This is a genomic window from Micromonospora echinofusca, assembly GCF_900091445.1.
GTDB classification, from domain to species: Bacteria; Actinomycetota; Actinomycetes; order Mycobacteriales; family Micromonosporaceae; genus Micromonospora; species Micromonospora echinofusca.
Genome location: NZ_LT607733.1, coordinates 5,362,700 through 5,420,370 on the forward strand (window position 1 = coordinate 5,362,700; position 57,671 = coordinate 5,420,370).

Consider the following 57,671-nt stretch of genomic DNA (forward strand, 5'->3'; position numbering starts at 1 on the left):
GCGACGATGGAACCGACAGACGTTAGAGTCCCTCCGGTGCCCGCCCAGGCGCCGCAGCAGAACGCGACGCGACACGCGACGCCAGCGCGAGCGGAGAAGACAGGCGTGACGATCCCGTACCCCAACACCCAGCCGATGCCCGCCATCGCCGCGGTGACGCCCCCCTCCGGTGCGCAGCGACCGCGGGTGACCTTCCTGGGCACCGGCTACCTCGGTGCGACCTACGCCATCTGCTACGCCGAGCTCGGCTACGAGGTGCTCGGCTTCGACGTCGACGCCGACAAGATCGCCATGCTGAACGCCGGCGAGGTGCCGATCCACGAGCCCGGCCTCGACGAGCTGCTCAAGCGCAACCTGGGCGCCGGGCGGCTGCGGTTCAGCACGGACATCGCCGAGGTCGCCGAGTTCGGTGACGTGCACTTCATCTGCGTCGGCACGCCGCAGCGCGCCGACGGGATGGGCGCCGACCTGTCGTACGTCGAGGCGTCGGTCACCAGCCTGGCCCAGCACCTGACCCGCAAGGCGCTCATCGTCGGCAAGTCGACCGTGCCGGTCGGCACCGCCGAGTGGGTGGAGCAGCTGGTCAGCAAGCACACCCCCACCGATCTGGGGGTCGAGGTGGCGTGGAGCCCGGAGTTCCTCCAGGAGGGCTTCGCCGTCGACGACGTGCTGCGGCCCAACCGGATCGTCGTCGGCGTCAAGAGCGAGTGGGCCAACGGCATGCTCTACGCCGCCCACAAGGGCGTCTTCGACCTGGCCGCCACCGAGGACCGCGAGGTGCCCCTCGTGGTCACCGACTTCGCCACCGCCGAGCTGGTCAAGGTCGCCGCGAACGCCTTCCTCGCCACCAAGATCTCCTTCATCAACGCGATGGCCGAGGTCTGCGAGGCCTCCGGCGGCGACGTCACCCACCTCGCCCGGGCCATCGGCTTCGACCCGCGCATCGGCAACCGGTTCCTCCAGGCCGGGCTCGGCTTCGGGGGCGCCTGCCTACCCAAGGACATCCGGGCGTTCCAGGCCCGCGCCCAGGAGCTGGGCGCCGGGGAGGCGCTGCGCTTCCTGCACGAGGTCGACCTGATCAACCTGCGCCGCCGGACCCGGGTGGTCCAGCTCGCCGCCGAGCTGCTCGGCCGCCGCTCCGGGCCCGCCGGGCCCGACCTCTCCGGCATGCGCGTGGCCGTGCTCGGCGCGACCTTCAAGCCCAACACCGACGACGTACGCGACGCGCCGGCGCTCTCCGTCGCCTCGCTGCTGCGCAAGGCCGGCGCCGACGTGCACGTCTACGACCCGCAGGGCATGGAACGGGCGCGCGCCGTGGCGCCCGAACTGGTCTACGAGCCCGGCATCAACGAGGCCGTGACCGGCGCGGACCTGGTCTGCGTACTCACCGAGTGGGCCGACTTCCGCAACGCCGACCCGGTGGCCCTCGGCGAGCTGGTCGCCGGCCGCAAGGTGGTCGACGGCCGCAACTGCCTGGACTCGGCACTGTGGACGCAGGCCGGCTGGGAGTACCGCGGCATGGGCCGCCCCTGACGATCGACGACCGACGGCCGGTCACGGAGCACGCTCCGCGACCGGCCGTTTGCCGTCCGCATGGACGATCTTTGTCCTGGACCCGCCGACAATTGTCGAAATCCGCGCCCACATTGGGCATGCTGCGAGGGTGGGAGTCCACAGTGCGGGTGGAGGGGTGTCGTGGCGACCTTTCAGTGCTCCTCGTGCGGCCGGGAGATCAAGCCGGCCGTCAGCTGCCCGCACTGCGGTGCGCACCAGCCACAGTGGGTCGAGCACCTGGCACAGATCGAGCGGTCCATCGCGGAGATGAAGGCCCGCGAGGCCGCCATCGCCAGCGAGCAGCGGCAGATCGCCGCCAAGATGCAGGCCGCGCTCTTCCAGCGGGACATCCTCGCCCACGCCGGTGAGGAACGCCTCAAGCAGGCCACCCGCCCCCGCCGGGTGCTGCGCAAGAGGCCGGGCCGCCGGCCACCCACGGCCGCCACCGGCGCCCCGCCCCGGGTCCCCCGGCAGGGCACCCCGGCCGGTCCGGAGGACCCGCCCCCGCCCCCGCCGTCGGCCGCCACCTGGCTCGACGCCGACGACCCGGAGCACCCGCCGGAGGCGTCCTCCCGCGAGGTGCAGAACATCCCCCTCGGGCTCGGCGCGCTGCTGCTCGGCGTCGCCGCCGTGGTCTTCGCCGCGGTGGCCACCAGCTCCATGGACGCGCTGGCCCGGCTGGGCGTCCTGCTGCTCGCGACCGTGCTCATGCTGCTCGCCCCGCCGGTGCTGGCCCGGCGCGGGCTCACCTCGACCGCCGAGACCATCTCCGCCGTCGGCCTGCTCCTGGTGCCGCTCGCCGGCTACGCGCTGTGGGCGGTCGACCGGATCGGCAACGGCGGCGCCTCGGGCGCGATCTTCGGCGCCATCGTCTTCGCCGTCACCGCCGGCGTCTCGTTCGGCTACGCGGGTTGGACGGGGCTGCGCGCGCCCCGCTTCGCCACCGTACTGGCCGCCCAGCCGGTGCTGCCGCTGCTGGCGTACGACCGGATCACCGGCCCGGGCGGCTGGGCGCTGGTGCTGACGGCGGTGGCCCTGCTCGACCTGTGGCTGGCGCGTTCCCCCGTCACGGTGGAACGGCCGGTCCGCCAGGACCTGCCCGAGCCCCCGGCCGCGCCCGCGAGCGCACCCCGGCAGCGCCGCGCCGACGGCCGGCCCGAGGGGGCGCCCGAGGAGGCCGGCGAGGTGCTCGACGGCGGGCTGCCGGCGCAGGACCGGGCCCCGGCCGGCCGTCCGGTGCCGTGGCTGCGGGAGCTGACCTGGGTGCTGCACGGGGTGGCGGTCGCCCTCGCCCTCGCGTACGCCGTCTCCGCCCTGCTGCGCGCGGGCACCGTGCCGGGCGCGACCGGGGCCGGGCTGGTGCTGCTGCTGGCGGCCGCCGTGGGGCTGGCCGGCACGCTGGTGCTGCGCCGGCCGCCGCTGCCCGACCTCGGTGCCGGGATCTTCACCCTCGCCGTGATCGGCGCGCTGAGCCGGATCGCCTCGGTGGCCTTCCCCGGGCGGGCGCTGCTGCTGATCGCCGCCGTCATCACGCTCACCGGGCTGGCCGTGCGGGCGGTACCGGAGGCGGCCCGACGCGGGCCGCAGCTCGCCTCGGCGGTCGCGCTCACCGTCAGCGGGGTGGTGGTCGCCGGTGGCGCCCTCCGCGCCGGGGTCGCCCCCGTCCGGGCCGCGCTGCCCGCCTGGGCGGCCGACCTGGACCGCTACCCGGCCGAGCTGGCGGCGGCCGTGGGCCCGGCCGCCTGGCAGCTCGCCGCGAGCGCCTTCCTGCTGACCGTCGCGGCGGTGCTGGCCCTGCCGTCCGAGATCCGCCGGGAGTTCGCCGTGGTCGGTGCGGCGCTGACCGCGCTCGCCGTACCCGCGTCGTTCGGCCTCGGGTGGGCGGTCGCGCCCTGGCCGATGGTGCTGACAGCGGTCGGCATCGGGGTGGTCGGGCTCTCCGCCCGCACGGAACGCGCGGCGCTGGCGCACGCGGCCACCGCCGCCGGCGTCGGCCTGTTCGGCGCGGGCGCCGGACTGGCCCGGCCGGCGCTGACCACGGCGGTCCTGCTCACCCTGTTCGCCGCCGGGGTCCTCGTCGCCGTGGCGCCCCGGATGCGGCTCGCCCCGGCGGCGGCCGACACCGTCTCGGCCTGGGCCGCCGGGGGCGCGGCGTTCGCGCTGCCGGGCGCGGTGGCCGCCTTCGTCGCCGCGACCGTACCGGTCGACCCGACGCCCACCCCGGCGAGCCTGCGCGAGGTCACCGTCCCGGTGCTCGCGGCCAGCTTCCTGGCGGTCTGCGTCACCCTCGGCCACGCCGCCGTCGTGCAGGTCTCCCAGCGACGCATCCCGACGCCGCTAGCCGTCGGCACCGCCCTCGGCGCGGTCACGGTCACCGCCGCCGCGTTCGGCGCCCCGGGCGCCACCGCCGCCGACGCCTGGGTGGGTGGCCTGCTGCTCGTCGCCGGCGCCATGGTGGTGTTCGCCGGCCCCATCGACGCCGGCCGACGCTCCGACCTCACCCTGGACGGCTCCGACCTGGCCGCCGCGGCGGTCACCGCCGCCCTGATCGCCACCCTGGCCCGGATCGCGGCCGTCCTCGCTCCCGGCGGGCAGCTCGCCGTCGCCGCCGGGCTGGTGCTGGTGGTGGCCGTGGCCGCCCGGGCCATGCCGGAGGAGTGGCGACGCGGGCCGATCGTCGGCCTCGCCGTCGGCGGCGTGCTGATCGGGCTGCTGGCCGGCTGGAGCGCGCTGCGGGGCGGGCTGGGCGTGCTCGCCACCCCCGGCCCGATCTGGAACGGGGACCTGACCGGCTGGCCGGCCGGGCCGACCGGCGGGTCGACGTGGCAGGCCCCCGTGGCCCTGGCGCTGCTCGGCGTCGCCGCCGCGGTCCTGCTGCCACCACCCTGGAAGTACGACGTCTCGGGCGTGGCGGCCGCACTCGCCACGATCGGCGCGCCGGCCGCGTTCGACCTGCCGTGGTGGTCGCCCGTCCTGGTCGGCGGCATGGTCGCCACCGTCTTCGGAGCGGCCGCCGTGGCCGCCGTCGATCCCCGGGCGGGCCTGTCCCGGGCCGTCGTGGCCGGCGTCGTCGCCCTGCACGCCGCCGGAGCGGGTCTGGTCCGGCCGTGGACCACCGCGCTGGCGCTGGGCAGCATCGCGCTGATCGGCCTCGTGGTGGCCGCGCTGGCCCGGTCGCTGGCCGTGCCGCTGGTGGAGGACATCGAGAACGAGGGGATGCCCCCGCACCTCGCCCAGATCGGAGGCGCCGCGGCCGGGGCCGCCCTGCTCGCGTTCCCGGGTGCCGTCGCGGCGCTGGCCGCCGAGTTCGGACGCGCGCCGGAGGTGGTGCTCACCGCCGCGTTGGCCGCGTCGAGCCTGGGCCTGGCGGCGGTGGCCGCCGTCCGGCGGCGGGTCCCGCAGTACCTGCCCTGGGCGAGCGCGGCGGTGGCCGGCGGCGCCACGGTGAGCGCCCTGGCCGCCGTCCCCGCCAACCAGCCCGTCGGTGTGTACGCCGCCGCCGCGGCCCTGCTCGGGGTGCTCGCCGAGCTGGTCCGGGGCGCGACCGAACCGCCGGTCGGCGCGGCCCAGCCCGTACGACGCTGGTCGGTGCTGCTCGACGGCGCATTGCGGCGGCTGCCCGACGACGGGACGCAGCGCCGCTGGCGGGTCAGCCCCGCCGCCGGTGCGCTCGCCGCCGGTGCGCTGCCCACCGTCCTGGCGCTGGTGTCGATCGCCCCGGCCCTGGTCGTCGCACTGGTCGATCCGCACCGCAGCCTCGGCCGGGTCTGGCAGGGACCACCCCCGGAGCTGCTCACCCCGCCCCCTGAGGCGATCGACCCGACCCACGTGCTGACCGCGCTGCTGCTCACCGCGACCGCCGCGCTGGCCGCCACCGGTTTCAGCGGCGGGCGGCGCTCCCGGGCGGTACCGGTCGTGCTGCCCGGCGCCGCCGTGACCCTGCTGATCACCCCGGCGTCGCTCGGCAACGGCTGGCCGGCGAGCACCCTGGCGGCGCTGTCCGTGTTCACCATCGCGATGCTGGGGCTGGCGCTCACCCCGCCCCCACCGCTGGTCGAGCGGGCCCGCTCGCTGCGCCTGACCCGGGTGCTCGTCTTCGCCATCGGGCTCGCCGCCGGGAGCGCGGGCCTGGTCGGTGGCCTGGCGACGCGGGAGCTGACCCTGTTCACCCTCGGTGGCGCGGTCGGCGTCGGCACGGTGGCCGCGCTCTTCGGCACCACCCAGCGGGCGCGCATCCTCGGCTGGCTGTTCGCCTCGCTGATGGCACAGCTCTTCGTGCTCACCGCCGGCCTGGTGGCCGGGCTCGCGGCCGTCTGGTCCGCGTTCGGCGTACTGGCGGTGGGGGCGGCCCTCCAGGTGTTCGCCGCGACCCTGCCCAGGCTGCGTCGCCCCGAGGCGCAGCGGGAGGCGGCCACCGTCGAGTGGAGCGGGCACGCTGCCGCCCTGATCGCCCTGGCGCTGGCCTTCGACTCGCCCCGGCACATCGCGGCCCTGCTGGCCGGCTGGGGCGCGGTCCTCGGCGTGGCGGCCACCCGACCCGGCCGCCGGCCGGTGGAGCGGCGCATCCTGTTCTGGGCGGTCGTGGTCTGCGAGATCGCCGCCTGGTGGATCCTGATGCGGGTCGCCGACGTGGCGCTGCCGGAGGCCTACACGCTGCCCTTCGCGGCGCTCGCCCTGCTCGTCGGCGTGCTGGAGCTGCGGCACCGGCCCGACCTGAGCAGTTGGGTCGCGTACGGGCCCGCGCTGGTCGCCGCGTTCGTGCCCACCCTGGCGATCGTGCTGGCCACCGACTCCAGCACGCTGCGCCAGGTGCTGCTGCTGCTCGGTGCGGTGGCCGTCCTCGTCTTCGGATCGATGAGCCAGCAGCAGGCACCGGTTATCGTCGGCGCGGCCGTGACCGCGATCGCGGCGGTGCACGCGCTGTTCAGCCTGGGGCCGTGGCTGGCCCTGATCCCCGTCGGCATCCTGCTGCTGGCACTCGGCGCCAGCAACGAGCGCCGGCGCCGCGCCCAGGAACGCCTCCAGACAGCCCTGCGCGGCATGCGCTGACACCGGGCCCACCCGCGGGGACGGGCGCCGCTCCCGCACGCCGGCATGCCGCACAACCCGTTCCCCGTAACGGCATCGACCACCGGACCACGAAGTGCCGACCACGCGTCTGCCGACCACGCGAACACATAGCGTAAGGAACAAGGAGCAACGGCAACCTGCCCTCCGCGCCCTTTGCTCTGCAGCCACCGACGCACCGCTCACGATGCGTTACGAAGCCTGGCCACCTCGTTCCGGCAGCCGGAAGAGAAGTGCCAGCTCGGGGGCTGGTGCGTCGATGGGTGCAGAGCAAAGGGCCCGAAGGGATAAGACCTCTCCGGGTCGAGACGGCAACGCTGGGTGACGGGCCATTCAGTTACTTCAAGTGGCGGCCCCCGTGGCCTGCCGGCCTCCCGGTGGCCGGTCCGGGCTCGCGGGCAGCGGCTCGGAGCGCTGGCGAGGTGGAGCAACAACGGCATCGGCCGAGCCGCCGGCCCCGTAGCCCGGCCTCTGGCGCCGCGAGAGACAGATCCGAGGCGAAGAAGCCGCGACAAGCCCGGGCAGGGGCGCGGGCGGCAGGACCGACCGCGGCCCGGGCAGGGGCGAGGACCGACCGCCGCACGGGAGGCGAGGCGCGGAGCAAGGGCAAGAACGACGCGGAGAGCCGGGCGAGGCGCGAAGCGGCGTGGGAGGCAGAGGTCAGGCGAGGGAGGCGCGCAGGGCGGCGTCCTTTTCGGCGACCAACTGCTCCAGGTCGGCCTGGTAGGCCGACATGCGGTCGAGCAGGGTGCGGTCGGCGGCGGCCAGGATGCGGACGGCGAGCAGCCCGGCGTTGCGGGCGTTACCGATCGACACGGTGGCCACCGGCACGCCGGCCGGCATCTGCACGATGGAGAGCAGCGAGTCCATCCCGTCGAGATGCTTCAACGGCACCGGGACGCCGATCACCGGCAGCGGGGTGACCGAGGCGACCATGCCGGGCAGCGCCGCCGCGCCACCCGCCCCGGCAATGATGACCTTCAGGCCCCGGTCGGCCGCGGCGCGTCCGTAGTCGATCATCTTGATCGGCGTACGGTGTGCCGAGACGACCTCGACCTCGTAGGGCACCTCGAACTCGTCCAGCGCCTCGGCGGCGGCCCTCATCGTCGGCCAGTCCGAGTCGCTGCCCATGATCAGCCCAACGACGCTCACCGCGCTCTGCCTCTCGTTCGGGCCCTCGGGGCCGGCAAGCTCACCTGTCACGATCACTCGTGCCCCTCACGCAGCCAGCGGGCGGCCCGCGCGGCCCGCGCCCGTACGTCGTCCAGGTCGTCGCCGAGCACCGTGACGTGCCCGATCTTGCGGCCGGGACGCACCTGCTTGCCGTAGAGGTGCACCTTGGCGCCCGGCTCGGCCGCGAAGAGGTGGTGCAGCCGCTCGTCGATCGACATCCCGCCCGGATCGCCGCCGAGCACGTTCGCCATCACCGCCACGGAAGCGGTCAGCGAGGTGTCGCCCATCGGGTAGTCGAGCACCGCCCGCAGGTGCTGCTCGAACTGCGACGTGCGCGCGCCCTCGATGGTCCAGTGCCCCGAGTTGTGCGGCCGCATCGCCAGCTCGTTCACCACGATCCGGCTGCCCCCGGGTGCGGCCCGGTCGGCGACCTCGAACAGCTCCACGGCGAGCAGGCCGACCACGCCGAGCGCGGTCGCCAGGTCGATGGCGAGCTGCTGGGCGGCTACCGCCAGCTCCTCCGGCAGGCCCGGCGCGGGGGCGAGCACCTCGACGCAGATGCCGTCGCGCTGCACCGTCTCGACCACCGGGTACGCGGCGACCTGCCCGAACGGCGAGCGCGCCACCTGCACGGCCAACTCCCGGCGCAGCGGCACCCGCTCCTCGACGATCAGCCGGGTGCCGCCGGCCAGCAGGGTCTTCGCCAGCTCGTCGGCCTGCGCCGCGTCGTCGACCAGCCAGACGCCCCGGCCGTCGTACCCGCCACGGGCCGCCTTCAGCACCACCGGCCAGCCGACCTCGTCGCCGAACGCCACCAGGTCGGCGGGCTCCGCCACGGGTCGCCACGCCGGGTTCGGCGCGCCCAGCTCGCCGAGCCGCTCCCGCATGGCCCGCTTGTCCTGGGCGTGCAGCAGCGCGTCGGCCGGCGGGAAGAGCTTCACGCCCTCGGCCGCCAGCGTCCGGATGTGCTCGGTGGGGACGTGCTCGTGGTCGAAGGTGACCACGTCGCAGGCCTTGGCGAAGGTACGCAGCGCGGCGAGGTCGGTGTGGTCGCCGTACTGGACGTCGGCGGCGACCAGCGCGGCGCCGTCGTCGGGGGCCAGCGCGAGCACGCGCAGCGACTGGCCGAGGGCGATCGCGGACTGGTGGGTCATCCGGGCCAGCTGGCCACCGCCCACCATGCCGACAACGGGCAGACCGGTACGGGAATCCATAGCGGCGCCAGCCTATCGGCACGCCCCGCGACCTGTGCCGCCGGCTGCCGCATCGCCGGCCTCCGGACCGGCCGCCCCGGCCGTGCGACTCAGCGCCGGCCGAGCTGGCCGACCAGGTCGTCCACCGCCGTCACGGGACGCTCGCAGACGAAACCCCGGCAGACGTACGCGGTGGGCCGCCCGTCGACCATCGGCCGGTCGGCGAGCAGGGGCACGCCGGGCTGACCGGGGCGGCCCGCCACGACCACCGCACCGGGTGGGGCGTGCCGGTGCGCTGCCGCGACCAGCGGGTCCCCGGCCGGGTCGTCCGTGACCACCGCGATCTCGTACGGCCCGGAGAGCAGCGCCTCCCCGACGGTGGCCGCGTAGCCGGTGAAGCGGGCGTGCCGGCCGACGATGGGCGCCACGGTCGACAGGGCCGCCTCGGCGGCCTCCCGGTAGCGGGTCTCCCCGGTCAGCGCCGCGTACGCGACCAGCGCCGCGACGATCGCGGAGCGCCCGGACGGGGTGGCGTTGTCGGTGGGGTCGGCGGGGCGGCTGACCAGCCGTTCGGCGTCGTCGGCGGTGTCGTAGAAGGCGCCGCCCGGCGCGGCGAAGCGCGCCAGCGCGGTGTCGAGCAGCTGACCCGCCAGCTCCAGCCAGCGCCCCTCGCCGGTGATCTGGTGCATGGCGCAGAACGCCTCGGCGACGCAGCCGTAGTCCTCCAGCACCCCGGCGGGATCGCCGACCGTCCCGTCGCGGGACACGCGCCGCAGCCGGCCGTCGACGATGTGCACCCTCGCCAGGTGGTCGGCGGCGTCGCGCATCGCGCCGTAGGTGCCCTCGGCCACGCCCTCCAACGTCTGCGAGGCGTCGTCCGGGCCGGCCGGGCCGAACGTGTCGGCCACCCGGTTGAACTCGGCGATCGCGGTGATCGCCAGCCCGTTCCAGGCGGCCACCACCTTGTCGTCCCGGGCCGGCTGCGGCCGTTCCCGGCGGGCCGCGAGCAGCCGGTCGACGACGTCCTGCCAGCGCCGCGTCACCGCCGGGTCCGCGTCGTCCACGTCCCGGGCGAGCCGCAGCACGCTGGTGCCGTGCTCGAAGCTGCCGGCCTCGGTGACGGCGAACAGGTCGGCGGCCCAGCGGCCGTCCTCCTCCCCCAGCACCTCGATGAGCTGGGTCGGCGTCCAGACGTAGGTCGATCCTTCGACGCCCTCGGTGTCGGCGTCCAGCGCCGAGGCGAACCCGCCGGACGGGGTACTCATCTCGTCGGCGAGGAACCAGGCGGTGTCCTGTGCGACCCGGCGGGCCAGCGGGTCGCCGGTCAGGCGCCAGAGCTGGGTGTACGCCCGCAGCAGCAGCGCGTTGTCGTAGAGCATCTTCTCGAAGTGCGGCACGGTCCAGTGCCCGTCGACGGAGTATCGGGCGAAGCCGCCGGCGAGCTGGTCGTAGATGCCGCCCCGGGCCATCGCCTCGCAGGTGTGCCGGGCGATCTCCAGGCTGCGCGGGGAGCCGGTGCGCTGGTGGTGCCGCAACAGGAAGAGCAGGTTCATGTGCGGCGGGAACTTCGGCGCCCCGCCGAACCCGCCGTTCGTGGCGTCGTACTCCTTGGCGAGCTGCTCGGCCGCGGCGTCGAGCAGCGCGGCGTCCAGCGGCGCGGTGGGCCCGCCCACGGCCTGGGCGCCGCCGATCGCCTCGACCACGGCGGCGCCCTGCTGGATCACGGCGTCGCGCTGGTCCCGCCAGGCGGCGGCGACCGACTGGAGCAGCCGGACGAAGTTCGCCCGGGGGAAGTAGGTGCCGCAGAAGAAGGGCGTGCCGTCCGGGGTGGCGAAGACGGTCATCGGCCAGCCGCCCTGCCCGGTCATCGCCTGGGTGGCGGTCATGTAGACGGCGTCGACGTCGGGACGCTCCTCGCGATCCACCTTGACGGCGACGAAGTCGTCGTTGATTAGGGCCCCGACCTGCTCGTTCTCGAACGACTCGTGGGCCATCACGTGGCACCAGTGGCAGGCGGCGTAGCCGACCGAGATGAGCACCGGGACGTCCCGGCGCTTCGCCTCGGCGAACGCCTCGTCGCACCAGGGCCACCAGTCGACCGGGTTGTCGGCGTGCTGGAGCAGGTACGGGCTCGTGGCGTCAGCGAGTCGGTTCACCCGACGACCATAACCATCCCGTGGCGCGCCCGCCCGCGCTCCGGCACCCGACGGCACCGCCTCCCCGCAGGCGGCCCGGCGGGGTCAGGAGGCGCCGTCGGCGCGCAGCGGCAGGACGTTGGGTCGGGCCTCGTCGAGGAGGGTGCCCAGGACCGCGCCGATCTTGTCGGCCGGCATGGGCTTGAAGAAGTGGTAGCCCTGGGCGGCCGTGCAGCCCAGCTCGGCCAGCGCCAGGCGCTGCTCGGCGGTCTCCACGCCCTCGGCGACCACCCGGAGCCCCAGCTCGTGGGCGAGACCGACGGTGGTACGCACGATCGCCGCCGCCTCCGGGGAGTCGGCCATCCGGATCACGAAGGAACGGTCCACCTTCAGCTCGTCGACCGCGATCCGGGTGAGGAACGTCAGCGAGGAGAAGCCCGTGCCGAAGTCGTCGACGGCGAGCTGCACGCCCATCGACCGCAGGGTGGCGAGCACCTCGTCGATGACCTCCAGCTCGCTCATCACCACCGTCTCGGTGATCTCCAGGACCAGCCGGTCCGGCGGCACCTGGTGCCGGCGCAGGGCATCGGCGATGTCGGCGGGCAGGCGGGGGTCGAGCAGGCTGCGCGCCGACAGGTTGACCGAGATCGGCACGTCGAGCCCGTCGCCGGCCCAGCCGGCGGCCACGGCGAGCGCCTTGTCCAGCACGTAGCGGGTGAAGGTGCCGAGCTGTTCGCTGTTCTCCACGGGGCGGATGAAGTCGTGCGGCCCGAGCCAGCCCCGGCGCGGGTGCCGCCAGCGGATCAGCGCCTCCACCCCGGTCGGCGCCCCGGTGGTCAGGTCGACCGCCGGCTGCAACGCCAGCACGAGCTGGTCGTCGGTCTTCAGCGCCTCGCGCAGCTCGGCCAGCAGGGCGAGCTGGTCGGTGCTCGCGGCGTCCCGGGCGGAGTCGTACGCGGCGACGCTGCCGCCGCCCTCCTTGGCCTGGTACATGGCGATGTCGGCCCGGCGCAGCAGCTCGGTCAGGTCGGCGGTGCCGGCGTCGGCGACCACCACCCCGACGGAGACCTCGACGGACATCCGTACCCCGGCCACCTCGGTCGGCGCGGCGAGCCGCTCGGCGATCTCGCGGGCCTGCCGCAGCGCGTACGTCATCGGGGCAGCCCTGTCGCCGATCACCGGGACCGACGTCAGCAGCAGCGCGAACTCGTCGCCGCCGAGGCGGGCGAGCAGGTCCCCGGGGCGGGCGAGGGTGCCCAGCCGGTTGGCGGTCAGCCGCAGCAGCTGGTCGCCGGCGGCGTGCCCGAGGGTGTCGTTGACCTCCTTGAACTGGTCGATGTCGAGCAGCAGCAGCGCGACCGGGTGGTCGTGGGCGAGCTGGCGCAGCGCCTGGTCGCCCTTGCTGAGCAGGGCCGACCGGTTCGCCAGCCCGGTGAGCTGGTCGTGCACCGCCTCGTACGACGAGCGGGCCGTGACCAGCCGCAGCTCCCGGTGGGTCGCGGCGTCGTGCAGCGCGGCGGCGAGAGCGTCGCCGAACGCGGCGAGGGCGTCGTGTTCGCGGGCGTTCGGGGGCGCGGAGCGCGGGAACCGGATGCGCAGCTCGCCCACCCGGGCCGCACCCACGGTGAGGGTACGCACCAGCTCGTGGCCCTCGGGCTCGTTCCGGCCCGGCGGGGCTACCTCGCGGTCGACCAGTTGGCCGCCCGGATCACCCCGGTAGCGCCGCCACCGTCCGTCGCCGCGAGCCACGTCGACGTCGACGAGTTCGGCGTTGAAGACGGCCAGCGCGCCGGTCACTGCGGCCGTGGCGACGCCCCGCTCGTCGAGCTGGTTGAGCGCGGCGGTGGCCTCGGCGAAGACCCGCCAGGTGCGGCGTTCCTGGTCGGCGCGCAGCCGGTGCCGGTAGGTCTGCTGGAGCAGCCAGAGCGGCGGCGGGAGCAACAGCAGCCAGCGCGCGTCGAGCTCCAGCAGCGCCACCACGACCAGGCCGACGGCCACGTTCCCGACGAACATCAGCAGCTTGCCCCGCAGCGCGGCGAGCAGCGGCGGCCCGACGGGGATGCCGTGGCGCAGCGCCAGGGTGGCGCCGCCGAGCCAGGCGGTGGCGAGGAGGTAGGTGACCGACCCCGCGAGCACGGCCAGGGCGAGCGCCGGGGTGGGCGTCGCCAGCAGCGGCTCGCCGAGCCAGGTGGTGACCGAGACGGCCAGGGCGGTGGCGGCGGTCAGGGAGGCGGTGATCCGGACGACCTCCAGCACCGGCCGCCGGTCGCCGAGCAGCGACATGGCCGACCAGGCGAGGGCGGCCCCGAGGAGCGCGGCGGAGGGGAGCCAGCCGGTGGGCGTCAGGTAGAGGCAGATGATCAGCGCCGCCTCGCCCCAGGTGATGCTCACCATCCCGGCGGAGGTGCGGAACCGCAGCCGGGCCAGCTGGGCGACGGCGAACACGGCGACGGCGAGGCCGAACCGGGCCGGCCCGCCGAGCGGGTCGTCGGTGGGCAGGCGGATCGGCGCGGTCCACCCGAGGCCGGCGGCGACCAGTGCGGTCAGCGCGACGGCGACCGTGAGCAGGAGCAGCCGCGCGGGGGTGCCGCGGGTTTCGAGCCGGTCGGTCGACTCGCCGGCCCTGCCGGAGGTCACCGAGCCGCTCCGCCCGCGGGCCGCTCGCCGTCACGACGGGCGGCCGCTGCTGTGGTGGTCATCGGCGCCCCCTCCCGCGCACGGCTCGGGAACTCTTGGTCCCCCCGGCGAGAGGCTAAGGCAAACCCGGTGGCCGCAACAGGGGGCGACGACCGGGTTCGGCGTGAATCATGCGTGGACTAGCCGTTTCGGCCCTGCTGACGCCCGGTGGGAGCGGGGGTGGATGAATCCTGCGCCTGCGTGCCCTCTGTCGGATCGACGACTTCCGCGTCCGCCCGGTCGAGCGTGGCCGGCGGGCCCTGCTGGGGGAACCGGTCGGGCAGGCGACGCAGCCGGGAGTTCATGTTGCGGATCAACAGGACGGTGGCGGTCGCCAGAACGAGGATGAGGAAGAGGCCCATCGGGCCGGCCAGCCCACCCGTGCGGGTGTCCCCGAAGTTGTTCTGGGCGAGCACCTGTGCGGCGGTCAGCATGGCGTTCCTCCGGATTGCGGTTGGTGACCAGGGTAGCCCGGCCCCGGATCAGCAGGCACGGGCCGTCTCGCGCACCCCGGCGAAGAGGTCCGACTCGGGTAGTGGGCTGTCGACCAGCGAGCGCACCAGCTCGAAGTCCTCCGTCGGCCACGCCCGCCGCTGCAGCTCCATCGGCACCTGGAACCAGAAGCCGTCGGGGTCGATCTGGGTGGCGTGGGCGCGCAGCGCGTCGTCGCGGACGGGGAAGTAGTCGGCGCACTCGACCCGGGTCGTGATCCGGGGCCCCTTGTCGGGGCGGTCCTCCCAGCGCTTGATCCACTCCTCGTAGGGCGAGTTGAGGCCGGCGGCGAGCAGTTCCTCGTGCAGCGCCATGATCTTGCCCTTGGAGAAGCCGATGTCGTAGTAGAGCTTGAGCGGCTGCCACGGCTCGCCCAGCTCCGGGTAGCGCTCCGGATCGCCGGCGGCCTCGAACGCGGCCACGCTGACCTTGTGGGTCATGATGTGGTCGGGGTGCGGGTAGCCGCCCTCCTCGTCGTACGTCGTGACGACGTGCGGACGGAACTGGCGGATCAGCCGCACCAGCGGGCCGGCCGCCACCTCGACGTCCTGGAGGGCGAAGCAGCCCTCGGGCAGCGGCGGGAGCGGGTCGCCCTCGGGCAGGCCGGAGTCGACGAAACCGAGCCACGCCTGCTCGACGCCGAGGATCGCCCGTGCGGCGTCCATCTCGGCCCGGCGGACGTCGGCGATGTTGGCCCAGACGTCCGGTCGGTCCATCTTCGGGTTGAGCACGCTGCCGCGCTCGCCGCCGGTGCACGTGACCACCAGGACGTCCACGCCCTCGGCGACGTACTTCGCCATGGTCGCGGCACCCTTGCTCGACTCGTCGTCGGGGTGCGCGTGGACGGCCATCAGTCGCAGTTGCTCTGCCAACGTCGGCGCTCCTCGTCTCTGCCCGCCGGCGGACCCCCCGCAGGACCGCCCGGCTGACCTGCCGGAATCCTCCCCCGCGCCGGGACCTGCCGGTGCCGACCTGTCATATTTGACGACGGGACGGGCTGGGAGGATGGAACCCTGCCATTCTTGCCGATGCCTCCGACAACGACGCCAGGAGATACCCAGCGGTGACCGAGACGCACGCCACACTTGAGCCGGGCGCGCCCGCCTTCCCGCCGGGCCGGTACGGCCGCCGCCGGGAGCCGGGGCGCCGTCGGCCGCTGCTGGCGGTGCTGCTGGCGGTCGCCATGGTGGCCGTCATGACCCTGGTCGCGGTGCGGCTCTACCGGCAGTACGGCGACCCGAACTACGACGCCGAGGTGATCACCTACACCGGGATCACCGACAGCCAGGTGCTGGTCGACTTCCGGGTCACCGTGCCGGAGGGCGGCTCGGCGGTGTGCCTGGTGCGCGCCCGCGACCGCGACGGCGCCGAGGTGGGTCGGGAAGAGGTGACGGTGACCGCCCGGCCCGGCCAGCGGCACGTGAGCACCCAGCACCGGCTGACCACCACCGCCCGGCCCTTCATCGGCGAGGTGATGCGCTGCCGGCCCCCGGGCTGAGCAGCCACGACGCGCCCCGGACGCACCGGCACGGATGCCCGGGGCGGCCCCGGTGCCGGCGGCACCGGCGGTGCTCGAGCGCATCCTGTGTCGTACCGCACTGGTAGCTTGGAAGTTCACCTGTCAGCCAGCACGCACGAACGAGGAGACCGCCTGTGTCCACTGGCAACGAGGCGCCCGCCACCTGGCTGTCCCAGGACGCATTCGACCGGCTCCAGGCCGAGCTCGACGAGTTGATCGCCAACCGGCCGGTCATCGCCGCCGAGATCAACGCCCGGCGCGAGGAGGGCGACCTGCGGGAGAACGGTGGCTACCACGCCGCCCGCGAGGAGCAGGGCAAGGCCGAGGGCCGCATCCTCTACCTGAAGGAGCTGCTCCGCACCGCCAAGGTGGGCGGGGCACCGACCGCCGACGTGGTGTCGCCCGGCATGGTCGTGACGATCTACTTCGACGACGACAAGGACGACACCGAGACGTTCCTGCTCGGCTCCCGGGAGATCGCGTCGACCACCGAGCTGACGGTCTACAGCCCCGAGTCGGCGCTGGGCCAGGCGATCCTGGGCGGTCGGGCCGGCCAGACCTGCACCTACACCGCCCCCAGCGGGGCCGACATCAAGGTGACCGTGGTCAGCTTCGAGCCGTTCTCCGGCTGAGCCCCCGCCGCCCGCCCGGGTTGAACCGGGCGGGCGGGACAGCCGCCCGCCTCGGGGTTGACCGGGCGGCACGGCCGCCGGGGCACCGACCCCGGCCAGGCGCCGACGAGCAACCCGGGCAGGTGGCGACGACGAACGACGCGGCGTGACACCGGCCCCGGTGTCACGCCTCGCCGGCGAAGACCACCTGGTAGCCGCTGGCCCGCAACGCGCTGATCAACGTGTCGGAGTGCTCGACCCCCCGGGTCTCCACCGACAGGGCCACCTCCACCTCGCCGAGGCGCAGGTGCGGATTGGCCCGCTGGTGCTCCACGTCCACCACGTTCGCCCGGTGTTCGGCGATCTCGCCGAGCAGCGACGCGAGCTGGCCCGGCCGGTCGGAGCAGCGCACGGTGACCCGCAGGTAGCGCCCGGCGGCGGCGAGACCGTGCTCGATCACCCGCAGCATCAGCAGCGGATCGATGTTGCCGCCCGAGAGCACCGCCACCACCGGCGCCTGCACCTCGACGACGCCCGCCAGCAGCGCGGCCACGCCCACCGCGCCGGCCGGCTCGACCACCTGCTTGCCCCGCTCCAGCAGCATCAGCAGCGCACGGGAGATGTCCTCCTCGGATACGGTGACGATCTCGTCCACCAGCTTGCGGACGTGGGTGAAGGTGAGCTCCCCCGGCCGGCCGACCGCGATGCCGTCCGCGATGGTGCCGAACGCCGGGAGGCGTACGGGCTCGCCGGCCACCAGGGAGGGCGGGAAGGCGGCTGCGCCGGCCGCCTGCACCCCGATGATCCGCACGTCGGGCCGTAGCGCCTTGGCCGCCACCGCCATGCCGGAGACCAGCCCGCCGCCGCCCACCCCCGTGATGATCGTCCTGACCTCGGGGCACTGTTCGAGGATCTCCAGGGCCACCGTGCCCTGGCCGGCGATCACGTCCCGGTGGTCGAACGGGTGGATCAGCGTCGCCCCGGTCCGCTCGGCGTAGGTCTGCGCCGCGACCAGGGACTCGTCGACGGTGTTGCCGACCAGCTCGACCTGGGCGCCGTACCCCTTCGTGGCGGCCACCTTCGGCAGCGGCGCGTTCACCGGCATGAAGACGGTGGCGTGCGTACCGACGAGGCCGGCGGCGAGCGCCACCCCCTGGGCGTGGTTACCGGCGCTCGCCGCCACCACCCCGTCGGCCCGCTCCGCCTCCGACAGCCGCGAGATCCGCACGTACGCGCCACGCACCTTGTACGAGCCGGCGCGTTGCAGGTTCTCGCACTTGAGCCACGTCGGCCCGCCCAGCGCCGCGCTGAGCGGCCGGGAGGGCTCCAGCGGGGTGGTGCGGACGACGCCGGCGAGCAGTTCCCGCGCGGCCCGTACGTCGGCGAGACCGACCAGTTCCGTCATGCCCCTGATCGTGCCACCCTGCACCGGCGCCGACGCGCGCACGCCACCTCTCAGACGGCGGCGGGGACGCGGGGGTAGCCGGGCGCGTGCCGGGGCCAGGGAGCCTGCATCTCGAACTGGCCGGCGACGCCGAGCAGCAGCAGCTCGCTGCCGGGCGGGCCGATCAGCTGCACGGCGACCGGCAGGCCGTCCGGGCGGCGGCCCACCGGCACCACCAGCGCGGGCAGGCCGGCGATGTTCCACGGCGCGGCGAACGGGGCGTACCTGATGCTGGCCAGCATGTTGGCCCGCCAGGACCGGCCGGACCAGCCCGTGGCCTCCGGCGGCACGGTCGCCAGGGCCGGGGTGAGCAGCAGGTCCACCGAGTGGTCGGCGAAGAAGCCGATCGAGCGATCGCGCCAGGCGGCCCGGTCGGCCTCCCGGACGTACCCGCGCCGCTGCGCCCACTCGCCGAGGGCGACGTGGCGGCGGCTGCGCCGCTGGAGGCCGCGCCGGTCCAGCCCGGCGGCCCGCACGTCGGCGGCCGCCGCGGCGAACCAGGTGGCGATGCCCTGCAGGCCCAGCGCCGTCGGGTAGACCGGATCGGCCGGCACGGTGTCGTGGCCCGCGCCCGCGAGCAGCCGGCCGGCGGCGGCGACCGCGTCCCGGTTGGGCGCGTCCGCGTGCACCCCCCGCACCGGCGAGCGCAGCGAGACGCCCACCCGCAGCCGCTGCGGCGGCACCAGCTTGTCCGGGCGACGGCCGGCCAGCACCGAGAAGCCGACGGCCGCGTCGGCGACCGTGCTGGTGAGCATGCCGTGCTCGGTGAGGCCGAACCAGTCGTCCGCGCCGAGCTGACACGGGACCACGCCCCGGCCCGGCTTGAGCCCGACCAGGCCGCAGCAGGCCGCCGGGATGCGGATCGACCCGAGGCCGTCGTTGCCGTGGGCGATCGGCACCAGCCCGGCGGCGACGGCGGCGGCCGCCCCACCGGACGAGCCGCCGGGGGTACGCCCGGTGTCCCAGGGGTTGCGGGTGACGGCGGTCTCGTCGTCGGTGATGCCCCAGAGGCCGAGTTCCGGCATCCGGGTCACCCCGAGGATCACCGCGCCGGCGCCGCGCAGCCGGCGGACCACCTCGTGGTCGGCCTCCGCCACCGGCGTACGCACGGCCGCCGACCCGTTCCAGGTGGGCAGCCCGGCGACGGCGGTGTTCTCCTTGACCGCCACCGGCACCCCGGCCAGCGGGAGGTTGGCCAGGTCCTCCTGCTCGTCGACCTTCTCCGCCTCGGTGATCGCCTCCCCGCCGCGTACCGTGCGGAACGCGGCGAGGTCGGCGTCGACCCGGGCGATGTGGTCCAGGTGGTCGGCGACGACCTGGGTGGCCGTGACGTCGCCCCGGCGTACGCCCCGGGCGATCTGCTTGGCGGTCGCCCCCACCCAGGTCGGCATGATGTCCTGCACGGCCACCCTCCCAGCCAGCGGTCAGCCCAGCGCCTGCTCCAGATCGGCGAGCAGGTCGTCGACCGTCTCGATGCCGACAGACAGTCGCACGAGATCGCCGGGAACTTCAAGCGGCGAGCCGGCAGCACTTGCGTGTGTCATCCGGCCCGGGTGCTCGATCAGGGATTCCACGCCGCCGAGCGACTCGGCGAGGATGAACAACTTCGTCCGGTTGCAGATCTCGACGGCGTGTTCCTCGCCACCGGCCGCCCGGAACGAGATCATCCCGCCGAAGCGGCGCATCTGCTTCGCGGCCACCTCGTGGCCCGGGTGCGCGGGCAGCCCGGGGTAGATGACCTGGCCGACCTTGGCGTGCCCGTCCAGGTAGGCCGCGATCCGCTCGGCGTTGTCGCAGTGCCGGTCCATGCGTACGCCCAGGGTCTTGATGCCGCGCAGGGTGAGCCACGCGTCGAAGGGGCCGTTGATCGCGCCCATCGCGTTCTGGTGGTAGCGCAGTTCCTCGCCGAGCCCGGCGTCGGCGGCCACCAGCGCGCCACCGACCACGTCGGAGTGGCCGCCGATGTACTTGGTGGTGGAGTGCACGACCACGTCGGCGCCGTGCGCGATCGGCTGCTGGAGGTACGGCGAGGCGAACGTGTTGTCGACGACCAGCAGGGCTCCCGCGTCGTGCGCGACGCCGGCCAGCGCGGCGATGTCGGCGATGCCGAGCAGCGGGTTGGTGGGCGTCTCCACCCAGACGATGCGGGTCCGGCCCGGCTCGACGGCGGCCCGGATCGCGTCGGGGTCGGAGACCTTCGCCGGGGTGTAGTCCAGCCCCCAGCGCTCGGCCACCCGCGCGAAGAGCCGGTACGTGCCGCCGTACGCGTCGTCGGGGATCACCACGTGGTCGCCCGGCTTGCAGACGGTACGCAGCAGGGTGTCCTCGGCGGCCAGGCCGCTGGCGAAGGCGAGCCCGACCGGACCGCCCTCCAGCGCGGCGAGGCACTCCTGGAGGGCGTCGCGGGTCGGGTTGCCGGAGCGGCTGTACTCGTAGCCCAGCCGGGGCGCGCCGACGGCGTCCTGGGCGTAGGTGCTGGTCTGGTAGATCGGTGGGATCACCGCGCCGGTGCGGGCCTCGGGGTCCTGGCCGGCGTGGATGGCGAGCGTGTCGAAGCCGTGACTCATCCCGTGAGGCTAATGCCCCGTCCCGAGGGCTGGAACGGAACGGTCCTGTCGGGTCCACGCCCGCCGGGCCGGCGGGGACGTCTCTCGGCGGGGCGGCCGGCATAGCCTGGACCGATGAGCGGGTGTGTGTTCTGCGGGATCGTGGCGGGCGGGGTTCCCGCCTTCCGGGTGGCCGACGAGCCCGACGGGGTGGCGTTCCTGGACACCCGGCCGGTCTTCAAGGGGCACGTGCTGGTGGTGCCGCGCACGCATCTGGTCGCCCTGGCCGACCTTCCCGCCGAAGCGCTGGCCGGCTACTTCGGCCTGGTACGCCGACTCGCGGTCGCCGTGGAGACCGGCTCGGAGGCCGGTGGGACGTTCGTGGCGATGAACAACAAGGTGTCCCAGTCCGTCCCGCACCTGCACACCCACGTGGTGCCGCGCACCAAGGGCGACGGCCTGCGGGGCTTCTTCTGGCCGCGCACCCGCTACGCCGACGACGCCGAGGCCGAGACGTACGCCGCCCGCATCACCGCGGCGGCGCCTCGTGCCGGTTTCGGCGGCGGCCCGCCTGAGTGTGGGCGGAGCGGGTAAGGAAGGCGGATCCGGCGGTGTTGCACGCTGGGAGAGGTACGAGAGGAGTCCCACCGTGTTCCTGCGCCGTGTCAAGGCCGAGCTTCCCACCCCCGACCAGGCCCTGCCGGGTCGCCTGATCGCGATGCCGATCGCGGATCGGCACGAGGTGCTGGGCACCCCGCTCAAGGGGCCCTTCCCGGAGGGCTCGCAGGTGGCCGTGTTCGGCATGGGCTGCTTCTGGGGCGCCGAGCGGCTGTTCTGGACCCTGCCGGGCGTGATCACCACGTCCGCCGGCTACGCGGGCGGCATCACGCCGAACCCGACGTACGAGGAGGTGTGCTCGGGCATGACGGGGCACGCCGAGGTGGTCCAGGTGGTCTACGACCCCACCAGGATCAGCTACGAGGACCTGCTGAAGGTCTTCTGGGAGAACCACGACCCGACCCAGGGCATGCGCCAGGGCAACGACGTGGGCACCCAGTACCGGTCGACGATCTACGTGACCACGGACGAGCAGCTCGCCACCGCCCAGGCGTCCCGGGAGGCGTTCGCGCCGATCGTGGCGCGGGCCGGCAAGGGCGAGATCACCACCGAGATCGAGCGACTGGGTGAGTACTACTTCGCCGAGGACCACCACCAGCAGTATCTGGCACCCACGAAGAACCCGAACGGGTACTGCAACCACGGCCCGAACGGGCTGAGCTGCCCGGTGGGCGTCGCCCGCACGTCGGGCTGAGGGCCAGCCACCGGCACAGCGGCCGGACGCACCCAGGCGGGCCGGCGCGGCGTCAGCCGTGCCGGCCGCCTGCCACCGGAACTGAGCGGTCGATCACATCCGCCCCGGACGGCGAAACGCCCCGGCCGCCACTCTTGACGCGCTCTGCCACCATGGTCGACACGGGGCGCGACGAAATCGCGCAGTGTAGCAAATCTTCAAGAAACCGTTATCATCCCAACGGGCATTCCTCGCTGCCCTCTGGCAGCATTGCCTGGCATGTGCGGACTTGCGGGAGAGTTCCGCCGTGACGGTTCACGCGCCGACGTGTCGGCGGTGGAACGCATGGCGGCCACGATGAGCGACCGGGGGCCCGACGACAGCGGCGTCTGGGCCCAGGGCCCGACCGCCCTCGGGCACCGACGTCTGAAGATCATCGACCTCTCCGCAGCGAGCGGGCAACCGCTGGTCGACCCCGGGGCGGGACTGACGGGCGTCTTCAACGGCTGCATCTACAACTACCGCGAGCTGCGCGAGGAACTCCAGGCCAAGGGCCACCGGTTCTTCTCCTCGGGCGACAGCGAGGTCGTGCTCAAGGCGTACGCCGAGTGGGGGCTCGACTTCGTCGACCACCTGGTCGGCATGTTCGCCGTGGCGATCAGCGAGCGGGACACGGGCCGGTTGGTGCTGGCCCGCGACCGGCTCGGCATCAAGCCGCTCTACGTGGCCGAGACGCCGGGTGTGGTGCGCTTCGCCAGCACCCTGCCCGCGCTGCTGGCCGGGGGCGGCGTCGACACGGGCATCGACCCCGTCGCGCTCGCGCACTACCTGAGCTTCCACAGCATCGTGCCGCCGCCGCGCACCATCCTGCGCGGCGTCGCCAAGCTGCCCCCGGCGACCGTGCGCGTCTACGAGGCGGACGGCCGCACCTCGGAGCGCGTCTACTGGGACCCGGCCTTCACCCGCTCCGCCGAGCGGGCCGGCTGGTCCGAGAAGGACTGGCAGGACGCCCTGCTGGAGTCGCTGACCACCGCCGTACGCCGGCGGATGGTGGCCGACGTGCCGGTGGGCGTGCTGCTCTCCGGCGGCCTGGACTCCAGCCTGGTGGTCGCCCTGCTCGCCGGCGAGGGCCAGCGCGGGCTCTCCACCTTCTCCATCGGCTTCGACGCGGTCGGCGGCCGGGAGGGCGACGAGTTCCGCTACTCCGACCTCGTGGCGAAGACGTTCGACACCGACCACCACCAGATCCGGGTGGCCGCCGCCGACCTGGTGCCGCCGCTGGAGGCGGCCGTCGCCGCGATGTCCGAGCCGATGGTGAGTCACGACTGCGTGGCGTTCTACCTGCTCAGCGAGGTGGTCTCGCAGCACGTCAAGGTCGTGCAGTCCGGCCAGGGCGCGGACGAGATCCTCGGCGGCTACCACTGGTACCCGCCGCTGGCGAAGGTCGGCCGGGACGAGGCGCTCGACACGTACGCCCGGGCGTTCTTCGACCAGGACGCGGCCGGGCTGGCCCGGGTACTGAACCCGGCCTGGCTGACCGACGGCGACCCGGCGCGGGAGTTCGTGGCCGCCCACCTGGGGCGGGCCGGCGCGCAGACCGCGGTCGACGCCGGCCTGCGGATCGACACCCAGGTCATGCTGACCGACGACCCGGTCAAGCGGGTGGACAACATGACGATGGCGCACGGGCTGGAGGCCCGGGTGCCGTTCCTCGACCACGAGTTCGTCGAGCTGGCCGCGAGCTGCCCGCCGGAGCTCAAGCTGGCGCAGGGCGGCAAGGGGGTGCTCAAGGAGATCGGCCGCCGTGTGCTGCCGCACGAGGTCATCGACCGGCCGAAGGGCTACTTCCCCGTGCCCGGCCTCACCCACCTGGAGGGCAAGCTCCTCGACCGGGTACGCGACGCGCTCTCCGCGCCCGAGGCCCGCCGCCGCGACCTGTTCCGCGCCGACTACGTCGACGCCCTGCTCGCCGACCCGAATGCCGAACTGACCCCGTTGAACGGAAACAAGCTGTGGCAACTCGGACTCCTGGAAATGTGGCTCCAGAGCCACGGAATCGACTGACCGTGACGGACACCCTGGCGACCGGCACCGCCCGGCCCGACCGGTCGCGCAACGGCCGGCGACGGGAGCGGGTGGGTCCCGGCGGCGACCCGATGGCGCCGGAGCCGGCGGAGCCGCCGACCCGGGAGGGCGACACCGACGTGGTGCTGGACTGCGGCTGGGGGCGGCTCGTCTTCGGGCAGACCTTCGCCGACCAGGCCGCCGTCGCCGCCGTACTGCGTTCGGAGGCCGCCGGCTCCCGGGACATCTGCATCTACCTGCGCGACCCGCACGTGCTGGTGTCGCGGCTGCCCGACGAGCTGTTCATCGATCCGTCGCTGACCTACCGACTGCCGCTCGGCGGCGACCGGCCGACCGGCGACGGCGAGGTGCCGGGGCTGTCCATCCGCCCGCTGGCCGACGCCGCCGACGCGGACGCGGTGAACCGGATCTACGCCCGCAACGGCATGGTGACCGCCCCGGTGGACGTGCTCGTCGCCAACGCGCGCACCGACCGGTTCCTGCACCTGGTCGCCGAGGACGCCACCGGCGAGGTCGTCGGCACCATCACCGGCGTCGACCACGTCGCGGTCTTCGACGACCCGGAGAACGGCGCCAGCCTGTGGTGCCTCACCGTCGACTTCAACACCGCGCCACCGGGCACCGGCCAGGCGCTGATCACCGCGCTGGCCGCCCGGCTGGTCGAGCGGGGCCGGGCGTACGTGGACCTGTCCGTGCTCGCCGAGAACGCCGGGGCGATCCGGCTCTACGAGCGGCTCGGCTTCTACCGCACGTCGACGCTCTGCGTGAAGCGGAAGAACCCGATCAACGAGCGACTCTTCCTGCCCGCCATGCCCCAGGGGTACGACCAGCTCAACCCGTACGCGAAGATTGTCGCCGACGAGGCGATGCGGCGCGGCATCCGGGTGGAGGTCACCGACCCGGCCTGGGGTGAGCTGCGCCTGAGCAGCGGCGGGCGGACCGTGCTGACCCGCGAGTCGCTGTCGGAGCTGACCTCGGCGGTGGCGATGAGCCGCTGCGACGACAAGCGGGTGACCCGCCGCATCCTCGCCGAGGTGGGGCTGTCCGTGCCGCGCGGCCGGACCGCCACCGGCGACGACGGCGACGCCGCCTTCCTCGCCGAGGTCGGCCGGGCGGTGGTCAAGCCGGCGCGGGGCGAGCAGGGCAACGGCATCACGGTGGGCGTACGCACCCCCGAGGCGCTGACGGCCGCCGTCGAGCTGGCCGCCCGCTTCTGCCCGGACGTGCTGATCGAGGAGATGCGCGCCGGCGAGGACCTGCGCGTCGTCGTCATCGACCACGAGGTGGTGGCCGCCGCGGTCCGGCGCCCCGCCTCGATCACCGGCGACGGGGTGCACGACATCGCCGAGCTGATCGAGCGGCAGAGCCGGCGGCGGGCCGCCGCCACCGGTGGCGAGTCCCGGATCCCGCTCGACGACATGACCCGCGACGTGCTGGCCGAGGCCGGCCACGAGCTGCACGACGTGCTGCCCGAGGGGCAGGTGCTGGCCGTACGCCGGACCGCGAACCTGCACACCGGCGGCACCATCCACGACGTCACCGCCCAGCTGCACCCGTCGATCGCCGAGGCGTGCGTGGCGGCCAGCCGGGCCCTGGACATCCCGGTCACCGGGCTGGACCTGCTGGTCGGCGCCCCGGACCGCCCGGAGCACGTCTTCATCGAGGCCAACGAGCGGCCCGGCCTGGCCAACCACGAGCCGCAGCCGACCGCCGAGCGCTTCGTGGACCTGCTCTTCCCGGGCACCCGCGCGCCGCAGCGGCTCTGGACCCCGGCCGGCCCGGGAGGTGCGGCGTGAGTCCGAGGCCCCTGGAGATCGACCTGGACTACCTGCGCCAGGTGCTGGTGGAGCTGCTGGAGATCCCGAGCCCGTCGGGGCGTACGGACCACGTGCAGCAGTACGTCGGCGAGCGGCTCTCCGCGCTCGGCATCCCCTCCACGCTGACCCGGCGCGGCGCGCTGAGCGCCTGCCTGCCCGGCCCGCGGTCCACCGGCGCGGACCGGGCGATCGTGGTGCACACCGACACCATCGGTGGCATGGTGAAACGGCTGAAGGAGAACGGCCGGCTGGAGCTGAAGACGATCGGTACGCACAGCGCCCGGTTCGCCGAGGGCGCGCACGTGCGGATCTTCACCGACGACCTGGAGCGGGTGATCACCGGCCAGGTGCTGCCGCTGAAGGCCAGCGGCCACCGCTACAACGACGACGTGGACCTTCAGGGGGTCGGCTGGCAGCACGTCGAGGTGCGGGTCGACGAGCCGGTCGAGGACGTCGCCGGGCTGCGTGCCCTCGGCATCGACGCGGGCGACTTCGTGGCGTTCCTGCCGAACCCGACGATCACCCCCAGCGGGTACGTCAAGTCCCGGCACCTGGACGACAAGGCCGGCGTGGCCGCCGTCCTCACCGCCCTCAAGGCGATGGTCGACGCCGGCGTACGCCCGGCGGTCACCGCGCACCTGCTGGTCACCGTGACCGAGGAGATCGGGCACGGGGCGTCGCACGGGCTCGACCCGGACGTGGCGGAGATCGTGTCGGTGGACGCGGCGGTGGTGGCGCCCGGCCAGCAGTCCCGCGAGGACGCGGCCACCCTGGCGATGGGCGACGGGGTCGGGCCGTTCGACTACCACCTGACCCGCAACCTGGCCTCGATCGCCGCCGAGCACGGGGTGGACCTGGTCCGCGACGTCTTCGAGTACTACCGCTCGGACGTGGCGGCGGCCGTGGAGGCCGGCGCGCACGCCCGGGTGGCGCTGCTCGGCTTCGGCGTGGACGCCACCCACGGGCACGAGCGCACCCACCTGGAGGGCCTGCGCCAGCTCACCCAGCTGCTCTGCCTCTATCTCCAGAGCGACCTGGTCTTCCCCGAGTGGGACGCCGAGCCGGAGGGCGACCTGGCCGACTTCCCGTCGCTGGCCGTGCAGCCGGCCAGCGAGGAGGGCCCGCGCGAGGGGCCGATCGGCATCGCCGAGAACGCCTGAGCGCCGGCCCGCCATTCCCCGACCTCGTGTGATCGAAATCCGTTGCCCGGGCCGCGGAGGGTGGATAGCGTGGCGGTACACGGGAAAGGAGGTGGTCCAGACTTGTATAGCAATCGGACTCGTGAGGTGGCTGTCCGCTAGCCGCTGTCCTCGACAGTAAACTCGTCCGCCGCGAGGCGGGCACAGCACCATCGTCGAGACCGTGTGGCAGCGGTGCGGCGAAACCACGACAGCCACCCGACCCCCGGGGTGCCGGCCCAGTCCAGCCGGCCCGCGCGCGAGCGCGGAAGCCCCGGGGGTCGACCCTTCTCCGCGGCCGGGTGGCCGACGCAGCCGGAGGTCACCGTGTCGATGCGCGAGCTGGTGGTGCTCGGGACGGCCAGTCAGGCCCCCACCCGGCAGCGCAACCACAACGGGTACGTGCTGCGCTGGGACGACGAGGTGATCCTCTTCGACCCGGGCGAGGGCAGCCAGCGGCAACTCCTGCACACCACGGTCACCGCCACGGACCTGACCCGGATCTGCGTCACCCACTTCCACGGCGACCACTGCCTCGGCCTGCCCGGCACCATCCAGCGGCTCTCCCTGGACCGGGTGCCGCACCCGGTGGCGGTGCACTTCCCGGCCGGCGGCGCGGAATACTTCGCGCGCCTGCGGCACGCCTCCAGCTTCCACGAGACCGCCGAGCTGCGCGTCGAGCCGATCGAGACCGACGGGCAGCGCATCGCGCTGGGCGTCGGCACGCTGGAGGCCCGCCGGCTGCGGCACCCGATCGAGACGTACGGCTACCGGCTCGTCGAGCCCGACGGCTGCCGGATGCTGCCGGAGCGGCTGGCCGCGTACGGCATCGCCGGGCCGGCGGTCGGGGAGCTGATCCGCGTCGGCCACCTCGACCTCGACGGGCGTCGCGTCACCCGCGAGGAGGTGAGCGTGCCCCGGCCCGGGCAGCGCTTCGCCTTCGTCATGGACACCGGCCTCTGCGACGGGGTGTACGCCCTCGCCGAGCACGCCGACCTGCTGGTCATCGAGTCGACGTTCCTCGACTCGGAGGCCGCGCTCGCCGCCGAGGTCGGTCACCTCACGGCGGGCCAGGCCGCGCGGGTGGCGGCCGAGTCGGGCGTACGCCGGCTCGTGCTGACCCACTTCTCCCAGCGGTACGCCGACCCGGCCCGCTTCGCCGACGAGGCCCGCGCACACTTCGACGGCGACCTGGTGATCGCCGAGGACCTGACGACCGTGCAGGTCCCGCCCCGGCGGGTAGCCTCGGCCGGGTGACGGTCACCCTGCGCCCCGCCACCGTCGACGACCTGCTGACGGTGGGCGCGCTGCACCAGCGTTCCCGGGTCGCCGCCTACTCGGCCTTCCTCCCGGCGCGGGCGCTGGCCGAGCCGACGCCCGAGGCGATGGGCGCCTACTGGACCGAGCGCTGGACGTGGGAGCGCGACGAGCACCGGATGACCGTGGCCGAGCGCGACTGCCGACTGGTCGGGTTCAGCTACCTCGGCCCGGATGACGAGGGCGACCCGGCGACCGGCCTGCTCAACGCCATCCACCTCGAACCCGCCGAGCGCGGGCGGGGCACCGGCCGCGCCCTGATGGTCGACGCGCTGGACGCCATGCGCGTACGCGGCTGGTCCCGCGCGGTGCTCTGGGTGCTGCGGGACAACGCGCACGCCCGGGCCTTCTACGAGCGCGGCGGTTGGACCCTCACCGGCACCGAACGCGACGAACACATCGGCCCGGCGGTCGTGCCCCAGCTCCGGTACGCCCGCCGGCTCTGACCGCCGGCGACTCTGCGGGGCCGGCGGCCGTCACTGCCCGTCGCGGTCCGCGTGCCCCCGCTGTGAACCGGCGGGCCTCCGAGCGCACGACGAGGGCCCTCTCCCGGCCGGGAGAGGGCCCTCGTGCGGACGTCCGTCCGGGTCAGCGGGCGCCGAGGTGGGCCAGCAGGTCCTGGCGGGTGAGCACACCCTTGGGCTTGCCGTCGACCAGCACCAGGGCGGCGTCGGCTTTCTCCAGCAGGCCGACCGCCTCGCTCACCGGCTGCCCGCCACCGATCATCGGCAGCGGCTCGGCCATGTGCCGCTCGATGGTGTCGTGCAGGTGCGCCTGGCCGGTGAAGAGCGCGTCGAGCAGGTCCTTCTCGGCGATCGAGCCGGCCACCTCGCCGGTGACCACCGGGGGCTCGGCCTTGAGCACCGGAAGCTGCGAGACGCCGTACTCGCGCATGTAGTCGATCGCGTCCCGGACCGTCTCGGTCGGGTGCACGTGCACCAGCTCGGGCAGGCCGCCCGGCTTGCCGGCGAGCGCGTCGGCGACCGTCGGCTCCGTGCCGGCGTTGTCCAGGAAGCCGTAGCGGGCCATCCAGCCGTCGTTGAAGATCTTGGACAGGTAGCCCTTGCCGCTGTCCGGCAGCAGCACCACGACCACGTCGTCCGGGCCCGCCTTGCGGGCCACCTCGAGGGCGGCCACCACGGCCATCCCGCAGGAGCCGCCGACCAGCAGCCCCTCCTCGCGCGCCAGCCGACGGGTCATCTCGAAGGACGCCTTGTCGGAGACCTCGATGATCTCGTCGGCGACCCCCCGGTCGTACGTCTCCGGCCAGAAGTCCTCGCCGACGCCCTCGACCAGGTAGGGCCGGCCGGTGCCGCCGGAGTAGACGGAGCCCTCCGGGTCGGCGCCGACGACCTGCACCCGGCCCTCCGAGGCCTCCTTCAGGTAGCGCCCGATGCCGGAGATGGTGCCGCCGGTGCCGACGCCCGCCACGAAGTGGGTGATCTCGCCCCCGGTCTGCTCCCACAGCTCGGGCCCCGTGGTCTCGTAGTGCGAGCGCGGGTTGGCCGGGTTGCTGTACTGGTTGGGCTTCCAGGCGCCGGGGATCTCCCGGGCCAGACGGTCCGAGACGTTGTAGTAGGAGCGCGGGTCCTCCGGGGCCACGGCGGTCGGGCAGACCACCACCTCGGCGCCGTACGCCCGCAGCACGTCCTGCTTGTCCTGGCTGACCTTGTCGGGGCAGACGAAGACGCACTTGTAGCCCCGCAGCTGTGCCACCAGCGCCAGGCCGACGCCGGTGTTGCCGCTGGTCGGCTCGACGATCGTGCCCCCCGGCTGGAGGAGGCCCGCCTTCTCCGCGTCCTCCACCATCCGCAGGGCGATCCGGTCCTTCACCGAGCCGCCCGGGTTGAGGTACTCCACCTTCGCCAGGACGGTGGCCTGGATCCCGGCCGTGACGTTGCGCAGCCGTACCAGCGGGGTGTTGCCGATCAGCTCGACGACGTTGTCGTAGTACCGCACCTCGTTGTGCCCTTCTCCTCCGGCGCCGCCGGCGGCGGCCGGGCAGACGTCTTCTCGACGCCCCAGGGTACGTGGGTTCAGGACGCCACGTGTCCGGGGATCACCGAGCTGCGCCGGGCCTCCCACTCCAGGAACCGCTCGGTCTCGGCCAGCACGCTGCCGGCCAGCCACGTCACCATGACCGCGTCGTCAGCCAGTCCGAAGATCGCCAGCGGGATCTCCGGAAGCAGGTCCACCGGCGAGACGATGTACGCCGTCGCCGCGGTCATGAGGGCCAGCCGCAGGCCGCCGTCGTACTCCCCCCGGGTGGTCGCCCGGATCATCCGGGGCAGCGCGCCCAGCCGCGCCCCGAGCGACGGCCCGCCCCGCGCCCCGGCCGCCAGGGCCCGGGCCAGCGCGCTGAACGCCGCGGTGCGCTTCAATGTCTTCCCCATGTTCGGCCCCTCTCCACGTGCCAGGATGACGCGTCGGCGCAACCGCCCTCCGGTCACCCGTACAGATACCCAGGACCGTCGACTTCCAGGCACCCGCGAGCCGGCACGACGACAGCGGCGTGTCGTGCCGGCGCGATAATGTCGCTGTATGGGGGTCGCTGGTTCCGTCGTCCCGGTTGGTTCGCGCTGGCAGCGCGCCCGGCAGGTCGCCCGCCTCGCGGCGATCGGCACGGGTGCCACCGCGGCGGCCGCGGTCGCGACCGGCGGTGTGCTCCTCGGGCAGGCCCGGCAGGCCCGCCGCACGATCCCGATGGCGGAGGCACCGCCGCCGCGCTGCGACGGCGTCTACGGCGCGAAGCTGCCCGGCCCGCCGGTCACGGTCGTCGTGCTGGGCGACTCGTCGGCCGCCGGCTACGGCGTGCACCGCCGCCGGGAGACGCCCGGCGCCCTGCTCGCCACCGGCCTGTCCCGCCGCCTGCAACGCCCCGTCCGGCTGCACCGCTTCGCCGTGGTCGGCGCCATCTCGGCCGTGCTGCGCCACCAGGTGGAGGCGGCCCTGGAGTGCCGGCCCGACGTCGCGGTGATCCTGATCGGCGGCAACGACGTGACCAACCGCACCCCGTTCGCCCTGGCGGTGCGCTATTTGGTCGAGGCGGTCCGCACGCTGCGCGCCGCCGGCTGCGAGGTGGTCGTCGGCACCTGCCCCGACCTGGGCACGATCCAGCCGATCCGGCCGCCGCTGCGCTGGCTGGCCCGCCGCTGGGGCCGGCAGCTCGCCGCCGCGCAGACGGTCGCCGTGGTCGAGGCCGGCGGCTGGACGGTCTCCCTCGGCGACCTGCTTGGGCCCCGATTCGCGGCCGAGCCGACCCGGATGTTTGCCTGGGACCGGTTCCACCCCTCGGCGGAGGGCTACGCCGTGGCCGCCGCCGCGCTGCTGCCGACCGTGCTCTCCGCGCTCGGCGCGGGGCAGGAACGGCGTCCGACCCTCCTGCGGGGCGAGGGCGTACGGTCGCTGCCGCAGGCCGCGCAGGAGGCGGCCCGCCACGCGGGCACCGAGGTGAGCGGCACCCGGGTCCAGGGGCGCGAGCGCGGCCCCGCCGGCCGGTGGGCGCAACTGCGCCGACGGGCCTTCTTCGGTGTCGGCGCGGTGCCGCAGCCCGGCCCAGCCGCCGACTCACCCACACTGGAGGGACTGGCATGAGCGAGCGCTTCATCCCCTCGGGGCTCGCCAACCGACTGGGCCGGGCGGCGACGCTCAGCCTCATCGCCGGCACGGTCGGCGGCGCCGCCGTCCTGGCCGGGCAGGCCTTCGCCGCCCGGCACCGCCGGTACGCCCAGCCGGAGCTGGCGCTCGCCCTGCGCGCCACGGTCGGGCGCGCCGACGCGCCGCCGCTGCGGCTGGTGCTGCTCGGCGACTCGTCCGCCCTCGGCGTCGGGGTCGGCCGCCTCGACGAGACCATCGGCGGGCAGCTGGCCAACCTGCTCGCCGAGGGCCCGAACGGCCGCCGGGTGCACCTGTCCAGCGTCGGCGTCTCCGGCTCCCGCTCGACGGACCTGGCCACCCAGGTGGCCCGGGCGCTGCTCGGTGAGCGTCCCGACGTGGCGGTGATCCTGATCGGGGCCAACGACGCCACCACCCTGCGTCGCCCGGTGGAGGCCGCCGCCTACCTCGGGGCGGCCGTGCACCGGCTGCGCGAGGCCCGGGTCGAGGTCGTCGTCGGCACGTGCCCCGACCTGGGCGCCGTACGCGCGATCGCCCCGCCGCTGCGCAACGTGGTCGGCTGGTCGGGGCGGCGGGTGGCCCGCGCCCAGACGGCGGCGGTGCTCGACGCCGGCGGCACCGTCGTCGACCTGGCCACCGAGACCGGGGCGGTGTTCCGGGCCGACGCCGGCACGCTGTGCCACGACGGCTACCACCCCTCCGCCGACGGCTACCGGGTCTGGGCGCACGCCCTGCTCCCGGCCGTCGCCGCCGCCGCGGCGGTCGCCTCCCGGCACTGACCAGTCGTCGCGGGCGTGACATCTCCCGGCCGGCGGGCCAGCCGCTGCCGGCGTGACATTTCCCGGCCGGCGGGCAGCTTCCACCCGAAGTTACCGACGGGTTAACGTTGGTTCATGCCGACTGAGTCGTCCCGCGACGCCGTCATCGTCGCCACCGCCCGCTCCCCCATCGGCCGGGCGCACAAGGGATCCCTGCGCGACGTCCGCCCGGACGACCTCGCCGCGACCATCGTGCGGGCCGCCCTGGACAAGGTTCCCCAGCTCGACCCGACCGAGATCGACGACCTCTACCTGGGGTGCGGTCTGCCCGGCGGCGAGCAGGGCTTCAACATGGCCCGGGTGGTCGCCACCCTGATGGGCCTGGACACGCTGCCCGGCGCGACGCTCACCCGCTACTGCGCGTCCTCGTTGCAGACGACCCGGATGGCGATGCACGCGATCCGGGCCGGCGAGGGCGACGTGTTCATCTCCGCCGGCGTCGAGACCGTCTCCCGGTACGCCCGCGGCAGCTCCGACGGGCTGCCGAAGGAGGCGCAGGCGCTGGTGGGCGGCGGTTGGGAGAACCCGCGCTTCGCCGCCGCCACCGAGCGTTCCCAGGCCCGCGCCCAGGGTGGGGCCCCCGTCTGGACCGACCCGCGCGAGGCCGGCGAGCTGCCGGACATCTACCTGACCATGGGTCAGACCGCCGAGAACCTGGCCCAGGTGTACGACGTGAGCCGCGCCGACATGGACGAGTTCGGCGTACGCAGCCAGAACCTCGCCGAGAAGGCGATCGCCGACGGCTTCTGGGCCCGGGAGATCACCCCGGTCACCACGCCGGACGGCACGGTGGTCGACACCGACGACGGCCCGCGCGCCGGGGTCACCCTGGAGGCGGTGTCCGGGCTGAAGCCGGTGTTCCGCCCCGACGGCCGCGTCACCGCCGGCAACTGCTGCCCGCTCAACGACGGCGCCGCCGCCGTGGTGATCATGAGCGCCCAGCGGGCCCGGGACCTCGGGATCACGCCGCTGGCCCGGATCGTCTCCACCGGCGTGACCGCCCTCTCGCCGGAGATCATGGGCCTCGGCCCGGTCGAGGCCACCCGGCAGGCGCTCAAGCGGGCCGGCATGACCATCGACGACGTCGACCTGGTGGAGATCAACGAGGCGTTCGCGGCGCAGGTGATCCCCTCCTACCGCCAGCTCGACATCCCGCTGGAGAAGCTGAACGTCATGGGCGGCGCGATCGCCGTCGGCCACCCGTTCGGCATGACCGGCGCCCGCATCACCGGCACTCTGCTCAACGCCCTGGACTGGCACGACAAGACGATCGGCCTGGAGACCATGTGCGTCGGCGGCGGCCAGGGCATGGCCATGGTCGTCGAGCGCCTGAGCTGAACGTACGCGCGAGCACGGGCTTCCCTGGCGAGCGCAACCTGGCGCATGCTCCACGCGGCGGGCTGCGACGCGGCGCAGGGCTGGTCTGGGCGGTGAGACCGTTCCGAGCGGACCTCGCCGCCCGGCCGTAGCCCCGACGTCCCGCGCGGGTCGCGCCCGAGGTCCTGCGGGCCGCCGTCCCCCTAGAGAGGGTCGCGGGTCGCCGTCACCTCGGCGGCGGCCCGCGCCAGCATCTCGGGCGGCGGCGCGGCGGCGACCAGGTCGGCGGCCACCACCCGGAGCTGGTCGGGCAACGCCAGGTCGTTGTCGAGCCGGGGCACCGCCCGCCGGGGCCCGCCCTCCGCGTCGGCGGCCAGGTTCGCGATCTCCTGCACCAGCCGGTGCACGAGATCGGCGCGGGACACGTTGCCACCGGCGGCCACCGCCGCCCAGCGGGGCTGCTGCCAGTGCCCGACCTGACGCACCAACAGCTCCACCGCCCGCTCCAGCTCCCCACCGCCCACGCCACGAGTCTAAGGTGGGTGGGTGGGACGCGACGGCGCCCGCCCTCGCGGGTGCGGGGGCGGGCGCCGTCGGACGGGCGGGCGAGGGTCAGTCGTCGCCCTGGAAGTAGCTCAGCAGGCGCAGGATCTCGATGTAGAGCCAGACCAGGCTGACCAGGATGCCGAAGGCGGCGACCCAGGAGTAGCGCTGGGGCAGCCCCATCCGGACGCCGTCCTCGACCTCCTTGAAGCTGAGCACGAAGCTCAGCGCGGCGACGACGATGCAGACCAGGCTGAAGCCGATCGCCAGCGGGCTGCCGTCGCGCAGCCCGGTGTTGACGCCGAAGAGCGCGAACACGAGGTTGATCAGCATGACGGCGAAGAGACCCGCCATCACGGCGATCATGCCCTTGACGAACTTCGGGGTCGCCCGGATGACCTTCGCCTTGTAGAGGATGGCCATCACGAAGAAGACACCGAACGTGGCGGTCACCGCCTGGACCACGATGCCGTCGTAGAGCGACTCGAAGAACTTGCTGACCATGCCGACGAAGACGCCCTCGACGACGGCGTACGCGACGACCAGCGCCGGGTTCGCCATCCGGGAGAACGAGATGACCAGACCCAGGACCAGGCCGACCACCGCCGCGCCGATCCAGGCCGCGCCGAGCAGGGCGTCCGGCACCAGCACCCACGCGGCCGCGGCGGAGATGCCGAGGATGCCCAGGAGCGTGACGGTCTTGACCACCACGTCGTCGATCGACATGGTGTTGACGGTCGGCGGGGCCGCCGGGTAGCCGGCCTCCGTCGGGTACTGCTGTGGATAGCCGGGCTGTCCGTACGGCCCGGTCGGGGCGTACCCGGCGGAGCGCTCCCGCTCGGCCGCCTGGCCGAGCCGGGCGAGCACCGGGTTCGAAGTCTTCACTGTCAGGCCTCCCTCAGGGGGTCGTTGCACGTGAACGTGCACCCACAAGAGTAAACGCCCAGGGCAGTCCCGTGGAGATCGCCAAGCTGAGCGGAAGCTGAGAGTGGGCGTGCCCGGGGCGGGGGTCGAACCCGCACGCCTTGCGGCAGCCGCTTTTAAGGCGGCCGTGTCTGCCGTTCCACCACCCGGGCGGGTGACACCACGCGGGTCGACACGCGTGGTGCAGTGTCACGTTAGCGGGTCGGCGGCGGCCCGGCGTACCCCGGCGTCCGGGTCGCACTAGGGTCGAGACCGTGAGCAGCACAGCCCCCACGGCCCCCGACGCCGTCCCTGACCAGGCTGTCGTCGCCACCGACCGCCCCGCCCGCCGGCTCCGGCCGGCGCGACTGCTGGCCGCCGTCCACCGCCGCCGGACGGACGTCACCGTCGCACTGACCTTCGTGGCGCTGGCCGGGTGGCTCACCCACGGGCTCTGGCCCGACCCGGCGGCCCGGGTCCTCGCGCTCAACCCGGAGGACCAGGCCCTCTACGAGTGGTTCCTCGCCGTCGACTCGCGGGCGCTGCTCGGCGACTTCGACCTGCTCACCGGGCGGCTCAACGCGCCCGACGGGGTCAACCTGATGACCAACACCACGGTCATCGCGCTCGGCGTGCTCTTCGCCCCGGTGACCCTGCTGCTGGGCGCGCCGGTCAGCTTCGCCCTGCTGGCCCTGGCGAACCTGGCCGGCACCGCGATCGCCTGGTACCTGCTCTTCACCCGGGTCCTGCGCGCCCGCCGGCTCGCCGCCGCGCTCGGGGCGGCGCTGTGCGGCTTCGGCCCGGGGATGGTCTCGCAGACCAACAGCCACCTGCACATGACGGCGCAGTGGCTGGTTCCGGTGATCGTCTGGCTCGTGGTCCGCCTGCTGCGCGCCGCCGACCCGGCGCGCGGCGACGACGGGCCGGACCGCCGGCGGATGGTCAGCTCGGCCGTCGGCCTGGCTGCGGCGGTCACCGCGCAGGTCTTCGTCGGCGAGGAGGTGCTCTTCCTCTGCGCGGTCACGCTGCTGGTGATGGCGGTCACCTACACGGTGGCGGACCGGAACCTGGCCCGACGCGCCCTACCCGGCTTCGCCGGCGGGATGGCGCTCGCCACCGGGCTCGCCCTGCTCGTACTGGCCTGGCCGCTCTGGTTCCAGTTCGCCGGCCCGCAGGGCGTCGCGGACGGCATGTTCAGCCCGCACTACTTCTCCGCGGATCTGCGCAGCTGGTGGACGATCTCGCCGCTGTCCGTCGCGGGTGACGACGACGCCGCCCGGCTGACCACGGGGCCGGCCGAGTACAACACGTTCCTCGGGCTGCCCCTGCTGGTGGTCGCCGCCGCCTGCGCGCTCTGGCTGGGCCGTCGCCCCCTGGTCGTCGCGTGCGTGGCCGGCACGCTGGTGACGGGGGCGCTGTCGCTCGGCCCCCGGGTGGTCGTCGACAGCGAACGCACCGCCGTGCCGGGCCCGTACGCCCTGCTCTCGGGACTGCCCGTGGTGGACGGTGCGCTACCGATGCGGTTCGCCCTCGCGGTGCTGCCGCTGGTGGCCACCCTGCTGGTGCTGGCGGTCGACCGGGCGCTGCGCGGCGCCGGCCTGGCCCGCCGCCTGGTGCCGGTGGCGGTGGGCGTGGCGTTGCTGCCGCTGCTGCCCACCCCGCTGCCCACGGCCGCGCGCCCGCCGCTGCCCGAGTTCGTCACCGGCGGGCACTGGCGCCAGTGCGTCGAGCCGGGCGGGGTGCTGGTGCCGGTGCCGCTCGCCACGCCCAAGCAGCCGTGGCCGATGCGCTGGGCGACCGCCGCCGACGCGGCGTTCGGCATGCCGGAGGGCTTCTTCATCGGCCCGTACGGCCGGGGTGGCACGGCGGCGATGGGCACCTACCCGCGGCCCACCTCGGCGCTGCTGGCCGAAGTGGGCAGGCGCGGCGGGCAGCCGGTCGTCGACGACGGCCAGCGCCAGCAGGCCGCCGAGGACGCGGACTTCTGGGGCGCCTCCTGCGTGGCCCTGGCCGTCGACACCCCGCACGCCGACAGCCTCCGCGGCACGCTGGAGCAGCTCTACGGGCCGGCGACCCGGATCGCCGACGCCTGGACCTGGCGCGTCTGACCTCACGCCGGGCCGCGCGGCCGCCGCGCCCGTCGACCGGCCGCAGATCACGCGAAAGGCCGCCAGGCCGGCCGTACGTGCGCGAAAGGCCCCTCCGCCCGGGGCGGAAGGGCCTTTCGCGTGACGCGGTCAGCGCCGGCCGGCGCCGACCGGCTGGGAGGCCTCGGCGAACTCCTCGCGCGGATCGTGCAGCTGCCCCAGGGCGACCACCTCCCGCTTGAGGAAGAACGCCAGGGTCCAGTCCACCACGACGCGGACCTTGCGGTTCAACGACGGGATCCGGCTCATGTGGTACGTCCGGTGCATGAACCACGCCGGCCAGCCGGTCATCTTGATCCCGTACACCTGGGCCACGCCCTTGTGCAGGCCGAGGCTCGCGACGCTGCCGGCGTGCTTGTGCTTGTACTCCACCGGCTCCCGGCCGCGTACGACGTTGACGATGTTGTCGGCCATCCGGGCGGCCTGACGGACGGCGTGCTGGGCGCTCGGCGAGCAGTAGTTGCCGGGCTCCTTGGTCAGGTCCGGCACGGCCGCGCAGTCACCGGCGCTCCACGCGCCCTCGACCACCCGGTCGCCGTCGACCACCTGGAGGGTCGGCAGGCACGTGACCCGACGCCGCTCGTCGCGCGGGAAGTCCGTCGCGTCCAGCATCGGCGACGGCTTCACGCCGGCCGTCCAGACGATGGTGTCGGAGCGGAAGCTGTCGCCGTCGGAGAGCTTCACGACCCCGTCGAGGCAGGACTCGAGGCGGGTGTCCAGCCTGATGTCCATGTTCCGCTTGAGCAGCTGCTGCACCGTGTAGGCGCCCATGTCCCGATCCACCTCGGGCAGCACCCGCTGGGTCGCCTCGACCAGCACCCAGCGCATGTCCTCCGGCTTCAGCTCCGGGTAGTACTTCAGCGCGTCCCGGGCCATGTCCTCCATCTCGGCGAGCGCCTCGATGCCGGCGTACCCGCCGCCGACGAAGGTGAAGGTCAGCGCGGAGCGACGCACGGCCGGGTCGGGGGTGGCGGCGGCCACGTCGAGCCGGTCCAGCACGTGGTTGCGCAGGTAGATGGCCTCGCCGATGGTCTTGAAGCCGATGCCGTGCTCGTGCAGGCCGGGGATCGGCAGCGTCCGGGACACCGAGCCGGGGGCGACGACGACGTGGTCGTACGGGATCTCCCGGGTGGGGCCGCTGATGGGCTGCACCACGGCGGTCTTGCGGTCGTGGTCGATCCGCGTCACCGCGCCCGCCACCACCTTGCACCGGCGCAACTCCCGCCGCAGCGGCACCACGGAGTGCCGGGGCGAGATGTTGCCGGCCGCCGCCTCGGGCAGGAACGGCTGGTAGGTCATGTGGGGCTGAGGGTCCACCACGACGACCTCAGCCTCACGGGAGCTGAGCTTCTTCGACAGGCGCAGTGCCGCGTAGAGACCGACGTGCCCGGCACCCACCACAAGGATCCGCTTCGGGTTCACGTCATCTATCTTTCCCGGCGCGGCGCGGCTAATCCCGCCCGCGCCCCTTCTCTGTGACGGAGCACAACCCCTGTGACCTGCACGACTTCCCCCGAAAGGGGGCGTCACCTGCGGCGCAGCAGCCACCCCAGCAACGCCGCCACCGCCACCGCCACGAGCAGCCCGACCACCGTCGCCGCCTGGTGTCCGGTATCACCACCCAGCCCGCCGACCTCGACCAACAGCACACCGAGGACGAAGGTGGCCAGGAGCACCCCGCCGGCCCGGGCCAGCCACCGCACGATCAGGTCGGGATCGACCACCGCGTCGTACGGGAGCACGGCGGCCAGCGCGCAGAGGGTGTGGGTGAGGTAGAGCACCGCCGCCACGGCGAGCAGCCGCCAGAGGGCGATCGGCCGGCCGTAGCCGTCGGTGGCGACCAGCCAGCCGCCGACCGTGACCAGCGCCGCGAAGGTCGGCCAGACCCGGCGCGGCCCGACCGCCGGCAGCACCGCCACCGCCACGAGCGCGAGCAGCGGCTGGCCGAGGAGCACCTCGGAGGGGTACGCCAGCACGAGGCCGACCAGCACGGTGAGGAAGATGCCGGCGCGCACCAGCAGCGGCGTCAGGCTGATCCGGGCGGCGGCGTACCGCAGCGCCCGGACCCGTTCGGTGACGGCGTTCAACTGTGCCGCCTTTCGTTCGCGACCGCGGGACTCCGCTGCGCCGCGTTCCTCGCGCTCACCGGTGCCGCCTTTCGTTCGCGACCGCGGGACTCCGCTGCGCCGCGTTCCTCGCGCTCACCGGCCCACCCTCGGGGCGGTCGCCAGGCGGGCCACGTCCCGCAGCACCTCGTCGAGGCTGCCCGCGCCGGCCCAACGCACCACGGGCACCCCGTGCTCGCGCAGCTGCCCGATCATCGTGTCCCGGTCCAGCCGCCACAGCCGGTACGCCACCTCGGCCCAGCCCCGGTCCTTCGGCGGGGCGAGGTCCGCCGGCAGGGTGTCCACCGCGACCACGAACCGCCCGGAGCGCGCCAGCCGGGCCAGCATCTGTGCCGACCGCTCGTCGAGCAGCGGGGTGAGGACCACCACCAGCGCGTCGGCCGACAGCACCTGCGGGCCGAAGACCTGGTCGTACGGCTCGTGCGGCGAGGACTCGGCCCGCACCTCCAGCAGCCATTCCAGGACCGTGAGGTACTGCCGGCGACCGGTGGCGGGGCGCAGCCGCCGCGCGGCGGGGCCGTACTCGAGCATCGACACCCGGTCGCCGCGGTGCAGGTAGTGCTCGGCGATGGCGGCGGCGGCCCGCACGGTGGTGTCCAGTACGGAGGCGGCACCGGAGACACCGCCGGAGCGGCCGGCCTCGGCGAGCACGTCGAGCAGCACCACCACCTCGGCGTCGCGGTCGGAGAGGGTGGCCGCCACGTGCAGCTGCCGGGCGCGCAGCGAGACCCGCCAATCGATCCGGCGCAGCCGGTCCCCGGGGGCGAAGACCCGTACGCCGGCCAGCTCGCCGCCCTCGCCGGGCCGGCGCGAGTGGTGCGCGCCGACCAGGCCGGCGGCCCGGGGCATCGCCTCGACCGCGTCGAACGGCTCGGTCTTCGGGTAGACCCGCACCCGGGACGGCTCGGTGATCACGGCGCGGGAGACCAGCAGGCCCTGCGCGACGGCGACCCGGGCACCCGCCGGGCCGACGGGGTGCCGGCCCCAGCGCAGCGCCGTGCCGGTCAGCTCAAGGTCCACGGCCGCGGCGGTCGGTACGGCGGTCACGAAGGGCCGTTCCGCGACGGACGGGACAGCCGCCGACCGGGCGCCGGACGCCGCGGTGGCCCCGGCGATCGTCGCCCGCTCGACGCGCAGCCACGGCGAGATCCGGCTGCGCACCACCGCCACGTCGTAGTCGAGCTGGTCGGGGTTGCCGACGGTGACCGTGGCGGTCAGTTCGCCGCCCTCGACCAGGTGGCCGTCGTCGCCGGAGATCCAGACCTGCGGCAGGGCGGTCGGCCGGCGGCGCAGCGCGTACGCGGTGCCGAGCGCGAACGGGGCGGCCAGCACGACCAGGTCGACCCGGCCGAGCAGCACCCCCGCGATCAGCAGGAGCCCGGTGAGCAGGACCGCCCGACCGAGCGCCCCGGTGGGCACCCAGCCGGTCGCGGGCGGCGGCCCCGACGACTCGACCCGGGGCGGCACGGGGGACGCGACCATCAGCGCCCGTGGCCTGCGGCGTAGCTGGGCAGCGCACCGCTGGCGGGCGCCGGGGTCGCCTCCAGCACCTCACCGACCACGAAGGACGGATCGACGCGGCGCAGCCACATCTCGGGGCGCAGCGTGATCCGATGGGCGAGGGCGGGGGCGGCGACCTCCTTGACGTCCTCCGGCACCACGTAGTCGCGCCCGGCCATCACGGCCCGTACGCGCGCCAGCAGCAGCAGCGCCAGCGAGCCGCGCGGCGACGCGCCGACCAGCACCGACGGGTGCTCGCGGGTGGCGGCGGTCAGGGCGACGATGTAGCGGCCGACGGAGTCCTCCACCACCACGTCCTCCAGCGCGGCCTGCATGGCGCGCAGGGTCTCCGCGTCGACCACCGGCTTGATCTCGGCCTCCTCGCGGCGGCGGGCCATCCGCCGGCGCAGCACCTCCCACTCCTCGTCGGCCTCCGGGTAGCCGAAGGAGACCCGGAGCAGGAACCGGTCGAGTTGCGCCTCGGGCAGCGGGTAGGTGCCCTCGTACTCGATGGGGTTGGCGGTGGCCAGCACGTGGAACGGCTCGTCCAGCTTGTACGTCACGCCCTCCACCGAGACCTGCTTCTCCTGCATCGCCTCCAGCAGGGCCGACTGGGTCTTCGGCGGGGTCCGGTTGATCTCGTCGGCGAGCAGCAGGTTGGTGAAGACCGGGCCGGCCCGGAACGCGAAGTCGCCGCTGCGCTGGTCGTAGAGGAACGAGCCGGTCACGTCGGCCGGCAGCAGGTCGGGGGTGAACTGGAGCCGGCGGAAGTCCAGCCCGAGCGCCTGCGCGAAGGACCGCGCGGTCAGCGTCTTGCCGAGGCCCGGCAGGTCCTCCAGCAGCACGTGCCCGCCGGCCAGGATCCCGGCGAGGACCAGCTCCAGCGCGTCCCGCTTGCCGACCACGACCTGACCGACCGCCTCGAGCACCGACCGGGCGAGGTGGCCGACCTCGGCGGCGGGCATGCTGCGGTCCACGTCGTTCATATCTTCTCCAGTTCGGCGACGATCGCCGCGAGGTCGCGCGGCGACGGGGGGCGGCGGGAGGGGGTGCTGAGGAAGGTCCAGACCCGGTCGCCGAGCAGGGCGCGGGCCCGCTCCGGGTCGGATTCGCGGGTCAGGCCGTGGCGCTGGCGCAGCCGCTCGTCGGCCAGCTCGCCGATCCGCGGCAGGATCCGCTCGGCGAACCGCTCCCGGTCCCTCCCGGCCCAGTCCAGCGGCCGTTCCCAGCCGTTGATCGCGGCGCGCAGCGCGTCGCGGGCGCCCCAGTTCCAGGTGCCGTCGTCGTCGGTGGTGGCCGGCGCCCGGCCGCCGGAGCGGGGCGGGGGCGCCAGGGCGGCGACGACCCGGCGCACCAGGAACAGCGCGACCACCCCGGCGACGAGGACCGGCAGCGAGACCCGCAGGCCGACCACGCGCAGGCCGGCGACGAGCACGACCACGACGGCCGCCACGCCGGCCACGGTGCGCAGCACCCGACCGACCCGCCCGCCCCGGGACGGCTCGGCGGGTGCCGGTCGTTCCTCCTCGAAGCTCAGCAGGTCGTCGATGCTGGTGCTGCTCACCGCGCCACCTCGCCACGCCGGGCGGGCACCGGCCGCGCCCCGGCCACGCCGGCATCCGTCCCGGTCACGCGGGCACCTCGGCGTCGGCGTCGGCCACCACGGCGGCGAGCTCGCCGCGCAGCCGGCGCAGCGCGGCCCGGGCCTGGTCGCGGGTGTGCTCGTCGACCTCCCGGGTGGCGTACCGGGCCTTGCGGTAGACGTGTGCGAACTCGGCCAGCACGTCGGCGCTGACGATCGCGGGGACGCCCGCCGACGGGTCGCCCCGCAGCAGGCGGCTGACCAGGTCGGTCGGGGTGTCGCCAGCCAGCCGGGGCACGCCGGCCCCGGCGGCGGCCTCCTCCAGGCGGACCCAGCAGGCGATCACCGCCGTACGGGGGTCGGTGGCCCGGTCGTCCAACTCCTCCAGGCCGGCGTCGAGGGCGGCGGCCACCTCGCGGGCGGTGCCCTCGGGCGTACGCCGGGGCCGGCGGCCCGGCAACGCCCGGGTGGTGCGCCGCATCGCGCCCCGGACCAGCGTCCAGGTGAGGTAGCCGAACGCGCCGAGCAGCGCCAGCCCGAGCAGCCCGACGACGGCGGTGACGAGCCACCCCGGGATCCGCGCCCCGGTGGTTTCGGCGGTGTCGCGCGGCTCGACGGGGATCGAGGGGTCCGGCGCGGCGGTCGGATATTCCGGGACGTACGGGATGCTGTCGGTGGCGGGCGGGATCCGGCTCGCGCCGATCGACGAGTGGGCGGACGACAGCGCGGCGACGGCCAGCAGGAGCACCACCGCCGCGACCGGCCACCACCTGCGCAGGACGCTGATCTGCATCGCGGGTTACCTCCGGGCCACCAGGGCGGGTCGCACGGGCCGACGCGTTCCGTCCGTCATCGCCACCGCCCCCGCGCCTCAGTCCACCCCGGCCAGTGCCTTCGCCCGGGCGAACACGTCGTCCAGCATCCCTGGTGTCAGCCGCCCGGTGAAGGTGTTCTGCTGGCTGACGTGGTAGCAGCCGAGCAGTTCCGGTGCGCCCGTGCCGGACCAGTGTGCCCCATGGCCGAACGCCGGTCGCGGGCTGGGCGGTCGCAGACCGTACACCTGGCGCAGTACCGGCCACCACGAGGCCCACGCGAACGCGCCCAGCGCGACCACGACGCGCAGGGTGGGCCGGATCAGCGTCACCTCGCGGTGTAGCCACGGCGCGCACGTGTCCCGCTCCTCGGGGGTGGGCTTGTTGTCCGGCGGCGCGCAGCGCACGGCGGAGAAGATCCGCAGGTCCCGCAGGGTCAGGCCGTCGTCGGCGGCGACACTGGTCGGCTGGTTGGCCAGCCCGGCCCGGTGCAGCGCGGCGAACAGCACGTCGCCGGAGCGGTCGCCGGTGAAGATCCGGCCGGTGCGGTTGCCGCCGTGCGCGGCGGGCGCCAGGCCGAGGATGGCGATGCGCGCGCCGGCGACGCCGAGACCGGGCACCGGCCGCCCCCAGTACTCCTGGTCGCGGAAGGCCGCCCGGCGGACCCGGGCCACCTCCTCCCGCCACCGCACCAGCCGCGGGCAGGCGAAGCAGTCACTGACGGCGGCGTCGAGGTCAGCCAGGTCGGTCGCCCGCGCGGCGCGGGCGACCACCTCGTCGGGCGTACGGGGCTCAGCCAAGCTTGGCCCGGAACAGTTCGAGGGTGCGGGCCCAGGCGGTGGCGGCGGCGCGCTGGTCGAAGTTCTCCGGCCGGTCCTCGTTGAAGAAGGCGTGCGAGGTGCCGGGGTAGTCGTAGACCTGGCAGGTGCCGCCGGAGGTCTCGATGGCGCCGCGGACGGTCCGTACGCCGTCGGCGGCGGAGGTGCCGTCCTCTTCGGAGCAGTGGATGAGCGCCGCCTTGCCCGCGTAGTCGGCCCACTCGGCGCGCATCCCGTCCCACGGCAGCCGGGGATAGAAGGCGGCGGTGGCGACGATCCGCTCGGAGCGCGTGGCCGCCCAGAGGGCCAGGCTCGCCCCGGCGCAGAAGCCCGCGCAGCCTACCTTGCCGGCGACCTCGGGCCGCCCGGCGAGGTAGTCGGCCGCGCCGGCGATGTCGGCGGCCGCCTCGTCCATCTGCGCGCTGTTCAGCATCTGCCGGGGTTCGTCGGGTTTGCTGGCCGGGCCGCCGTGGCGGAAGTCCGGGGCGAGGGCGACGAATCCGGCCTCGGCGAAGCGGTCGACCACCGCCCGGACGTGCGGCACGAGGCCCCACCAGTCCTGAATGACGATGACCGCAGGGCTGGTCGCACCGCCGGAGGGTATCGCGAGATACCCCTCGCTCGTCCCCCCGTTGCCGCGGTAGCCCACCATCTCGCCCATCGGCCGTCCTCCTAGCGGTCAGTCATCGTTGGCTGGTCGCACAGTGGTGTTACGTGCCGGTAGCCTGCCACGCCGTGAGCGCCCCGGGGAAGACGCCGGAACAGTGGCATTCACCTCCTGTTCGCCCGCCCGTACCCACGGACGCCGACGGCGGCGCGGACGTCGTCCGCGCCGCCGTCGACGGTGCTGTCGTAAGGGGATCAGGCCTTCTTCGTCAGGCACAGCAGGTAGCCGGTCTTGCCCGGCTCGATGCTGTAGTAGACGTAGCCCTCCTGGCCCTCCTTGATGTACTGCCCGCACGCCTCCGGAGAGCGGGCCTGCGCCTGGGTCTGCCCGTCGACGCGGCCGACCACGTTGTAGACGGCGTCGGTGGAGGTGCACTCGACGACCTTCGCGCCGTCGACCTTCTCCTCCTCGGTGCCGGTCACCTCGGGCAGCTCTGCGATGCAGTCGCCGGCCTTGGCCTCGGCGGTCTCGTCCTTGTTGAAGAAGTTGCCGATGGCCGAGCCAATGCCGAACTTGAGGCCGGCGACGACCAGGAACACGACGATCGCGCCCACGATGCCGAGCAGCTTCTTGGAACCGGACTTCTCGGCCTGGGGCTCCGCCGGGGGCGGCGCCTGGACGGCCGACGGGGGCTGGGCGGCGTCCGGCGCGGGGGGCGGTGCGACCTGCTCTGACACGCGATTTCCTTCCGGGGGGTGAGTGAGCAGACGACACCGTAGCGACCGGGACCGACAGCCGTTGCCCCGCTGGACTCATCCGTTCAGCTATTTCCCAGCTTCACGGCATGATCCGCTTCACGTCCGACCCGGGGACGGGGTGCCGGTCGATGCCTGCGTCGGCGCGGGCGCCGTGCTCGGGGCGCCGCTCGGCGTGGACGTGGGCTCGGTCGGGTCACCCGAGGCGGTGGGCGCCGGCACCGGCGGCACGCCCGTCGACGGCAGGGGACCGACCGGCGCCCGAGGCACGAAGGGCGCCTGCTGCGGGCAGTACGGGTAGGTCGACAGCAGCGGGTTGCCGAGCCCGTTCGGGTCCCGTACGGCGGGGCAGTCCGGGTAGCCGAGGCGGATCGGGTCGCCGTTCTGGTCGAAGAGCCGGACGTTCTCCACCAGCCGGCCCTCGCTGTCGTAGACGAAGACGTCCCGGACGTGGTCGTAGCGCCCGTCGATGGAGGTCTGCTCGTAGCCGAAGTCGCCGGAGCCGACGCGCCCGTTCATGTCCGCCAGGCCCACCATCCCGAAGATCACCAGCACCGCCGTGCCGGTGTGCAGCAGCCGCCGCTTGGGCCGGGTCAGGCCCGGCGTGTGGTGGCCGAGCCAGATCGAGGCGAGCACGGCGCCGGCGAGCAGCACCAGGCCGGCCAGCGTGCTGCCATTGAGCTCGGGCAGTACGCCGAACGAGTCGCCGGTCGTGACTACCGTGACGAGCATGGCGGCCAGGTAGCCGCGCAGCACCCACCACGCCGGGCGGAGCAGCCGGAGGAACTCGCTCGCGGTGCCGTACCCGAGGGGTGGCCCGAGTTGGACGTCCCAGCGGTGTGCCCGCGCGCGGAACCGGTCCACGGCGACGCCGAGGCGACGGTCCAGCCGGCGCCCGCCGGTGCCGGCGACGGCGACCCCGGCGGCGGCGCGCAGCTCGGCCGCGTACGCCTCGGGTTCGCCGAGCCGGTCGACCAGCGAGCCGCCGGCCTCGGCGGCGACCTCGGCGAGGTGCTCCGGCAGGTCCTCGGTCAACTCGTCGCGGTGTGCCGGCGCCAGGTCGGCCAGCGCGGCCCGGACCCGGGCGGCGTAGTCCGCGATTTCCTGCTCCATGACGGTCATGCCGCCATCCCCCGATCGTCGAGCAGTGCGTCCATGGTGGTGGCGAACGAGCGCCAGAGCTTGCCGGACCGGGTGAGCTGGTCCCGGCCGGCGGCGTTGAGGGAGTAGTACTTGCGGTGCGGGCCGGATTCGCTCGGCACGACGTAGGTGGTCAGCAGGCCGGCGGCGTAGAGCCGACGCAGCGTGCCGTAGACCGAGGCGTCGCCGACCTCCTCCAGCCCGGCGTCGCGCAGCCGGCGCAGGATGTCGTAGCCGTAGCCGTCCTCCTCCCGGAGCACGGCGAGGACGGCGAGATCCAGCACGCCCTTCAGCAGTTGTGTGGTGTCCACGCATTGCACACTAGTACGCAATGCGAAGTACCGTCAAAGGACATGCGGTTCAGGCCGCTCGGCGTGCCGCGGCGTCCGCGACCCGCAACAGATCCCGCAGTACCTGCACCAGCACACGAGCCTGCGTCAGGTCGATCGGCCAGCGCTCCGGGTCGCGGCTGGCCGACCTCGACCGCTTTGGTCTTGATCACCGAGCACCGAACGGGTTGCCCTCGCGGTCGCGGCGCCGCACCCTCCATTCGCAACCATCACGTTCAGTGGCGGTCCCCCGCTCGGGGCCCTCCCAGCCTCAGGCGCTTTGCTTTGCAGCCATGGACGCACCAGTAACCGCACGTGACCTTCTGCCATCACCCGCCAACCAACCCAATTTATAAAACTGCTGCTCAGCAGACCGGTGCCTCCATGGCTGCAGAGCAAAGGGCGCGGACGGCTACCGCCGCAGCCCATACGTGCAGTCACGGTATGCCACCTCGCGCGTTCATTACCGTGAGTCAGCTCGGGATGGATCGCCGCTGGCTCTTCCCGCGTAAGCCTGTGCGGACGAGGCCCTGGGCAGCGGTCGCCTGCTCGGACGGATCCTGCCGCTGGTCAGTCTGGAGACCGCGCCGCCTGGTTCCGGCCCTGGGTAGCCGTCGAGCAGGAGGCCGTATCCCGGCTTACGCCGTCAACGGCTGGCCCCGCGGGCGGAGCCGATCACCAGGAAGTTGCTGTCGGGCCACGCGTAGGAATTGGCGCCACCCGGATCGGCTGGCCGGAGGAAGACGATCCGCACGAGGCGGGGCCACCAGCGGGTCGGCTCCCACCAGGAGCACTGGGTCCGCCGCTCGCCCGCATCGGCGCAGTCCCCGACCTGTTTCCATCCGTCGAGCTGGCCGGCGACCCCGGACCGAACCTCATCCCACGTGGTAGCGGGCGGCATGGCATAGGTTTCAACCTCCGGAACACCGCGGTCGTTACGCAGATCGGTGAAGACCTCGGACGTCCGGTTGTCGACGACCATCGTGTATTCGCCCTCGGGCAGCACCGTGGACGCCCCCGCTGGCGCCGCGATAGGAACGGGCCCCCCGGCCGCCGTCCAGCGCACCCCGGCCACCGCCGCCGCACCCAGCACGAGAATCGCCCCGGCTATCGCAAGAAGACCTCGCACAGCCGGGAGTCTATGAACACGAGACCAACCGGGCGAGCCGGCATGGCCCGCCGGTTGACCGGCTGCGCGCGCTCGACAACTCGATCAAGTCTTCGTTGGATGCGATGGCGGCTGGCTCAGTCGCCAAGTGAGACGGCCGGGACCTTGTCCTGTCGACTCATCGGCGCAACCTATCCGCTCGACATCGACCTCGGAAGCCCGTCGACGTCGAGCAGTTGGTCATTCGGCAAGTCGCCGGAGCAACTCCGCATCGCGATCGGCTCGCGGATGAGGTCCGCGACGCCGGCACGACTGCCGGTCAGGCAAGCGACCAGGCGATGCCGTCGAGGATGTCGTGCTCGGAGGCGACCACCGAGTCCATCCCCGCCCGCTCCATGATCACCCGGAGCACCAGGGCACCCGCCCCGATGACGTCGGCCCGGCCCGGGTGCATCACCGGGATCGCCAGCCGCTGCTCCCGGCTCTTGCCGAGCAGGTCGGCGGTCACGTCGGCCACCGCGTCGTACGGGACCCGGGCGTGGTGGATGCGCTCCGGGTCGTACTCCTGGAGGTCCTGGGCGATCGCGACCACGGTGGTGACCGACCCGGCGAGCCCGACCAGCGTGGCCGCCTGTCGGCCCGGCACGGCCTCCAGCGCCCGGTCCACCGCGACCGCGATGTCGGCCTGCGCGGCGGCGACCTCGTCCAGCGCCGGCGGGTCGCCGTGCAGGTGCCGCTCGGTCATCCGGACGCAGCCGATGTCCATCGAGATGGCCGCCTCGACGCCGCCCGCGCGGGTGCCGACGACGAACTCGGTCGAGCCGCCGCCGATGTCGACGACCAGGTACGGCTCGCGCGCGTCGGCGGGCAGCCCGCGCACCGCGCCGGTGAAGGAGAGCCGCGCCTCCTCGTCGCCGGTCACCACCTCGGGCGCGACCCCGAGGGTCCGCTCGACCATCTCGCGGAACTCGGCGGCGTTGGAGGCGTCCCGCGAAGCCGACGTGGCGCACATCCGCACCCGCTCCGCGCCCAGCTTCTCGATCTCGGCGGCGTAGGCGGCCAGCGCGACCCGGGTGCGTTCGATCGCCTCCGGGGCCAGCCGTCCCGTCTTGTCGACGCCCTGGCCGAGGCGCACGATCTCCATCCGCCGGCTCAGGTCGGCCAGCGGCGCCTCCGGACCCGCCGAGGCGTCCGGCAGGTCGGCGACCAGCAGTCGGATCGAGTTGGTCCCGCAGTCGATGGCGGCCACACGCGTCGTCACGGCAGCAACCCTACGTCAGGCGGGGCCGGCCGGCCGCGCTGAGCGGCCGGCCGGCGACGTGCGACAGCCGCCGCTACTCCTGGGGCAGCGCCGGCGCCTGCGGCGCGGCGTCGGACCAGTCCGCCGTCAGCACCAGGGTGCTGCGCTCCTTGTCACCGGGCGCCGCCGCGCCCTTCGGGATGGAGACGACCGTGCTGGCGAGCAGCCGATGGGTCGACGTGTCGACGATCAGCCGCTCGGTCCGGGGGCCGCTGCGGAACTCCACGCCCTGCCCGGAACGCCCCCGCACGTCCTGCACGACGCCGAGGCTGCGTACGCCGGGGATGTCGGCGAGGATCCGGAACGCCGCGGCGCGTACCTTCGGCGGGGCCGGCGTGTCGAGCAGCAGCCGGCTCAGGTGGCCGAAGAGCAGACTGTCGCTCTCCGCGCTGCCCGCCGGGTACCCCGCGTCCCTGCCCGTGCGAATACGTTCGGTCACCCACGCGCGCAGCGCGCCCGGCTCGTCCGGCAGTTGCCGGACCTGCTTCAGGGTGAGTCTCCCGAGGTCCTCCAGGTACCGGGGCGCCCCGGGCTCCCTGTCGAGCCTGCCCTCACCCGGCCGGGTCGACAGGACCAGCTTCGTCGGGCCGTCGACGGCGAGGGTCCACTCGGTCGGGGAACCGGCCGCGCGCCAGGCCCGCTCGTCCTCGGCGCCACGCGGCCGTGAGCCGAGTTCCCGGTGGCCGTACCAGCTGGCCACCCGCGGGTCACCGGCGTCCCAGCTCGCGTTGATGCGGCTCCGCAGCAGTGAGTACCGGTCGGCACCGGTGCCGACCGGTACCGGCCCGTGCACGTCGAGCGTCTCGACGTGCCAGTACCTGCCGGTCTCGGCGGGCGCCCGCTCCGCCCGGTTGGCCGCGGCGAGCAGAATGTCACGCGCCGTCAGCGACACCGTGCCCCCGCTGTCCACCGCGCCCGGATGCCCGCCGGCCGACGGCGGAATCTCCGTCCGCGCGGCCTGCGGCGCCGCGACGACCGACACCGCCAGCACACCGGCCGCGGCGACGCCGGCCAGCCCGGTACCGAGGAGGGACCAGCGCAGCGCCGGTCGGGACGCCCTGGCCGCCGTACGGCCGGTCGGCTCCCCGGCCGAAGCTGCCGTGACAACCCCGTCCAGTGCCCGCCGTCCCGCGTCGCTTCGCGCCCATCCGGTCGAGTCCGGCCGCCCCCGACGCACCACATCATCGATGTCCATCGTGTCCCCTTCACACTCTCACTGGCTTGTGGATGGCCGACGAGGCCTCGTACTCGCTCTTCACGACCTGCTCGTACGCGGTGCGGAACCGGTTGCGGGCCCGGTGCAGCCGGACCGCGTAGGCGGGCCGCGAGACCCCGAGCACCCGCGCCGCCTCCGCCGACGTCAGGTCGAACCACGCGGCTGTGACCAGCACCTCGCGGTCTCGCACGCTGAGCGTGTCCAGTGCCTGTCGCACCTGGTCGCGCAGCGCGACGTCGTCGGCGAGCCGATCCGACCCGATCTCCGGGACGGTCGAGGCGGACATCCGCTCGTCCAGCGCGTTGCTGGCGGCACCCCGCCGTCGCCGGGCCAGCACCACCTTGCGCGCCACCCCGAACAGCCAGCCCCGTTCCTCGCCCGCTCGGACCCTGTCCAGTGACCGCCAGGCCACCAGGAACACCTCGCCCACCACATCGGCGGCATCCTGGTTGCCGACCCGCCAGGTCGCGTACGCATGGATGTCGTCGGCATGTCGGCGGAACAGCTCGGTCACCCGCTCTTCACGTCCTTGCATGGCACCTCCGCAGATCGCCCTGTCGCGGGTACTTGTCGGCGTCCACGCCACCGATTACGGGGGCGGTGCGGAAAGTTCGCGGGGAGCGCCCACGACGCGTGATCCGGCCGCCGACGAACTCGACGGGTCCGCGTAGCCCGGCAGCGGCGGCACGGTCGGGTCAGGCCCCGGCGGCCGGTGGGGCGTCGGCCGCGTCCAGCAGTTCGGTGCCCAGCGGCGTCAACCGGTGCAGCACCGCGCCGCCGTCCCGGACGCTGGCCACCAGCCCCGCTGCCCGCAACGCCCCCGCGTGCTCGGACGCCGACGAGGTACTGATCCCGACGGCCCGGCCCAGCGCCGTGGTGGTGTGCCGGCCGGGACCGGCGAGGCGGCGCAGCACCGCCGCCCGGGTGGACCCCAGCAGGCGGCCCAGCGGATCGGGTGCGGTGCCCCTGATCAGGTGTGGCACCGGCGCGGGGTACACCACCAGCACCGGCCGACCGGGCTCCACCAGCACCCGGGGATGCGGGCCGGCCAGCGGCGAGGGCAGCAGGAGCAGGCCGTGGCCGGTGCCGGACAGCGAGGCGCTCCACCAGGTCCGCACGGTCAGCGTCGGCGCCTCCCACCGGATCGCCGGGTGCAGCGCGTTCAGCAGCCCGTCCAGCCCGTGCGTGGCGAGCTGCGCGGTCGCCCCCGCCACGTGGTGCCGGTGCGCCTCCGTCAGGTCGGCCCAGTGCGGCGCGAGCACCGCGTCGTGCCAGATGCCCAGGGCCCGGCCGAACAGCCCCATCGTCTCCCCGTCCGCCTCGGCGAACCGCCTGCGCAGCGGCGTCGCGGGCAGTTGCGCGTACGCGGCCGCGACCTCGGCCCGCACGCGCCGGACGGGGGCCGCCCGGATCGCCTCCAGACCGGCGGCGACCGACTCCAGGCCGTCCAGCGGGGTCAGGAAGTCCGGCAGGCGCCCCCGCGCGGGCAGCAGGTGCCGCAGCACCGAGGCGGCGGAGCGGACCCGACCCGCCGCCGTCGCCGCGTCCGCGGCGGGGCCCGGCGCTGTCCGGGCCGCCTCCGCGTCGTACAGCGCCTGACAGGCAAGCATGGTCGTGCCGACCGGGTGCAGCCGGTCGGCGAAGCGGACCCGGCACAGGTCCGCTGGCCCCAGGCGGAGACGAAGCATGCCAGCAGACTGCCGCCCTTCGGCCTGGACCGAAAGGGTTGCCCGCGCCCGACGGCACCATCCAGTGTGGAGCGGGGGGTCACGGAGGGGGCGGGGCGTGCGACGGATGGTGGCAGTGCTGACGGGGCTGGTTCTCGCCGTCGTCGCCACGGCGTGCGGCGGGGATCGGGGTCAGTCCCGTTCGGCGCCGGCCCCGTCGCCTTCGGGGGCCGTCGAGCGCCCCGCCGCCGGTGACCACCGACTCGTCCTGCCGCACGACGGGGTCGAGCGCCGCTACCTGCTGCACGCCCCGCCCGGCTACGACCCCGGCCGGCCCACGGCGCTGGTGATCGCCCTGCACTTCTATCCGGGCACCGGCGCCCGCCTGCGGGACATGGTGGGGCTGGACGCCGTGGCCGACCGGGAGAACTTCCTGGTCGCGTACCCGGACGGGCACAACGGCGGCTTCAACGCGCTGATCTGCTGCGGGACGACCGACGACGTCGGCTTCCTCAGGGACCTCACCGCCCACCTCGTACGCGCGTGGCGGGTCGATCCGGACCGCGTCTACCTCACCGGGATCTCCAACGGCGGGGACATGAGCTTCCGCGCCGCCGTCGAGACCGAGGGCCTCTTCGCGGCCATCGGGGTGGTCAGCGGCGGCTACAGCGGCCCCCGGACGGCCTCCGAGACCTACGTGCCCCGGCGACCCGTGTCGGTGATCACGTTCATCGGCGGGCAGGACCGCTACGCCGACGTCTTCACCGAGGGCGTACGCACCTGGCAGCGGCGGCTGCGCTGCGCCCCGACGTCCGGCGCGCCGCCGACGGGCGCACCGCGCGTCACCCGCACCGACGCCCGGTGCGGCGACGGCAGCGACGTCACCGTCTACACCCTGCCGGACATGGGGCATTCGTGGCCGGGCGCGCCGGGCGGCGAGCTGGCCGCCCCCGACGCGGGCCTCGGCGCCACCGAACTCGTCTGGGACTTCTTCGCCGCCCACCCGCGCCGGAGCTGAGTCAGAGGCGCAGCAGCATGCGGGTGTTGCCGAGGGTGTTCGGCTTGACCCGTTCCAGGTCGAGGAACTCGGCGACGCCCTCGTCGTAGGAGCGCAGGAGCTGCTCGTAGACCGGCTGCGGCACGGGCGCGCCGTCGATCTCCGTGAAGCCGAACGAGCCGAAGAAGCGGGTCTCAAAGGTCAGCACGAAGATCCGCGCCACCCCCAGCTCGCGGGCGCCGTCGATCAGCTCCGCGACGATCCGGTGGCCGAGCTTGCGCCCCCGGCAGGACGGGTCGACCGCCACCGTCCGGATCTCGGCCAGGTCCTCCCACATCACGTGCAGCGCGCCGCAGCCGACCACCGCGCCGTCGCCGGCGCGCACCGCGACCCGGAACTCCTGCACGTCCTCGTAGAGGGTCACGGTCGCCTTGCTGAGCAGCCGCCGGTCGTCGGTGTAGGTGTCGACGAGTCGCCGGATGCCGCGCACGTCCGAGGTGCGGGCCCGCCGCACCACGACGTCGTCGGCCCCCGCCACGTCCCCGTCCGCCATGGTCAGTCCGCCGCCGGCACGTCCACGCAGGGCCCGGCCGCCCACCACTTCTCCACCAGCTCCAGCGTCTCGTCGCCGAACGGGTTGACCCCCGGTCCGGCCCCGAGCGCGTGCCCGAGGTGCACGTGCAGGCACTTCACCCGGCCGGGCATCCCGCCGGCGGAGATGCCGGCGATCTCCGGCACCTCGCCGATCGCGTCCCGGCGGGCCAGGTAGTCCTCGTGCGCGGCGCGGTAGCGCGCGGCCAGCTCCGGGTCGGCGGCCAGCCGGTCGGCCATCTCCTTCATCAGCCCCGCCGACTCCAGCCGGCTGCACGCCGCCGTCGCCCGGGGGCAGGTCAGGTAGAACAGCGTCGGGAAGGGGGTGCCGTCGGCCAGGCGCGGGGTCGTCTCCACCACGTCGGGCAGGCCGCAGGGGCAGCGGTGGGCCACGGCCCGGGTGCCCCGGGGCGGGCGTCCGAGCTGCGCGGCCACCGCGGCCAGGTCGGCCTCGGTGGCCGGCTCGCGCTTCGGCGGGGGTACGGAGTCCGCCGCCGGCTCCTGCGGTGGTACGACAGTCACGATGCTGGTTCCTCGTTCGATGCTCGGGTGCCGCTCACTTGTCGGGCTGCTCGCCGTTGGCGGCCTGCACGCTCGACCAGAGGGTGTCGTACCAGGAGGCGGGGGTGGCGGGCGCCGACGGGGCGGCGGACGAACCGGCGTCCCGGGCGGCGCCCTCCGGGTCGGAGAGCACCACCAGCAGCGTCTCGCCCGGCGGGCCCATGAAGAACCGCTCCCTGGCCTGGATCTTGATGTATTCCGGGTCCTGCCACTTGGCCGCGCGCTCGGAGAGCTCCTTGATGGCCTCGCGCTGGGCGGCCTGGGAGGCCTCCATCCGTTCGATGTCGGCCTGCTGGTCCAGGTAGACGCGCACCGGGTAGGTGTAGGCCAGGGCGAGCGCGATCAGCACCGCGAAGAGCACCGTGGCCCGCCCGGTGAGGCCCCGGGAGCGGGGTGCGGAGAGCCGCTTGACGGTGCCGGCGGCCGTCCGACGGGCCGCGGCGGGCCGGCTCCCGGAGCGTACGCCCTCGGCGCCCCGGGACGCCCCCGGCGCGCGATTGGCCGTGGCCCGCGACTCCGCGCGGACGCCGCCCTCGCGCAGCGGCGTCCGGGCACCCCGGGCCCCGCCCGGCCGGCCGGTGCTACCCGGCCGGCGGGCGGGGCGCTGACCGCCCGGTGTGCGGCGCTGCTGCATCGTCACACCCCTCCCCCGAGGCCTCGCGCGTCTCAGGCCGAACGGTAGCGCGGGAAGGCGCCCGCCCCGGCGTACCGCGCCGCGTCGGCCAGCTCCTCCTCGATCCGCAGGAGCTGGTTGTACTTGGCGACCCGGTCCGAACGGGCCGGCGCGCCGGTCTTGATCTGCCCGCAACCGGTGGCCACCGCCAGGTCCGCGATGGTGGTGTCCTCGGTCTCGCCGGAGCGGTGGCTCATCATGCACTTGAAGCCGGCCCGGTGGGCCAGGTCCACCGCGTCCAGGGTCTCGGTCAGCGAACCGATCTGGTTGACCTTGACGAGGACCGCGTTGGCGGCCTTCTCGGCGATGCCGCGGGCGATGCGCTGCGGGTTGGTGACGAAGAGATCGTCGCCGACGATCTGGACGCGGTCGCCGAGCGAGGCGGTCAGCGTCTGCCAGCCGGTCCAGTCGTCCTCGGCCAGCGGGTCCTCGATCGACACGATGGGGTAGTCGCCGGCGAGCTTGGTGTAGTAGTTGCTCATCTCCTCGGCGGTCTTCGCGGCGCCCTCGAAGGTGTAGGTGCCGTTGTCGAAGAACTCCGTGGCGGCGACGTCGAGCGCGAAGACGATGTCGGTGCCGAGCCGGTAGCCGGCCTTCTCGACCGCCTCGGCGATGAGGTCCAGGGCGGCGGCGTTGGTGGGCAGGTTGGGCGCGAAGCCGCCCTCGTCGCCGAGACCGGTGGAGAGGTCCTTCTTCTTCAGCACGGACTTCAGCGCGTGGTAGACCTCCGCGCCGGAGCGCAGCGCCTCGCGGAAGCTGGGCGCGCCGATCGGCGCGATCATGAACTCCTGGATGTCGACGTTCGAGTCCGCGTGCGCGCCGCCGTTGAGGATGTTCATCATCGGCACCGGCAGCAGGTGCGCGTTCGGGCCGCCCAGGTAGCGGAAGAGGCTCAGCTCGGCGCTGCCGGCCGCCGCCTTGGCCACCGCCAGGGAGACGCCGAGGATGGCGTTCGCGCCCAGCTCGGACTTGCTGTCGGTGCCGTCGACGTCGAGCATCTTCTGGTCGATCAGCCGCTGCTCGCTGGCCTCGTAGCCGATCAGCTCGTCGACGATCTTGTCCTCGATGTTCGAGACCGCCTTCTCGACGCCCTTGCCCTGGTAGCGGTCGGCGTCACCGTCGCGCAGCTCGATCGCCTCGAAGGCGCCCGTGGAGGCGCCGGAGGGCACCGCCGCCCGGGCGATCGTGCCGTCGTCGAGCCCGACCTCGACCTCGACGGTCGGGTTGCCCCGCGAGTCCAGAATCTCCCGCGCGACGATTCCCTCGATGGTTGCCACTGAGTCGCTCCTCGTTTGTGTGTTCCGGTCCGGTATGGGCCGCGACGGTGCGGCTGAGGCAGTTGTTGAACGCAGCGTATCGGGCGGCGCTCGGACGCGGGCGGTCCGGGCGCTCGCCGACCCGATCCGAAACCTGCCTCCGGGCGGTGCTTTACACGGACATTCCCGGATTCTCGTGCCTCAACCGGCAACGGGTTTGCGCGCGGTTGACCCGATCGGCCAGGCTGGGCGCCATGCCCGCCGCCTCGACCACCCTCCGCATGCTCGCCGTGTCGGTCATCGCGTCGCTCACGGTGACCGGTTGCCAGACCCTCGACGACGCCGGCCGGGCGATCGGGCGGTCCGACCTGGTGAACGACCTGGCCGCCCGGCTCGACCGGGCACTGGAGCTGACCTACTCCGCCGACTACCAGCTCCCCGGCGGGCAGACCGCCACCATCGCCCAGGCCCAGGACCCGGCCCGCTCCGCCTACACCTGGCCCGGCGGCAAGCTCACCGTCACCCCGGAGGCCACGACCCGCTGCGAGACCGCCGCCGGTCGCGCGACCTGCACCCTGGAGGCCCCGCCCGCGCCCAACGCGAAGCCCACGGTGACCATGTTCACCGAGGCCAAGCGACGGGGTCTGGTCACGCCGCCGGTCGTCGTGGGACTACTCACCACCGCCGCGCTCGACCCGGAGGCGGTCATCGACCAGAGCGACACCACCCTCGCCGGCCACCACGCCACCTGCGTGGACGTTACGCAGTCCGCGGGTGACTTCACCGCCTGCGTGACCACCGACGGGGTGCTGGGCAGCTTCACCGGCCTGGTCGACGGCCGCCAGGTCGAGCTGGCGCTCAACCGCTACCGCGAGACGGTCGACGGCGCCGCGTTCGACCTCCCGCCCGACGCCGGCGTCGTGGACCGCCGCCCGGCCAGCTCGTGACCGACCCCGTCGGCGGGTCCGTGCCCGCCGCCGGGCCGCCGCCCTCCGTCACACGCCCAGCAGGGTGCGCAGGTGGCGCGGGGGCGGGCAGTCGTGGGCGAGCATCGCGTCGTGCCACTCGCGCACCGACACACCGGCCGGGCGGGCGGCGGCGATCCCGGCCACCTCGCTGTAGCCGACGAAGTACGTCGAGAGCTGCGTCGAGGTGAGCAGCGCGCGCCGCCACTTGCCGGCCGCCTCGCCCT

Annotated in this window: 49 protein-coding genes, 1 tRNA gene and 3 pseudogenes (1 of these 53 cut by a window edge); 17 read left to right on the forward strand and 36 right to left on the reverse strand. The window is 74.2% G+C overall.

The window, feature by feature from the left end:
- Positions 1-105: 105 nt before the first annotated feature.
- Both GA0070610_RS22780 and GA0070610_RS22785 read left to right on the forward strand, forming a co-directional pair.
- Positions 106-1,533, forward strand: a complete 1,428-nt coding sequence (locus GA0070610_RS22780; RefSeq protein ID WP_089001932.1) for a UDP-glucose dehydrogenase family protein — start codon at positions 106-108, stop codon at positions 1,531-1,533.
- A gap of 162 nt (positions 1,534-1,695) precedes the next feature.
- On the forward strand, positions 1,696-6,603 hold the full coding sequence (locus GA0070610_RS22785) for an SCO7613 C-terminal domain-containing membrane protein (RefSeq protein WP_089001933.1): 4,908 nt from the start codon (positions 1,696-1,698) through the stop codon (positions 6,601-6,603).
- Between the two features lie 678 nt (positions 6,604-7,281).
- On the opposite strand, the gene purE is transcribed toward GA0070610_RS22785, so the two are convergent.
- From purE to mca, 7 genes and pseudogenes are all read right to left on the reverse strand, one after another.
- A complete protein-coding gene (gene purE / locus GA0070610_RS22790; RefSeq protein WP_089001934.1) occupies positions 7,282-7,773 on the reverse strand; it encodes a 5-(carboxyamino)imidazole ribonucleotide mutase in 492 nt (163 codons plus the stop codon).
- A gap of 53 nt (positions 7,774-7,826) precedes the next feature.
- Positions 7,827-9,008: a 5-(carboxyamino)imidazole ribonucleotide synthase gene (locus GA0070610_RS22795; RefSeq protein WP_089001935.1), complete on the reverse strand. Its 1,182-nt coding sequence runs from the start codon at positions 9,006-9,008 to the stop codon at positions 7,827-7,829.
- Between the two features lie 89 nt (positions 9,009-9,097).
- Positions 9,098-9,823, reverse strand: a pseudogene (locus tag GA0070610_RS31995) (hypothetical protein); the annotation flags it as partial.
- A 68-nt stretch (positions 9,824-9,891) separates the two neighbouring features.
- Positions 9,892-11,143: pseudogene (locus GA0070610_RS32000) on the reverse strand (thioredoxin domain-containing protein); the annotation flags it as partial.
- A gap of 84 nt (positions 11,144-11,227) precedes the next feature.
- The gene (locus GA0070610_RS22805; protein ID WP_089001937.1) at positions 11,228-13,759 is read right to left on the reverse strand and encodes a putative bifunctional diguanylate cyclase/phosphodiesterase; all 2,532 of its coding nucleotides are present in this window, start codon (positions 13,757-13,759) and stop codon (positions 11,228-11,230) included.
- A gap of 179 nt (positions 13,760-13,938) precedes the next feature.
- On the reverse strand, positions 13,939-14,232 hold the full coding sequence (locus tag GA0070610_RS22810) for a hypothetical protein (RefSeq protein ID WP_089001938.1): 294 nt from the start codon (positions 14,230-14,232) through the stop codon (positions 13,939-13,941).
- 48 nt (positions 14,233-14,280) lie between these two features.
- A complete protein-coding gene (gene mca, locus GA0070610_RS22815; RefSeq protein ID WP_089001939.1) occupies positions 14,281-15,162 on the reverse strand; it encodes a mycothiol conjugate amidase Mca in 882 nt (293 codons plus the stop codon).
- Positions 15,163-15,353: 191 nt separating this feature from the next.
- Here mca and GA0070610_RS22820 point away from each other — a divergent pair, with 191 nt between their 5' ends.
- Both GA0070610_RS22820 and greA read left to right on the forward strand, forming a co-directional pair.
- Positions 15,354-15,788, forward strand: coding sequence for a DUF4307 domain-containing protein (locus GA0070610_RS22820; RefSeq protein WP_089001940.1), 435 nt, complete (start codon positions 15,354-15,356; stop codon positions 15,786-15,788).
- Between the two features lie 155 nt (positions 15,789-15,943).
- Positions 15,944-16,441, forward strand: a complete 498-nt coding sequence (gene greA, locus GA0070610_RS22825) for a transcription elongation factor GreA (RefSeq protein ID WP_089001941.1) — start codon at positions 15,944-15,946, stop codon at positions 16,439-16,441.
- Between the two features lie 163 nt (positions 16,442-16,604).
- Here the strand turns inward: greA and ilvA are convergent, their stop codons facing one another.
- Genes ilvA through GA0070610_RS22840 form a run of 3 tightly spaced genes read right to left on the reverse strand, consistent with a single transcriptional unit; the run spans position 16,605 to position 20,431 of the window.
- Positions 16,605-17,825, reverse strand: coding sequence for a threonine ammonia-lyase (gene ilvA / locus GA0070610_RS22830; RefSeq protein ID WP_089001942.1), 1,221 nt, complete (start codon positions 17,823-17,825; stop codon positions 16,605-16,607).
- 50 nt (positions 17,826-17,875) lie between these two features.
- A complete protein-coding gene (locus GA0070610_RS22835; protein ID WP_089001943.1) occupies positions 17,876-19,273 on the reverse strand; it encodes an amidase in 1,398 nt (465 codons plus the stop codon).
- Positions 19,274-19,288: 15 nt separating this feature from the next.
- Positions 19,289-20,431 (reverse strand): cystathionine gamma-synthase, encoded by a 1,143-nt coding sequence (locus tag GA0070610_RS22840; protein WP_089001944.1) that lies wholly within the window; start codon positions 20,429-20,431, stop codon positions 19,289-19,291.
- Between the two features lie 114 nt (positions 20,432-20,545).
- Between GA0070610_RS22840 and GA0070610_RS22845 the strand changes: the two genes are divergently transcribed.
- The 7 genes from GA0070610_RS22845 (at position 20,546) to GA0070610_RS22875 (ending at position 28,544) form a co-directional block, all read left to right on the forward strand.
- Positions 20,546-21,004: an HIT family protein gene (locus GA0070610_RS22845; protein ID WP_089001945.1), complete on the forward strand. Its 459-nt coding sequence runs from the start codon at positions 20,546-20,548 to the stop codon at positions 21,002-21,004.
- A gap of 55 nt (positions 21,005-21,059) precedes the next feature.
- Complete coding sequence (gene msrA / locus GA0070610_RS22850) at positions 21,060-21,722, forward strand: peptide-methionine (S)-S-oxide reductase MsrA (RefSeq protein ID WP_089001946.1); 663 nt, start codon at positions 21,060-21,062, stop codon at positions 21,720-21,722.
- Positions 21,723-21,980: 258 nt separating this feature from the next.
- A complete protein-coding gene (locus GA0070610_RS22855) occupies positions 21,981-23,765 on the forward strand; it encodes an N-acetylglutaminylglutamine amidotransferase (RefSeq protein ID WP_089001947.1) in 1,785 nt (594 codons plus the stop codon).
- A 2-nt stretch (positions 23,766-23,767) separates the two neighbouring features.
- Positions 23,768-25,582 carry an N-acetylglutaminylglutamine synthetase gene (ngg, locus tag GA0070610_RS22860; RefSeq protein WP_089001948.1) on the forward strand — a complete coding sequence of 605 codons (1,815 nt, stop codon included), beginning with the start codon at positions 23,768-23,770 and terminating at the stop codon, positions 25,580-25,582.
- The gene (locus tag GA0070610_RS22865) at positions 25,579-26,763 is read left to right on the forward strand and encodes an osmoprotectant NAGGN system M42 family peptidase (RefSeq protein ID WP_089001949.1); all 1,185 of its coding nucleotides are present in this window, start codon (positions 25,579-25,581) and stop codon (positions 26,761-26,763) included. Before ngg ends, GA0070610_RS22865 begins: the two co-directional genes overlap by 4 nt.
- A gap of 345 nt (positions 26,764-27,108) precedes the next feature.
- On the forward strand, positions 27,109-28,038 hold the full coding sequence (locus tag GA0070610_RS22870; RefSeq protein ID WP_089003677.1) for a ribonuclease Z: 930 nt from the start codon (positions 27,109-27,111) through the stop codon (positions 28,036-28,038).
- Positions 28,035-28,544 (forward strand): GNAT family N-acetyltransferase, encoded by a 510-nt coding sequence (locus GA0070610_RS22875; RefSeq protein WP_089001950.1) that lies wholly within the window; start codon positions 28,035-28,037, stop codon positions 28,542-28,544. Before GA0070610_RS22870 ends, GA0070610_RS22875 begins: the two co-directional genes overlap by 4 nt.
- A gap of 142 nt (positions 28,545-28,686) precedes the next feature.
- On the opposite strand, the gene GA0070610_RS22880 is transcribed toward GA0070610_RS22875, so the two are convergent.
- The gene (locus GA0070610_RS22880; RefSeq protein ID WP_089001951.1) at positions 28,687-30,057 is read right to left on the reverse strand and encodes a cystathionine beta-synthase; all 1,371 of its coding nucleotides are present in this window, start codon (positions 30,055-30,057) and stop codon (positions 28,687-28,689) included.
- 77 nt (positions 30,058-30,134) lie between these two features.
- The gene (locus tag GA0070610_RS22885) at positions 30,135-30,491 is read right to left on the reverse strand and encodes a YkvA family protein (RefSeq protein WP_089001952.1); all 357 of its coding nucleotides are present in this window, start codon (positions 30,489-30,491) and stop codon (positions 30,135-30,137) included.
- 148 nt (positions 30,492-30,639) lie between these two features.
- Between GA0070610_RS22885 and GA0070610_RS22890 the strand changes: the two are divergent.
- From GA0070610_RS22890 to GA0070610_RS22895, 3 genes and pseudogenes are all read left to right on the forward strand, one after another.
- Positions 30,640-31,700: pseudogene (locus GA0070610_RS22890) on the forward strand (SGNH/GDSL hydrolase family protein); the annotation flags it as partial.
- A complete protein-coding gene (locus tag GA0070610_RS30690; protein WP_101414210.1) occupies positions 31,689-32,492 on the forward strand; it encodes an SGNH/GDSL hydrolase family protein in 804 nt (267 codons plus the stop codon). The pseudogene GA0070610_RS22890 and the gene GA0070610_RS30690, both read left to right, overlap by 12 nt.
- A 114-nt stretch (positions 32,493-32,606) precedes the next feature.
- Positions 32,607-33,869, forward strand: coding sequence for an acetyl-CoA C-acetyltransferase (locus GA0070610_RS22895; RefSeq protein ID WP_089001953.1), 1,263 nt, complete (start codon positions 32,607-32,609; stop codon positions 33,867-33,869).
- Positions 33,870-34,051: 182 nt separating this feature from the next.
- Here GA0070610_RS22895 and GA0070610_RS22900 read toward each other — a convergent pair whose 3' ends face one another.
- The 3 genes from GA0070610_RS22900 to GA0070610_RS22910 all read right to left on the reverse strand — a co-directional run bounded on the left by GA0070610_RS22900 (position 34,052) and on the right by GA0070610_RS22910 (position 35,467).
- The gene (locus GA0070610_RS22900) at positions 34,052-34,372 is read right to left on the reverse strand and encodes a hypothetical protein (RefSeq protein ID WP_089001954.1); all 321 of its coding nucleotides are present in this window, start codon (positions 34,370-34,372) and stop codon (positions 34,052-34,054) included.
- An 88-nt stretch (positions 34,373-34,460) separates the two neighbouring features.
- Positions 34,461-35,276, reverse strand: a complete 816-nt coding sequence (locus GA0070610_RS22905; RefSeq protein ID WP_089001955.1) for a Bax inhibitor-1/YccA family protein — start codon at positions 35,274-35,276, stop codon at positions 34,461-34,463.
- A 110-nt stretch (positions 35,277-35,386) separates the two neighbouring features.
- Positions 35,387-35,467 (reverse strand) — tRNA-Leu (locus GA0070610_RS22910).
- A 102-nt stretch (positions 35,468-35,569) separates the two neighbouring features.
- On the opposite strand from GA0070610_RS22910, the gene GA0070610_RS22915 reads away from it, so the two are divergent.
- A complete protein-coding gene (locus GA0070610_RS22915; RefSeq protein WP_089001956.1) occupies positions 35,570-37,402 on the forward strand; it encodes a hypothetical protein in 1,833 nt (610 codons plus the stop codon).
- Between the two features lie 129 nt (positions 37,403-37,531).
- Here GA0070610_RS22915 and GA0070610_RS22920 read toward each other — a convergent pair whose 3' ends face one another.
- The 16 genes from GA0070610_RS22920 to GA0070610_RS22995 form a co-directional block, all read right to left on the reverse strand.
- A complete protein-coding gene (locus tag GA0070610_RS22920) occupies positions 37,532-38,863 on the reverse strand; it encodes an NAD(P)/FAD-dependent oxidoreductase (protein ID WP_089001957.1) in 1,332 nt (443 codons plus the stop codon).
- A gap of 104 nt (positions 38,864-38,967) precedes the next feature.
- A complete protein-coding gene (locus GA0070610_RS22925; RefSeq protein ID WP_089001958.1) occupies positions 38,968-39,528 on the reverse strand; it encodes a hypothetical protein in 561 nt (186 codons plus the stop codon).
- 114 nt (positions 39,529-39,642) lie between these two features.
- Positions 39,643-41,049: a DUF58 domain-containing protein gene (locus GA0070610_RS22930; RefSeq protein ID WP_089001959.1), complete on the reverse strand. Its 1,407-nt coding sequence runs from the start codon at positions 41,047-41,049 to the stop codon at positions 39,643-39,645.
- Positions 41,049-42,053, reverse strand: a complete 1,005-nt coding sequence (locus tag GA0070610_RS22935; RefSeq protein WP_089001960.1) for an AAA family ATPase — start codon at positions 42,051-42,053, stop codon at positions 41,049-41,051. The genes GA0070610_RS22930 and GA0070610_RS22935 overlap by 1 nt, the downstream gene beginning before the upstream one ends.
- The gene (locus tag GA0070610_RS22940; RefSeq protein WP_089001961.1) at positions 42,050-42,631 is read right to left on the reverse strand and encodes a hypothetical protein; all 582 of its coding nucleotides are present in this window, start codon (positions 42,629-42,631) and stop codon (positions 42,050-42,052) included. Before GA0070610_RS22940 ends, GA0070610_RS22935 begins: the two co-directional genes overlap by 4 nt.
- Positions 42,632-42,695: 64 nt before the next feature.
- On the reverse strand, positions 42,696-43,442 hold the full coding sequence (locus tag GA0070610_RS22945) for a DUF4129 domain-containing protein (protein ID WP_089001962.1): 747 nt from the start codon (positions 43,440-43,442) through the stop codon (positions 42,696-42,698).
- A 78-nt stretch (positions 43,443-43,520) separates the two neighbouring features.
- Positions 43,521-44,234, reverse strand: a complete 714-nt coding sequence (locus GA0070610_RS22950; RefSeq protein WP_089001963.1) for a uracil-DNA glycosylase — start codon at positions 44,232-44,234, stop codon at positions 43,521-43,523.
- Positions 44,235-44,253: 19 nt separating this feature from the next.
- Positions 44,254-44,940 carry a dienelactone hydrolase family protein gene (locus tag GA0070610_RS22955; protein WP_089001964.1) on the reverse strand — a complete coding sequence of 229 codons (687 nt, stop codon included), beginning with the start codon at positions 44,938-44,940 and terminating at the stop codon, positions 44,254-44,256.
- Positions 44,941-45,140: 200 nt separating this feature from the next.
- On the reverse strand, positions 45,141-45,623 hold the full coding sequence (locus tag GA0070610_RS22960; protein ID WP_089001965.1) for an LppU/SCO3897 family protein: 483 nt from the start codon (positions 45,621-45,623) through the stop codon (positions 45,141-45,143).
- Between the two features lie 117 nt (positions 45,624-45,740).
- Entirely contained in the window at positions 45,741-46,763 is a 1,023-nt protein-coding gene (locus GA0070610_RS22965) for an HAAS signaling domain-containing protein (protein ID WP_089001966.1), read from the reverse strand.
- Positions 46,760-47,092, reverse strand: a complete 333-nt coding sequence (locus GA0070610_RS22970; protein ID WP_089001967.1) for a PadR family transcriptional regulator — start codon at positions 47,090-47,092, stop codon at positions 46,760-46,762. Before GA0070610_RS22970 ends, GA0070610_RS22965 begins: the two co-directional genes overlap by 4 nt.
- Positions 47,093-47,756: 664 nt before the next feature.
- Positions 47,757-48,239: a hypothetical protein gene (locus GA0070610_RS22975; protein ID WP_157747214.1), complete on the reverse strand. Its 483-nt coding sequence runs from the start codon at positions 48,237-48,239 to the stop codon at positions 47,757-47,759.
- Positions 48,240-48,537: 298 nt separating this feature from the next.
- A complete protein-coding gene (locus GA0070610_RS22980; protein WP_089001969.1) occupies positions 48,538-49,467 on the reverse strand; it encodes a Ppx/GppA phosphatase family protein in 930 nt (309 codons plus the stop codon).
- Between the two features lie 85 nt (positions 49,468-49,552).
- Positions 49,553-50,713, reverse strand: a complete 1,161-nt coding sequence (locus GA0070610_RS22985; protein WP_157747215.1) for a CU044_5270 family protein — start codon at positions 50,711-50,713, stop codon at positions 49,553-49,555.
- Positions 50,714-50,723: 10 nt separating this feature from the next.
- The gene (locus GA0070610_RS22990; protein WP_089001971.1) at positions 50,724-51,269 is read right to left on the reverse strand and encodes an RNA polymerase sigma factor; all 546 of its coding nucleotides are present in this window, start codon (positions 51,267-51,269) and stop codon (positions 50,724-50,726) included.
- A gap of 160 nt (positions 51,270-51,429) precedes the next feature.
- On the reverse strand, positions 51,430-52,422 hold the full coding sequence (locus GA0070610_RS22995; RefSeq protein WP_089001972.1) for an ArsR/SmtB family transcription factor: 993 nt from the start codon (positions 52,420-52,422) through the stop codon (positions 51,430-51,432).
- Between the two features lie 106 nt (positions 52,423-52,528).
- Here GA0070610_RS22995 and GA0070610_RS23000 point away from each other — a divergent pair, with 106 nt between their 5' ends.
- Positions 52,529-53,419 (forward strand): alpha/beta hydrolase family esterase, encoded by an 891-nt coding sequence (locus tag GA0070610_RS23000; protein WP_157747301.1) that lies wholly within the window; start codon positions 52,529-52,531, stop codon positions 53,417-53,419.
- 1 nt (position 53,420) lies between these two features.
- Here GA0070610_RS23000 and GA0070610_RS23005 read toward each other — a convergent pair whose 3' ends face one another.
- From GA0070610_RS23005 to eno, 4 genes are read right to left on the reverse strand one after another with little or no spacing between them, the layout of a single operon-like run.
- Positions 53,421-53,951 carry an amino-acid N-acetyltransferase gene (locus GA0070610_RS23005; protein ID WP_089003679.1) on the reverse strand — a complete coding sequence of 177 codons (531 nt, stop codon included), beginning with the start codon at positions 53,949-53,951 and terminating at the stop codon, positions 53,421-53,423.
- A 2-nt stretch (positions 53,952-53,953) separates the two neighbouring features.
- Entirely contained in the window at positions 53,954-54,511 is a 558-nt protein-coding gene (locus tag GA0070610_RS23010; protein WP_089001973.1) for a DUF501 domain-containing protein, read from the reverse strand.
- Positions 54,512-54,545: 34 nt separating this feature from the next.
- A complete protein-coding gene (locus tag GA0070610_RS23015; protein WP_089003680.1) occupies positions 54,546-55,184 on the reverse strand; it encodes an FtsB family cell division protein in 639 nt (212 codons plus the stop codon).
- A 32-nt stretch (positions 55,185-55,216) separates the two neighbouring features.
- The gene (gene eno, locus GA0070610_RS23020; protein ID WP_089001974.1) at positions 55,217-56,500 is read right to left on the reverse strand and encodes a phosphopyruvate hydratase; all 1,284 of its coding nucleotides are present in this window, start codon (positions 56,498-56,500) and stop codon (positions 55,217-55,219) included.
- A gap of 233 nt (positions 56,501-56,733) precedes the next feature.
- Between eno and GA0070610_RS23025 the strand changes: the two genes are divergently transcribed.
- Positions 56,734-57,426, forward strand: a complete 693-nt coding sequence (locus tag GA0070610_RS23025) for a hypothetical protein (protein ID WP_089001975.1) — start codon at positions 56,734-56,736, stop codon at positions 57,424-57,426.
- 48 nt (positions 57,427-57,474) lie between these two features.
- On the opposite strand, the gene GA0070610_RS23030 is transcribed toward GA0070610_RS23025, so the two are convergent.
- A protein-coding gene (locus tag GA0070610_RS23030) for a DUF885 domain-containing protein (protein ID WP_089001976.1) crosses the window boundary here: on the reverse strand, positions 57,475-57,671 show its 3' end. 1,423 nt of this gene lie beyond the right edge of the window; the window shows 197 of its 1,620 coding nt (coding positions 1,424-1,620); its start codon lies off the right edge, out of view — the gene reads right to left on this strand; it ends in the stop codon at positions 57,475-57,477.

What these genes read in the sequence shown, in the direction of transcription:
- GA0070610_RS22795 (WP_089001935.1), bottom strand. Translation starts at nt 9,008, where the DNA reads ATGGATTCCCGTACCGGTCTGCCCGTTGTCGGCATGGTGGGCGGTGGC.
- GA0070610_RS22810 (WP_089001938.1), bottom strand. Translation starts at nt 14,232, where the DNA reads ATGCTGACCGCCGCACAGGTGCTCGCCCAGAACAACTTCGGGGACACC.
- ilvA (WP_089001942.1), bottom strand. Translation starts at nt 17,825, where the DNA reads ATGACGGAACTGGTCGGTCTCGCCGACGTACGGGCCGCGCGGGAACTG.
- GA0070610_RS22840 (WP_089001944.1), bottom strand. Translation starts at nt 20,431, where the DNA reads ATGAGTCACGGCTTCGACACGCTCGCCATCCACGCCGGCCAGGACCCC.
- GA0070610_RS22845 (WP_089001945.1), top strand. Translation starts at nt 20,546, where the DNA reads ATGAGCGGGTGTGTGTTCTGCGGGATCGTGGCGGGCGGGGTTCCCGCC.
- GA0070610_RS22855 (WP_089001947.1), top strand. Translation starts at nt 21,981, where the DNA reads ATGTGCGGACTTGCGGGAGAGTTCCGCCGTGACGGTTCACGCGCCGAC.
- GA0070610_RS22885 (WP_089001952.1), bottom strand. Translation starts at nt 30,491, where the DNA reads ATGGGGAAGACATTGAAGCGCACCGCGGCGTTCAGCGCGCTGGCCCGG.
- GA0070610_RS30690 (WP_101414210.1), top strand. Translation starts at nt 31,689, where the DNA reads ATGAGCGAGCGCTTCATCCCCTCGGGGCTCGCCAACCGACTGGGCCGG.
- GA0070610_RS22895 (WP_089001953.1), top strand. Translation starts at nt 32,607, where the DNA reads ATGCCGACTGAGTCGTCCCGCGACGCCGTCATCGTCGCCACCGCCCGC.
- GA0070610_RS22930 (WP_089001959.1), bottom strand. Translation starts at nt 41,049, where the DNA reads ATGGTCGCGTCCCCCGTGCCGCCCCGGGTCGAGTCGTCGGGGCCGCCG.
- GA0070610_RS22935 (WP_089001960.1), bottom strand. Translation starts at nt 42,053, where the DNA reads ATGAACGACGTGGACCGCAGCATGCCCGCCGCCGAGGTCGGCCACCTC.
- GA0070610_RS22945 (WP_089001962.1), bottom strand. Translation starts at nt 43,442, where the DNA reads ATGCAGATCAGCGTCCTGCGCAGGTGGTGGCCGGTCGCGGCGGTGGTG.
- GA0070610_RS22955 (WP_089001964.1), bottom strand. Translation starts at nt 44,940, where the DNA reads ATGGGCGAGATGGTGGGCTACCGCGGCAACGGGGGGACGAGCGAGGGG.
- GA0070610_RS22965 (WP_089001966.1), bottom strand. Translation starts at nt 46,763, where the DNA reads ATGACCGTCATGGAGCAGGAAATCGCGGACTACGCCGCCCGGGTCCGG.
- GA0070610_RS22985 (WP_157747215.1), bottom strand. Translation starts at nt 50,713, where the DNA reads ATGGACATCGATGATGTGGTGCGTCGGGGGCGGCCGGACTCGACCGGA.
- GA0070610_RS22990 (WP_089001971.1), bottom strand. Translation starts at nt 51,269, where the DNA reads ATGCAAGGACGTGAAGAGCGGGTGACCGAGCTGTTCCGCCGACATGCC.
- GA0070610_RS22995 (WP_089001972.1), bottom strand. Translation starts at nt 52,422, where the DNA reads ATGCTTCGTCTCCGCCTGGGGCCAGCGGACCTGTGCCGGGTCCGCTTC.
- GA0070610_RS23000 (WP_157747301.1), top strand. Translation starts at nt 52,529, where the DNA reads ATGGTGGCAGTGCTGACGGGGCTGGTTCTCGCCGTCGTCGCCACGGCG.
- GA0070610_RS23005 (WP_089003679.1), bottom strand. Translation starts at nt 53,951, where the DNA reads ATGGCGGACGGGGACGTGGCGGGGGCCGACGACGTCGTGGTGCGGCGG.
- GA0070610_RS23015 (WP_089003680.1), bottom strand. Translation starts at nt 55,184, where the DNA reads ATGCAGCAGCGCCGCACACCGGGCGGTCAGCGCCCCGCCCGCCGGCCG.
- GA0070610_RS23025 (WP_089001975.1), top strand. Translation starts at nt 56,734, where the DNA reads ATGCCCGCCGCCTCGACCACCCTCCGCATGCTCGCCGTGTCGGTCATC.